Annotated in this window: 53 protein-coding genes and 2 tRNA genes; 25 read left to right on the top strand and 30 right to left on the bottom strand. The window is 64.9% G+C overall.

Translation table 11 applies throughout. The annotated features are described in order from the left end of the window. Positions 1-95: 95 nt before the first annotated feature. Positions 96-1562, bottom strand: a complete 1467-nt coding sequence (locus tag AC3WJI_RS13220) for a hypothetical protein (protein WP_492757738.1) — start codon at positions 1560-1562, stop codon at positions 96-98. A 283-nt stretch (positions 1563-1845) separates the two neighbouring features. Here AC3WJI_RS13220 and AC3WJI_RS13215 point away from each other — a divergent pair, with 283 nt between their 5' ends. Next, positions 1846-3843 (top strand): tetratricopeptide repeat protein, encoded by a 1998-nt coding sequence (locus AC3WJI_RS13215; RefSeq protein WP_492757737.1) that lies wholly within the window; start codon positions 1846-1848, stop codon positions 3841-3843. A 287-nt stretch (positions 3844-4130) separates the two neighbouring features. On the opposite strand, the gene AC3WJI_RS13210 is transcribed toward AC3WJI_RS13215, so the two are convergent. From AC3WJI_RS13210 to AC3WJI_RS13190, 5 genes are all read right to left on the bottom strand, one after another. Further along, complete coding sequence (locus tag AC3WJI_RS13210; protein ID WP_492757736.1) at positions 4131-5018, bottom strand: HEPN domain-containing protein; 888 nt, start codon at positions 5016-5018, stop codon at positions 4131-4133. A 9-nt stretch (positions 5019-5027) separates the two neighbouring features. After that, positions 5028-5963 (bottom strand): hypothetical protein, encoded by a 936-nt coding sequence (locus AC3WJI_RS13205; protein WP_492757735.1) that lies wholly within the window; start codon positions 5961-5963, stop codon positions 5028-5030. Positions 5964-6226: 263 nt separating this feature from the next. Further along, entirely contained in the window at positions 6227-8188 is a 1962-nt protein-coding gene (locus tag AC3WJI_RS13200; RefSeq protein WP_492757734.1) for a DUF3732 domain-containing protein, read from the bottom strand. Continuing rightward, entirely contained in the window at positions 8188-8697 is a 510-nt protein-coding gene (locus AC3WJI_RS13195; protein WP_492757733.1) for a three component ABC system middle component, read from the bottom strand. Before AC3WJI_RS13195 ends, AC3WJI_RS13200 begins: the two co-directional genes overlap by 1 nt. Next, the gene (locus AC3WJI_RS13190) at positions 8694-9863 is read right to left on the bottom strand and encodes an ABC-three component system protein (RefSeq protein WP_492757732.1); all 1170 of its coding nucleotides are present in this window, start codon (positions 9861-9863) and stop codon (positions 8694-8696) included. Before AC3WJI_RS13190 ends, AC3WJI_RS13195 begins: the two co-directional genes overlap by 4 nt. A 448-nt stretch (positions 9864-10311) precedes the next feature. Here AC3WJI_RS13190 and AC3WJI_RS13185 point away from each other — a divergent pair, with 448 nt between their 5' ends. The 3 genes from AC3WJI_RS13185 to AC3WJI_RS13175 all read left to right on the top strand — a co-directional run bounded on the left by AC3WJI_RS13185 (position 10312) and on the right by AC3WJI_RS13175 (position 11356). Further along, entirely contained in the window at positions 10312-10566 is a 255-nt protein-coding gene (locus tag AC3WJI_RS13185; RefSeq protein ID WP_492757731.1) for a hypothetical protein, read from the top strand. A 90-nt stretch (positions 10567-10656) separates the two neighbouring features. Then, positions 10657-11118: a DUF1810 domain-containing protein gene (locus tag AC3WJI_RS13180; protein ID WP_492757730.1), complete on the top strand. Its 462-nt coding sequence runs from the start codon at positions 10657-10659 to the stop codon at positions 11116-11118. 19 nt (positions 11119-11137) lie between these two features. Continuing rightward, positions 11138-11356, top strand: coding sequence for a hypothetical protein (locus tag AC3WJI_RS13175; RefSeq protein WP_492757729.1), 219 nt, complete (start codon positions 11138-11140; stop codon positions 11354-11356). A gap of 275 nt (positions 11357-11631) precedes the next feature. Here AC3WJI_RS13175 and AC3WJI_RS13170 read toward each other — a convergent pair whose 3' ends face one another. Beyond that, complete coding sequence (locus tag AC3WJI_RS13170) at positions 11632-14601, bottom strand: KAP family P-loop NTPase fold protein (RefSeq protein ID WP_492757728.1); 2970 nt, start codon at positions 14599-14601, stop codon at positions 11632-11634. A 387-nt stretch (positions 14602-14988) separates the two neighbouring features. Here AC3WJI_RS13170 and AC3WJI_RS13165 point away from each other — a divergent pair, with 387 nt between their 5' ends. Together AC3WJI_RS13165 and AC3WJI_RS13160 are read left to right on the top strand one after the other, a co-directional pair. Then, the gene (locus AC3WJI_RS13165) at positions 14989-15240 is read left to right on the top strand and encodes a type II toxin-antitoxin system RelE family toxin (RefSeq protein ID WP_492757727.1); all 252 of its coding nucleotides are present in this window, start codon (positions 14989-14991) and stop codon (positions 15238-15240) included. Between the two features lie 45 nt (positions 15241-15285). After that, positions 15286-15771 carry a helix-turn-helix domain-containing protein gene (locus tag AC3WJI_RS13160; protein ID WP_492757726.1) on the top strand — a complete coding sequence of 162 codons (486 nt, stop codon included), beginning with the start codon at positions 15286-15288 and terminating at the stop codon, positions 15769-15771. A gap of 241 nt (positions 15772-16012) precedes the next feature. Here the strand turns inward: AC3WJI_RS13160 and AC3WJI_RS13155 are convergent, their stop codons facing one another. Then, positions 16013-16318 carry a hypothetical protein gene (locus AC3WJI_RS13155; protein ID WP_492757725.1) on the bottom strand — a complete coding sequence of 102 codons (306 nt, stop codon included), beginning with the start codon at positions 16316-16318 and terminating at the stop codon, positions 16013-16015. Between the two features lie 47 nt (positions 16319-16365). On the opposite strand from AC3WJI_RS13155, the gene AC3WJI_RS13150 reads away from it, so the two are divergent. Further along, the gene (locus tag AC3WJI_RS13150) at positions 16366-16629 is read left to right on the top strand and encodes a hypothetical protein (protein WP_492757724.1); all 264 of its coding nucleotides are present in this window, start codon (positions 16366-16368) and stop codon (positions 16627-16629) included. Between the two features lie 15 nt (positions 16630-16644). Further along, entirely contained in the window at positions 16645-16881 is a 237-nt protein-coding gene (locus tag AC3WJI_RS13145; RefSeq protein WP_492757723.1) for a hypothetical protein, read from the top strand. Positions 16882-16899: 18 nt separating this feature from the next. On the opposite strand, the gene traA is transcribed toward AC3WJI_RS13145, so the two are convergent. Then, positions 16900-19716 carry a Ti-type conjugative transfer relaxase TraA gene (gene traA / locus AC3WJI_RS13140; protein WP_492757722.1) on the bottom strand — a complete coding sequence of 939 codons (2817 nt, stop codon included), beginning with the start codon at positions 19714-19716 and terminating at the stop codon, positions 16900-16902. Positions 19717-19886: 170 nt separating this feature from the next. On the opposite strand from traA, the gene AC3WJI_RS13135 reads away from it, so the two are divergent. Both AC3WJI_RS13135 and AC3WJI_RS13130 read left to right on the top strand, forming a co-directional pair. After that, a complete protein-coding gene (locus tag AC3WJI_RS13135; protein WP_492757721.1) occupies positions 19887-20207 on the top strand; it encodes a conjugal transfer protein TraD in 321 nt (106 codons plus the stop codon). A gap of 16 nt (positions 20208-20223) precedes the next feature. Further along, positions 20224-20439, top strand: a complete 216-nt coding sequence (locus AC3WJI_RS13130; RefSeq protein WP_492757720.1) for a conjugal transfer protein TraD — start codon at positions 20224-20226, stop codon at positions 20437-20439. 98 nt (positions 20440-20537) lie between these two features. Here AC3WJI_RS13130 and AC3WJI_RS13125 read toward each other — a convergent pair whose 3' ends face one another. From AC3WJI_RS13125 to AC3WJI_RS13110, 4 genes are all read right to left on the bottom strand, one after another. Further along, on the bottom strand, positions 20538-20978 hold the full coding sequence (locus AC3WJI_RS13125; protein ID WP_492757719.1) for a hypothetical protein: 441 nt from the start codon (positions 20976-20978) through the stop codon (positions 20538-20540). 60 nt (positions 20979-21038) lie between these two features. Beyond that, positions 21039-21962, bottom strand: a complete 924-nt coding sequence (locus AC3WJI_RS13120; protein WP_492757718.1) for a HEPN domain-containing protein — start codon at positions 21960-21962, stop codon at positions 21039-21041. A gap of 74 nt (positions 21963-22036) precedes the next feature. Beyond that, the gene (locus AC3WJI_RS13115; RefSeq protein WP_492757717.1) at positions 22037-22273 is read right to left on the bottom strand and encodes a sigma factor-like helix-turn-helix DNA-binding protein; all 237 of its coding nucleotides are present in this window, start codon (positions 22271-22273) and stop codon (positions 22037-22039) included. Between the two features lie 53 nt (positions 22274-22326). Continuing rightward, positions 22327-24060 (bottom strand): ParB/RepB/Spo0J family partition protein, encoded by a 1734-nt coding sequence (locus AC3WJI_RS13110; protein WP_492757716.1) that lies wholly within the window; start codon positions 24058-24060, stop codon positions 22327-22329. Positions 24061-24787: 727 nt separating this feature from the next. On the opposite strand from AC3WJI_RS13110, the gene AC3WJI_RS13105 reads away from it, so the two are divergent. The 3 genes from AC3WJI_RS13105 to AC3WJI_RS13095 all read left to right on the top strand — a co-directional run bounded on the left by AC3WJI_RS13105 (position 24788) and on the right by AC3WJI_RS13095 (position 26645). Continuing rightward, positions 24788-24994 carry a helix-turn-helix transcriptional regulator gene (locus AC3WJI_RS13105; protein WP_492757715.1) on the top strand — a complete coding sequence of 69 codons (207 nt, stop codon included), beginning with the start codon at positions 24788-24790 and terminating at the stop codon, positions 24992-24994. A gap of 99 nt (positions 24995-25093) precedes the next feature. Beyond that, a complete protein-coding gene (locus AC3WJI_RS13100; protein WP_492757714.1) occupies positions 25094-26296 on the top strand; it encodes a hypothetical protein in 1203 nt (400 codons plus the stop codon). A gap of 25 nt (positions 26297-26321) precedes the next feature. Beyond that, a complete protein-coding gene (locus AC3WJI_RS13095; RefSeq protein WP_492757713.1) occupies positions 26322-26645 on the top strand; it encodes a hypothetical protein in 324 nt (107 codons plus the stop codon). Here AC3WJI_RS13095 and AC3WJI_RS13090 read toward each other — a convergent pair. After that, positions 26642-28099, bottom strand: a complete 1458-nt coding sequence (locus tag AC3WJI_RS13090) for an ATP-binding protein (protein WP_492757712.1) — start codon at positions 28097-28099, stop codon at positions 26642-26644. The genes AC3WJI_RS13095 and AC3WJI_RS13090 overlap by 4 nt on opposite strands. A 122-nt stretch (positions 28100-28221) precedes the next feature. After that, positions 28222-29814 carry an RNA repair transcriptional activator RtcR gene (rtcR, locus tag AC3WJI_RS13085; RefSeq protein WP_492757711.1) on the bottom strand — a complete coding sequence of 531 codons (1593 nt, stop codon included), beginning with the start codon at positions 29812-29814 and terminating at the stop codon, positions 28222-28224. A 257-nt stretch (positions 29815-30071) separates the two neighbouring features. On the opposite strand from rtcR, the gene AC3WJI_RS13080 reads away from it, so the two are divergent. From AC3WJI_RS13080 to rtcA, 4 genes are all read left to right on the top strand, one after another. Continuing rightward, positions 30072-30149: transfer RNA gene (locus AC3WJI_RS13080), tRNA-Pro, on the top strand. A gap of 16 nt (positions 30150-30165) precedes the next feature. Beyond that, the gene (locus AC3WJI_RS13075; protein WP_492757710.1) at positions 30166-31713 is read left to right on the top strand and encodes a vWA domain-containing protein; all 1548 of its coding nucleotides are present in this window, start codon (positions 30166-30168) and stop codon (positions 31711-31713) included. A 666-nt stretch (positions 31714-32379) separates the two neighbouring features. After that, positions 32380-33606: an RtcB family protein gene (locus AC3WJI_RS13070; protein ID WP_492757709.1), complete on the top strand. Its 1227-nt coding sequence runs from the start codon at positions 32380-32382 to the stop codon at positions 33604-33606. A 47-nt stretch (positions 33607-33653) separates the two neighbouring features. After that, complete coding sequence (gene rtcA, locus AC3WJI_RS13065; RefSeq protein WP_492757708.1) at positions 33654-34667, top strand: RNA 3'-terminal phosphate cyclase; 1014 nt, start codon at positions 33654-33656, stop codon at positions 34665-34667. Here rtcA and AC3WJI_RS13060 read toward each other — a convergent pair. After that, on the bottom strand, positions 34662-35861 hold the full coding sequence (locus tag AC3WJI_RS13060) for a tyrosine-type recombinase/integrase (RefSeq protein ID WP_492757707.1): 1200 nt from the start codon (positions 35859-35861) through the stop codon (positions 34662-34664). The two genes, rtcA and AC3WJI_RS13060, sit on opposite strands and share 6 nt — an antisense overlap. A gap of 153 nt (positions 35862-36014) precedes the next feature. Continuing rightward, a tRNA-Ser gene (locus tag AC3WJI_RS13055) sits at positions 36015-36105 on the bottom strand. Positions 36106-36180: 75 nt separating this feature from the next. On the opposite strand from AC3WJI_RS13055, the gene AC3WJI_RS13050 reads away from it, so the two are divergent. Continuing rightward, positions 36181-37059: a peptidylprolyl isomerase gene (locus AC3WJI_RS13050; protein WP_492757706.1), complete on the top strand. Its 879-nt coding sequence runs from the start codon at positions 36181-36183 to the stop codon at positions 37057-37059. 111 nt (positions 37060-37170) lie between these two features. On the opposite strand, the gene AC3WJI_RS13045 is transcribed toward AC3WJI_RS13050, so the two are convergent. The 4 genes from AC3WJI_RS13045 to AC3WJI_RS13030 are packed head-to-tail and all read right to left on the bottom strand — an operon-like array spanning position 37171 to position 40670. After that, on the bottom strand, positions 37171-37764 hold the full coding sequence (locus tag AC3WJI_RS13045) for an ABC-type transport auxiliary lipoprotein family protein (protein ID WP_492757739.1): 594 nt from the start codon (positions 37762-37764) through the stop codon (positions 37171-37173). Between the two features lie 8 nt (positions 37765-37772). Next, complete coding sequence (locus tag AC3WJI_RS13040; protein WP_492757705.1) at positions 37773-38735, bottom strand: MlaD family protein; 963 nt, start codon at positions 38733-38735, stop codon at positions 37773-37775. A gap of 7 nt (positions 38736-38742) precedes the next feature. Further along, on the bottom strand, positions 38743-39561 hold the full coding sequence (locus tag AC3WJI_RS13035) for an ABC transporter ATP-binding protein (protein ID WP_492757704.1): 819 nt from the start codon (positions 39559-39561) through the stop codon (positions 38743-38745). Beyond that, positions 39561-40670, bottom strand: a complete 1110-nt coding sequence (locus tag AC3WJI_RS13030) for an ABC transporter permease (RefSeq protein WP_492757703.1) — start codon at positions 40668-40670, stop codon at positions 39561-39563. The genes AC3WJI_RS13035 and AC3WJI_RS13030 overlap by 1 nt, the downstream gene beginning before the upstream one ends. A 76-nt stretch (positions 40671-40746) precedes the next feature. Between AC3WJI_RS13030 and AC3WJI_RS13025 the strand changes: the two genes are divergently transcribed. Together AC3WJI_RS13025 and AC3WJI_RS13020 are read left to right on the top strand one after the other, a co-directional pair. Continuing rightward, positions 40747-41418 carry an HAD family hydrolase gene (locus tag AC3WJI_RS13025; RefSeq protein WP_492757702.1) on the top strand — a complete coding sequence of 224 codons (672 nt, stop codon included), beginning with the start codon at positions 40747-40749 and terminating at the stop codon, positions 41416-41418. Between the two features lie 44 nt (positions 41419-41462). Then, on the top strand, positions 41463-41933 hold the full coding sequence (locus AC3WJI_RS13020; protein ID WP_492757701.1) for a pyridoxamine 5'-phosphate oxidase family protein: 471 nt from the start codon (positions 41463-41465) through the stop codon (positions 41931-41933). A gap of 143 nt (positions 41934-42076) precedes the next feature. Here the strand turns inward: AC3WJI_RS13020 and AC3WJI_RS13015 are convergent, their stop codons facing one another. From AC3WJI_RS13015 to AC3WJI_RS13005, 3 genes are all read right to left on the bottom strand, one after another. Further along, entirely contained in the window at positions 42077-43282 is a 1206-nt protein-coding gene (locus AC3WJI_RS13015) for a DUF445 domain-containing protein (RefSeq protein ID WP_492757700.1), read from the bottom strand. 88 nt (positions 43283-43370) lie between these two features. Further along, entirely contained in the window at positions 43371-46523 is a 3153-nt protein-coding gene (locus tag AC3WJI_RS13010) for an efflux RND transporter permease subunit (protein ID WP_492757699.1), read from the bottom strand. Positions 46524-46535: 12 nt separating this feature from the next. Then, positions 46536-47741, bottom strand: a complete 1206-nt coding sequence (locus tag AC3WJI_RS13005; protein WP_492757698.1) for an efflux RND transporter periplasmic adaptor subunit — start codon at positions 47739-47741, stop codon at positions 46536-46538. A 228-nt stretch (positions 47742-47969) separates the two neighbouring features. Between AC3WJI_RS13005 and AC3WJI_RS13000 the strand changes: the two genes are divergently transcribed. Both AC3WJI_RS13000 and AC3WJI_RS12995 read left to right on the top strand, forming a co-directional pair. Then, the gene (locus AC3WJI_RS13000) at positions 47970-48230 is read left to right on the top strand and encodes a GlsB/YeaQ/YmgE family stress response membrane protein (protein ID WP_492757697.1); all 261 of its coding nucleotides are present in this window, start codon (positions 47970-47972) and stop codon (positions 48228-48230) included. An 81-nt stretch (positions 48231-48311) separates the two neighbouring features. After that, entirely contained in the window at positions 48312-49040 is a 729-nt protein-coding gene (locus tag AC3WJI_RS12995) for an SIMPL domain-containing protein (protein ID WP_492757696.1), read from the top strand. A 60-nt stretch (positions 49041-49100) separates the two neighbouring features. On the opposite strand, the gene AC3WJI_RS12990 is transcribed toward AC3WJI_RS12995, so the two are convergent. The 3 genes from AC3WJI_RS12990 to AC3WJI_RS12980 form a co-directional block, all read right to left on the bottom strand. Continuing rightward, complete coding sequence (locus AC3WJI_RS12990; protein ID WP_492757695.1) at positions 49101-49355, bottom strand: GlsB/YeaQ/YmgE family stress response membrane protein; 255 nt, start codon at positions 49353-49355, stop codon at positions 49101-49103. Between the two features lie 189 nt (positions 49356-49544). Then, the gene (sciP, locus tag AC3WJI_RS12985) at positions 49545-49844 is read right to left on the bottom strand and encodes a CtrA inhibitor SciP (protein WP_029937039.1); all 300 of its coding nucleotides are present in this window, start codon (positions 49842-49844) and stop codon (positions 49545-49547) included. Between the two features lie 99 nt (positions 49845-49943). Beyond that, the gene (locus AC3WJI_RS12980) at positions 49944-50171 is read right to left on the bottom strand and encodes a hypothetical protein (RefSeq protein ID WP_492757694.1); all 228 of its coding nucleotides are present in this window, start codon (positions 50169-50171) and stop codon (positions 49944-49946) included. 158 nt (positions 50172-50329) lie between these two features. Here AC3WJI_RS12980 and mnmA point away from each other — a divergent pair, with 158 nt between their 5' ends. After that, positions 50330-51439 carry a tRNA 2-thiouridine(34) synthase MnmA gene (mnmA, locus tag AC3WJI_RS12975; RefSeq protein ID WP_492757693.1) on the top strand — a complete coding sequence of 370 codons (1110 nt, stop codon included), beginning with the start codon at positions 50330-50332 and terminating at the stop codon, positions 51437-51439. Between the two features lie 16 nt (positions 51440-51455). Then, positions 51456-52343 carry a creatininase family protein gene (locus tag AC3WJI_RS12970; RefSeq protein ID WP_492757692.1) on the top strand — a complete coding sequence of 296 codons (888 nt, stop codon included), beginning with the start codon at positions 51456-51458 and terminating at the stop codon, positions 52341-52343. Here the strand turns inward: AC3WJI_RS12970 and AC3WJI_RS12965 are convergent. The 3 genes from AC3WJI_RS12965 to pdxH are packed head-to-tail and all read right to left on the bottom strand — an operon-like array spanning position 52340 to position 54620. Next, on the bottom strand, positions 52340-53131 hold the full coding sequence (locus tag AC3WJI_RS12965; RefSeq protein ID WP_492757691.1) for a PhzF family phenazine biosynthesis protein: 792 nt from the start codon (positions 53129-53131) through the stop codon (positions 52340-52342). The two genes, AC3WJI_RS12970 and AC3WJI_RS12965, sit on opposite strands and share 4 nt — an antisense overlap. Next, on the bottom strand, positions 53128-54042 hold the full coding sequence (locus AC3WJI_RS12960) for a cation diffusion facilitator family transporter (RefSeq protein ID WP_492757690.1): 915 nt from the start codon (positions 54040-54042) through the stop codon (positions 53128-53130). The genes AC3WJI_RS12965 and AC3WJI_RS12960 overlap by 4 nt, the downstream gene beginning before the upstream one ends. Beyond that, complete coding sequence (gene pdxH, locus AC3WJI_RS12955) at positions 54039-54620, bottom strand: pyridoxamine 5'-phosphate oxidase (RefSeq protein WP_492757689.1); 582 nt, start codon at positions 54618-54620, stop codon at positions 54039-54041. The genes AC3WJI_RS12960 and pdxH overlap by 4 nt, the downstream gene beginning before the upstream one ends. Positions 54621-54712: 92 nt before the next feature. Here pdxH and ku point away from each other — a divergent pair, with 92 nt between their 5' ends. After that, on the top strand, positions 54713-55630 hold the full coding sequence (ku, locus tag AC3WJI_RS12950) for a non-homologous end joining protein Ku (RefSeq protein ID WP_492757688.1): 918 nt from the start codon (positions 54713-54715) through the stop codon (positions 55628-55630). The last annotated feature ends 53 nt before the right edge of the window (positions 55631-55683 follow it).

Genomic DNA, 55683 nt, shown 5'->3' with positions numbered 1-55683 from the left:
CTCGGCCGCGAGGCTCTCGGACTGATCGACGCGAACTTCCAGGAGCTTGACCAGTACTTCGTCACTCCGCGAACTGGAGATGACGGCGGCGATGGTTAAACCGTCGCCTCCTTGAGCTCCTCGTCGCCGACCAGACGCATGATTATGGTCTGCGAGCTCAGCACCGGGGTTCCGACTGAGTACGAGATGAGCTGGCCATCCTCGAAGGTGTGCTGCGTCGCCCCCGCGAATGCCTCCAGCGGGAGCCGGAACTTTGCGCGAGGGTTGTGGAAGACCTGCAGTTCATCGGACCAGCGTTCACCGTAATCGGCAACAACCTCCTCGCTGAACGGAGTGCCCACGACCGCGTTCGGGTCCGGGTCGAGGCGGAAGCCGATGCGAAGGTAGCGGTGGTCATCCGGTGCGTAGCCGGCGTCGACGCCCATGCGGTCGAACTTGGCTAGCGTGCCCGCATTCGAGAAGACCACCGCTGAGATGTTCTCGGCACCTTCCAGGTCGAAGAAACCCGTCTCGATGGTCTTCGTCTTATAGACGTGGTCGCCGATCTTGACGGTACGGATGGACAGACTTCCGTCGACGAACTCCCACTCAATGCGGTGTCCGTAGAGGTAGAGCCACAGTGCATCCTGCGTCCAGGTCATCGACCCCACCTCTCCGTCTCCGCCCGGCTTGTGGAAGTCGGCAACGGCGATCACGAACGGCTTGCCAGCTCCGGGACCGCGCTCCCAATAGCTTTCGCCGTTGGCGTTCTTCTTGTTCAACTTGGCGGTGAGCGACGCGCCGAACTTCATCGGCATGTAGTCGGAGAGGAAGACCTTCATCTCCTCTGGTGTCTGGGGATCGGGATGATCGGCGAGCACGCCAGCTTCCGACGGCGCGCAAGTTGTTGCCTCGATCGTGAATTCTCCGCGGGGCGACGCGATGTGGAAGTCCGGCGCTTCGGGCTGCGTCACGTCGTAGCCGAGCTCGCGGAAGACCGCCCAGAGGTACAGCTCCCACAGCCTCTGGTCGAACTGCTTCGTCTGGAACTCCTTCACGAAGTGCGGATCGCTAGGCGCAAGCCAAGGGCCGAGTTCCTTGAAGACGGCGCGGGCTGGTGCGCGGCCAGGAGTGTCGAGCAGCAGCTTGAAGTTCGGATGAAGATCCATCTCCTTCGTTCCGGGCGGTACGGTGAGTAGATCTGTGGGGTGATTGGTCTCGTCGCCTTGGGTGCCGAGTGCCGCGAGGTCCTCGCCGGATACGGCCTTCGCAATGCGTTCGCGAAGCGCGACCGTAGCATACCCCGCAGAGCGAAGGCTACCGTCCGTGTCGGCTGAGCGGAAGCGGCCGTTGCGGTCGCGAGCCAGCAGCGACCAGTAGTAGTCGTCGTCGGTGACGTCCCGAGCAATGACGCCGATTACCAGTTCATCGAGATCGGCCCAGTAATCGACCTCCTCGTAAAGAAAGGCGGCCGGGGACATTCTCGTGCCGATTGCAAGCAGGTTGAAGCGCGATCGAGAGATTCGATTGCTCAGCTTCTCACGTTCTGCGCGCGCCTTCCGCTTCGCCTTGGCCTCTCCCATGTCGCTCTTCCCCAAAAATTGAAGGCCGAACGTTGGAAGAGATACTCGCGCGTGCAAGACTCCGACGTATTCTTACGCAACATGCAACCAATTTGTGCAGGACCGATCATACGCTCGGTCCGCCAGTTTTGAAGTCGTTCTTCCTCGCTGCTGCAGGACTAGCGCGCCCAGCGCGTTCAGCGAGCGGAGGCCGACCAGCTTCCGTCGCCACTCGCGCCGTTGATCGCTCTAGTGCATTGGCGATCTCGGCAATTCCCTACCGCCACACTAGTGTCGCGATTGCATGGACCACCTCGATCAATTTCCCAAGCGAGACGACAACCGCGGTATAGAGGAGCGCGCGGTTGCAGCGTTCAACGCGCTGCTCGCAACCAGCGAAGCGTTCGACCTCCAGGCGGGCGACCGCAGGGACTACGGAACCGACTGTCAGATCGAGGCCGTTGGGTCGGGGGCGGCATCCAATGCACGCGTACATGTCCAGATTAAGGGTACGCGGCGTGAGCTCAACTCGGACGGCTCCGTCAGCGTTCAGGTCGCGCGGACCAACCTGAACTACCTCCTGGTTCAGCCACACAGCATCTACGTCTGTCACCACGAACCGTCTCGCTCGTTGCGCGTGAGAACAGTGGAGTCCGTGCTTCGGCAGTACGAGCACAACGGACGCGGATGGACCGAACAGGATTCGCTGACCATCACGTTTGACACGGAGCTGACCGCCGAGTGGCTCGGTGAATACTCAGCGCTCGTACGTTCCAGCGCGATCGCTTTGCGTCGCCGCCGCTCGGGTCAGATCGGCGCTGCGGCCTCGGTGGTGCCATCGCTGCTTCGGCGTCGCGCCCCGGACGTCCATGTTCCTGCGGATCGCGACGCTGCGGCCGAGCTCCTAAACCCTCTCTACGAAGAGGGCACTGACGATGCCATCAGCGCAGCCTTCGACCAGTTCGCGGCGGTGCTGGGTCCCGGCTCGGACGCCATGGGCCCCGCGTACATGGCAGAGATCAACTTCGGGATGGATGGCAGGGAAATCGACCGCGACCGGGTCGAGGCGGCCATCAAGCACTTTAGGAACAAGCTCAGGCATGGACGCTTTCAGCCCGCAAGTCTGAACTATACGATAGGTAACGCCTATTCCGCGCTCGGGCGCGAAGTTGAGGCCCGCATCGCCTACGAGACGGCCCTCTCCGATCCGAAGATCGCGAGAATGGGCGAGCTGGAGGCGCAGATCGAGAAGAACCTCGGGACGAGCATCGAGCGGCTGGGAGACGAAGTGTCGGCGGCGTCGCACTACCACCGGGCCTTGGAGCTGGATCCCGCGCTCCCCGAGGCCCACTACGCCTTGGGCCAGTACCACATCCGCAATGGCAGGTATCAGGAAGCCCTCGACCATTTCGACCAAGTAGTTTTCGAGAAAAGGCAACCCAATGCGATGTCAGGCGTCGCCAGCTGGAGGATGAACGCACTGTTCAATCTGGGCGAAGGACGCGCTGCTTTTCGCGAGATCAACACCATGCTCGGTCGAGCTGAGGACGAGATGTGGATCTGGCCTTGGTGCGCGAGGCTGGTCGCGCTCTTCGGGAGGACCACTGTGGACAATGCGCGACAGGCCCTACCGTTCTGGCGCCGCTACGTGGCTCGGTATCCCGACCATCCGCGTGCCAGAATCGAGCTCCTGATGGCAACATTCTACTTGCGCGGTCAGGGTGTGGACGTTGGCAAGACCTACCGTGAATTTCGGGTCGAGTTTGACGAGCACATTGCGAAGGCTGATGATTCCGATGCAGCCCTGCCATGGGACAGGCTGGGGCATTGGGCGCAGGAGGAAGAGGACTGGGACGAAGCGGAGCGGTGCTATCGTCGGGCATATGACCTCGACGGAGGCGAATATGGATACTGCCTAGGTACGGCACTGCTGTTTCTTGGCCGGCACGAGGAGAGTCTTCCGCTACTCCTAGACCAAGCTGAACGGATACAGCCGGACGCGTTGAGCTGGGTGCAGGTCGCAAACGCGTACCTTCATCTGGACCGATCCGACGAGGCCGTCGCTGCTTTCCGCAAGGCAACGGAGATTGATCCGACCGACGGTACCGCGTTCTTCGAACTGGGTGGAGCGCTATGGAATAAGGGCGAGCGGGATGAGGCCGTCAGCATCTGGTGGGAAGCTCTGGGAAATTTTCCGCAGCATGAACTTCGCAAGCAAGCGCTCGATTGCGTGGCGATCCACCTGGCAGGCGGCGTCCTTTTTGGGGAAGCCCCGGCGGATCCGACTAACACTCATTCGTGATCAGTCTCGGGTTCCGCATCGGCTCCTTAATATGCCACCGCAGGACGACACGCTGCTCGTATCCTGACCATCGATCAGCGGGCTCGTCAGACTCCGTCCCCAATACGCCCCATACTCTCGGCCGTTCAGCCTCGTTCGGCGCGCGCCCCAACCTGTCGTCCGTTAATCTCACCGGACGACCCGCGACGCCGCTAGTTCCAACTCGGGATCGTCAGCGACGGGACCCCCTTTGCGGAGCAGCGAATCCTGGAGTGGCTAGACCCGCACCCGACCATGCCCTGCTCATTTCATGATGGAAAAAGCGGTGGACGAGGCGCGGGCCATCCCCCGCTTTCCATCTGCGCGGCGATATCGCGATCGCTGAACCGCCTGACGGTTGATGCCGCCAAGAACTGTACGCCGACAGCAAGCCGCACCACCGCCAGCCTATTCAGACCCGCCGGCGCGTACCGGCTCGCAACGTAGGGCGGCAAATGCCCAACCACATCGGTCGCGATCGCGTCGTCGCGGTGCGGCGTCTCTTGCGCGAGCCTGGCCATGAGCTTCGCGAGATCGTGACCGTCCCTGCCTTTGAACGAGTTCGGATCGGCCCCGTTCTTCACCAACGCGGCCTTCAGCGACAACTCGGCCGTCATGCAGATAGGCTGCAGGACCGAGTCCACGCTGAACGCCGTCGGCAGATTATTTGCCGCATCGGCCAGATTCGACGTCGCCATCTTCCACAGGGTCAGCTCCGGACCAGCGCCACCCTGCATGTCGTCCAGCCCGTAGGTGAGATCGTGGAGATCGGCGAATGCGAAGCTCGAGCGGGCTGCAAGCTCCCGATCCTCTCGGCACCAGCGCCACCACTCCTCGTCGCTGGCGAAGCCCAAGCCGTTCCAGACGGATATCTGCTGGGGTCTACCGAACACGACCGGTACCACCACACGCCGAACCTGATCGACGACGGCCGCGAGCCCGATCCCCATGCCCGGCCAGTTGGCCTCAACCTCGGGGATCATCTGGGCATACGCATCCATGATCCGCTTCACTTCCGGATTTCCTCCAGCCCCAATTGAGAAGCTCGATCCGAGGATCTCCATCGCAGCATGAAATGGGCGCTGATGCGGATGCAGTCCCCGCTCGGCAAATTTCACGTCCAGCGCGTGAAGCGTTTCCTTTGTCCAGTTGGTCATCAGCGCGCCTTAAAGGAATTTAGCCGCGATATCGCGTCGACCGGTAGGGTCCGTGTGCGTGATCTTGTCGTCCTTGGGATAGTAGAACCCCGTCACGTAAAGGTCGTGCTTCCCGATCTCCACCCGGATCGACAATTCCATGCCGTCGTCCCAGGTGTCGCGGACCGAGGCCTTGCAGGTTTCGCCACGCAGCTCGAACTCGAACGAGGGACTTTCTCGGTCCCACGCGTCGATCGCCGTACGGATGAGAGTCCGGGCGATCGCGTCGCGCTTCTTGGGCGAGAGCATGTCGAGCGACGATTCCAGTATCGGACCGAACATGCCGCTGGCATTCATCGCTTCCAGAATCTTGCGCATGTGTGCGCCGGCGTGCTGATTCACGAAGAGCGACGACCGGGACCCATGTGGGCCGCCGAGGATGTTGAGCCGAATGTTCCACCATGTCTCCGCGACCTGCGCGCGATCAGCCGCTGCCGCCATGTTCTGCGTGAACCAGGCGATGGCGTCCCGGCTTCGAATGGTGCCATCCGCCTCAAGCTCCACGTTCATGGCGACCACAACAACCGGGTATGCGCTGTCCGCGTACAGCGGCCCGTCGAGCCTGCGCGCATAGAGCCCGGGTATCTGCCCAACCGACGCGACGAGCCTGTCCGCCTTAGCGTCGGAATAGGGACAAGTAACGAATCCGCGCACGAATTCCTGAGTGTGGTCGACGCCTGCATAGGCCTTCAGTTGCCTGACATCCGAGATGTACTCCCCTCCGTTTCGAAGAGGCATCGTCAGGATGGGATGCCAGTCAGGATACCGCTCGACGGCATTGCCGAGTTCCTCGATCAACTGTGCGACGCGATCTCGACCCGCCTCCCGGTCGCTAAGATCGCTGGTGAGGAAATTCAGTGCCCTTGCATTCTGCTGAGCGGCAACGGCCGGAGAGCGAAATTCCATAACACGAGACCTCCACGTGAGATGATCCATTCACGTAAGTATAGCAGTTTACGTGAACATTCAATATCGTGGCGCAGCGAGTGTCTGCAATGGTTGGCCGCGGCGCAGCCGGTACGTGAAGCTGATCGGCAAGGGGCGCCGCGGCGGGCGTGGCTCTCCGCCCGGCGCGAGCTAGCGCCGCTGATTGGCGGAAGGACCGCCGATACGGTCGATAGCCCGTGGAGGCTGCCCCATTGAAATTGCGCTGGATCGATCGCGCTTCTTTAGGTGGACACCCACTCCTCGGGTACCAATGCTTGACCCCGCCACTCTTCAATCAACTCAACGCCCGGCAGCCCGCCCCAAACGTCCTCGTCCGCGTGGTCCAGCACAATGACCTGCAAGCGCCCACGCGCGGCGAGTGCTTGCTGTCCAAGCAGCTGGAACACCTTTCGTACCGCGACGACGTCCTCGTCGCGCCAAGAGACAGGCTCGATGGCCTCATCTCCCGCAACGCGACGGGGAAAATAGACTTGGCTGGGCTGGTCATAAACCAGCAACCCCGGGACGGGATGGTGCGGGATGTCGAGGAAGAAGTCCTGCAACGCGAGAGTTAGCGCGACATGGTATGCAAGCCAGTTCGCGCCGCTGCCAATTTCCCAGAGATAGTCATCTCTCCTCCCCCGAACGACCTTCACCGTAAGGTCATCGACCATCAGGCGAACGGGCGCGTTGGGCCACTCCGCGTCGAGACGAGGCACAAACCGGCCGGTGGTGCCTTCAATCGTGTCGAGAGCGTTACGCAGCTTTCGCGCGATTTCTGCCTCGGAGACGAGCGGTTGCAGCTCCCCAATCTGCCTCTTGAGCCCGTCGATCTCCTGGCGGAGGCCCGCGGATTGATCCGTGCGGTCATAAAGGAGCAATGCCTGTTCAAGGCGCCCGAGAAAGCGTTCCATCCGATCGAATCGGTCGATGGCCTGCTTGGCCTGTTGCGAGTTGCGCTCGAGGAGACCGATCTCGCGCTTGATCTCGTTCAGGCGGCCCAGAAGAAGTTCGGTCGAGCCGCGCAGACGCAGGATTTCCCTATCGAGCGTGTCCGAAATGCTAGGGTGGGTGCGGAGGCGGACCTCGACAGCTGCCAGCGCATCGCTGAGCTGCTCGATCTTGTCGATACCCCCGTCGCCAATAGCGGCAAGAGCCTCCTGTGGGCGCTCCTCGCCGGTCAGCTGGCGGATCCAGTCCGATAGCGACAGGCGATCACGCTGGATTCGGATCGCGCTGCCATAGGCGTCGCTGCTTTCGATCAGGCGTCGCAGCTCGGTAAGGCGTTGGCGCTGCTGAGTGAGTTCAAGGGAAACCTTGCTCTCGTCTTCTCGCAGCTGTCGAAGGCGATTCATCGATTGGTCAATGCCCTCGATCGTCGGGTGGGCGGCGTCCGAATTCCTCGCCACAACGCCGCGCAGGAGCTCAACGATATCGGTCCAAGCGACAGGAATCTGCTCACTGGGAAGCACCAGGCCGAACTCGATCGCCTGTCTGATCCACGCCTGCGCTTCCAACCGCCAAGCATTCCCGGCTGCGGTCAGCGCTCGCAGGTCGCTTTCCCGGCGCCTTAGCAGCCGCCCCAGCCGCTCGAGCTCATAGCGTGCCTGCAACACGTCCGCGGTCACCGCCTGCAGCACATAGGGGAAGATGGTCTTCAGCTTCTCGCGATGCTCGGTGGTATCCGCCTTGAAGAACATCACGTCCGGGTTGGCCACGATATTTTGCGGCTGGAAGGTGAACGCCATCAGGTCACGGAAGCTGGGTCGAGACTTGAAGGTTGCTTCGGCGTCCGGCTCGAAATCCAAGTTGGTCAGGCCGGCCAGACGGTTGAGCACCCGCTTCACGGCCTTTACCGTGGTGTCCTTCCCGGAAATGCGCTGCGGGACATCGACGGTGTCACCTTCGATCAACACCATGTCGTGCGTGCCCTGCTGATCGCCGGGCTCTCGGCGTGCGAACAGCTTCTGTCCCTCAACGGTGTCGACGACGATCCCGAACCAGCTGCAGTTCTCGCGGATGACGCCGACGGGAATCGCGCATTTGTCGGCAGCCAGACAATAGTCGATGATGGGAATGACGGCCGACTTCCCGGTCTTCGATGCACCGCTGATCACGTTGACGACACCTGGCGCGAAGCTGACGATCCGCGGATCGCGGTGGTCGCGGGGCCAGAGAATCAGTTTTTGAAGCTGGAAGAACATCAGAAATCGACCCTGAGTGTTGAAGCGATTTGAGGTAGGCCCAGCTTCGAGAACCAGTAGCCGATTTTTTCGGCCGCCGAGCCGAAGCCCTTGAGCCGTTCAGGCACGACCGGCTTTTTTGCGCCGAGCAAGTCCAAGGGGTAGGCTCTCAGGGCTGCTTCGGCGTAGTCGATCCGGATGAGACGCGCGGTTGTCGCCACGCCGATCGCTTGAAGGCTCAACTCTCGCAGCTGAAGGGCGCGATCATGCAGCGCCACCAGCGTCTCGCGTTCCTTGTCGAACTTCGCAGCGAACAGCGCCAACCCGGAAGATTTCCTGGTCGACATGACTTCCTCGAACGTGGGGCGATGGAGCAGCATCGGCAGCACCAGGAATGCGAGGGGCAGCGGCACATTTTCTGCGCCGTCCTCTTGGTACCCCAAGCCGAAGTGCCAGATCAGATATGCGCCGACTGCCGGATTCTGAACGGCTTCGATCTCGCCCAAGCTTGCACCGTAGATGAGGCTCATGCTTCGTCCTCATCGAGCAGGGCATCGGAATGGGGGTGCCAACCAAGACGTCGCCGATCGGCAAGATCGTGAAAGCTTCCCTGTACGAAATGATCGGGAACCGCGCGACCTTCCAGCGGAGCCTGATGACGCATCGCCTGGCGGAATGCCAACCGACCCTGAAGTGAAGACGGTTTGTCGCCGTGCAAGTCGGCGACATCTCCTCGGATGAGGCTATGTCGCGCCACCAGATCGTCGTCCCAGCTCTCGAGGCTTCGTGGGAAGATGAAGCCGCGGTCAGCCCAGTCGGCTTTGTCCGCGGAGGTTAGCAAGAAGTGGCTGATGGCGCGGAGCCGTTCATCCTCCTCGACTTCGACGAGTTCTAACTGGCGGATGAAGACCGGGCGGGTCGACGCGATCGCGCTCACGACTTCCGGGCCCGGAATCTCGCTCGTTGATACCAGCAGCCCCGGCAAATTGTTGAGCCGTACAAAGGCGTGGAAGTCACGACGGAAGGAATCCGCCTCGAGTATCGGCAACTCACCGCGCTGGATCAGGCGATCGATCGCCTGCTTTGCCTGCCCGATCCCTGATTTGATCAGGAGGTCGATATGCTCATTGGCGACCGATGGCTTAAGAAGATCGCGGATGGTATCGAGCGGGTCCTCGGAATCGGCGATCAGCGTGAAGGGTAGCCCAATCGCCTGCTGGGTCGTTTGCCCGGCCTCTAGGAACCGCTGGAGGTGCGCAGCGCAAGCCGGAGGGGTTTTTAGCTTCCCTAGCTTCTGCTTCACCGTCTCGATCGCACCGCTCAGTTGCTCGACGTTCCCGGCCTCAGACAATGACTTAACAAAATCGCCAGACTTGGGGGGCGTCACATAGATGCTAAATCGTGTTGCCCCCGGGGCGCAAGTCCCGGCCTCAATCATCACGAGCCAGTTGTCGAAAGCCTTCCAAAGGTCGGTTGCCCAATCCGAAACCGGATTCTGCTTCTGCGCGCTTTTGGTTTGCTCAAGATAGAGGCTGCCGTCGAGGTAATGAACGGCCACGTCGTCGAGGTATTCTAAAGAGACCCGCGCGCCCTTGGGGCATGTGAGCAAATGATAGAATAGCCGCACAGGCTGCAAGGCGTAGCCTAAATACTGGCCTGCAGCGCTGTGCTTCGTCGGCTTGACTTCGGCATTCATCGTTACGCCCCCTGCGGACGATGCTGTGCGAAAGGGCTAGCTCCGGTCAACCAGGAAAAGCGTCCGGGTCGGTCATCCTCAGAACCCCACTCACGCCGAGCGAAGCTGCCGCTATGGCTCGCCCCGGCGCCCGCTATGCGGTCGAAGGCTTATCGCAACTTGCCTGAAGAGCGGGATCAATGATTCCACGGATGCGAGAAGGTGTTGCCAGGCGAATACATAGCTGCCGCTTCATGCTCCGGATGCTCCAAACCTGCCATTCCGCAACCGGCCCAACAGCTGCCGGACTGGAATGCACCCTAAATCGGGCCGTTCGGACGCGGTTGCCCGATCCCGGTAGCTGCCATTCGCCGAGGCTCGTCCGCACTTCCCCTATCGCGAGGAGGGAGCCAACTCCGCTGCCAGCAACCGCGCTCGCTACGACGCAGTGCGCGGACGAGCGTATCTGGTGGAGCCGCCGACCATGAACTTCAGCATGTGGATCGCGCGCTACATGCAATTCTTCGACTTGCTCAGCGACACGAGCCGCGCGGGTCTCGACGACATTGCGTTGGCGGTGTTCCACAAGTCGGTGATCGAGCAGTGCGACCGGATCGATGGCGAAATTACAACATCCTCGGCAAGCAGCATCGCTGCCCCCTGCCATTGCTCCCGTCACGGCGCGGCGTGGCTGGAAGTGCTGCGTGCGCGTGAAACCAAGTGACTGGCAAGCAGGGGCGAAGCAACGCCACCCCTGGGGAACATGACGCGGACACGCTTGAGTCGCAAGTCGGATCGAGTGAAGATCGCTGCCATGCCTAAGTATGATGTGCCCGACACGGCGACAGACGATTCCGCGCTCGACCGGTTCGTCGAGGCGCAGGCGCTGGTCTATGCGACGGTGCTTGATGAGCTTCGCGGCGGCGCCAAGCGGACCCATTGGATGTGGTTCATCTTCCCGCAGCTTGCCGGCCTCGGGCGAAGCGACATGGCCAAGCTATACGCCATCCAATCGGCCGAGGAGGCGCAACGCTATCTCGACCATCCGATCCTCGGCAAGCGCTATCTCGACAGCATCGCAGCCTTGCAGGGCCTCGCGACCAACGATCCAGTCGCAGTGCTCGGCGCGGTCGATGCAGTGAAGCTGCGCTCGTCGCTGACCTTGTTCGAGGCAGTACGACCGCTGCCGCTGCTCGCCGCGGCACTCGATCGCTGGTTCGGCGGCGAGCGCGACCTTGCGACGCTTAAGCTGCTTGCGCAGGTGGGTTCAAGCTAGCGTCGTCCCGCGGTGGACAATGCTGTTGTTCGGCTTTTTCGGCGTGCTCGGCAGCGACCCCGGCTTCTCGAAAATCGCCGCGATCTCGCTGCTCTCGCGCCTCCTCTATCTGACCTTGTCCCTGATCCTCTCACCCGGCGCACGCCGAACTGCACGCGACGCAGCCCAGCTCGTCTTCCGTTCGCTCGAGGCGCGCAGCGCCAGCAGCACGCACGTGCCAGCCATCAGCTCGGGATGATTGCCTCCCTTGTCTTTGGTCGCACATCCCTGTGGTGGATCGAGCCGGCCGACCGAGTCGCCGAGCCGGGTCGCCGGCGCGAAGGTCAGCGCGCCGCGGCGGGCATCGCCGCCCAGCGCCAGCCGGTCCAGCCCCGACAGCTCGGCCGGGCGGATGCCCAGCCGTGCCAGGCGCCGATCGAGCAAATAGGCGCCCAAGCATCCGGGAACAGGTGAGCGCCCCGGTCGAGGGGATCTGGATCGTCCTTCATGTCTACCTGTGATGCCGCTGCCGGCCTACCAGAACCCGCGTACCGCAGCGTCGGATAGCCGCTTGCCTGGCGTGAGCCCGCTCTCGGTCTTGAAGAACTCGAACAGCCTTGCGTCGTCGGCCCAGCCGCTATCGTTGGACTCGGCGGGCAGGCCTAGCTGCTCGGCGAGCGCAATCCGCCATGCTTGTGGGGTCGCTGCCTTGTCGGCCTGCGCCTCGAGCGTACGCAGCCGCCGCACAGTCAGTGCGGTGCCGAGCGTCTCGGGCGGCCAATGCGCTTCGTCCGCGCCCCATTGCAGCCAGCGCAGCATATCGGGCCAGCGGAGGGTCAGCGCGATCCAGCGGGCGTATTGCTCCGCGCTTGGCGGCTGCCATGCGGTCTGATTTTTTGCGCGCGCCGCCTTGAGCGTAAGGTAGAACCGCGCGAGATTGACCATCCGCTTCATCTCGCGCGGGTTGCCGACTGAGAAGTCGGCGATCCGCCGGATAATCGCGCCGACATCGCGACTCTCGACGAACGCCTCGACATCGGGATTGCGCTCTGATGCTGCGTCGCTCTGGCTATCTGAGGACGCCGCCAGCGATGGCGTCGGCGCGGGGATCGGCCCGTCCTCACCGTCGGGGATGTCGGGCGGATCATCGGCTGGAATGGGTGGCACTATTACAGGTGCTGGCGGCGGGGCGACCGGCGCCTCAGGCTCGCCTGCCAGCCAGGCGACGTAGCGATTGAACGCGTCGGCATCGCTGGGCGGCAGGGTGAATGGCAATTGCACGAATTTGTCCATGAACCGCCAGCCAAGCGGCACTTGCCGCTCGTAGCGAGGCAGCTTCTTGCGTACATCCTCATGCGCCTTTTCGAGCGCGGCCGCGACCATCTGGGGATCCATGCCGATCACGAACATGCAGCGATACTCATCAGTCGCGAGTATCATGCTCACGCCCTCGACCACGCTCGCCACCTTGCCCGGGCTGCAGCGGTCGAGATCATCGATGAAGATGACAAGCGGAGCAGCGCTGCCATCGGCTGCCTTTTGCGGCACCACCTCGAGCACCTTGCGCAGATCAGCATGGGCATGGTGAAGCTCGCCGACGCCCTTGTCATAATCGGGCACCTTGAGGATGTCAGCGAGGCTGAACTTGGCCGGCTCAGTCTTGGTCTTCTCCTTGACGAAGAGATACTTGCCGATCAGGAGCAGCGACAGCGCCGCCTGCACGACCAGCGCCCCGACATAGCCATTGGCGCTGCCGAGCCCGATCAGCTGCTGAGCGAGGTCCGGCAGCGCCGGCCTGGCCGCGCCGAGCGCGAACAAGCTGGCGACCGCGGCGGCGCCGCCAAGGACCAGCGCCTTGCTCTTGCCCCAGAACAGGCTTGCGACCCGGTCGTGAACGCGCTTGCGAATGATGCCATCATCGATCCGCGCCAGCTGCAGCTTGAGCAAAAACTTCTCGCGCTCGACCGGCGACAGGCGCTGTGCGGTCTGCGACACGATCGCGTCGACCAACCCTGCCCAGAGCTGATCGGTGGTCTCATACTTCCAGGCGTTGAACCAGATCGTCCAGCGGCGGCTGGGATCAGCGGTTTCGCCGGAGTCGATCGCGATGCCCTCGCGCTTGTCGAGAAGGTCGCCTAGCGCGCCTAGCGTCAGCCGCTTGGCGTCGCTGAGCAGGTTGGCCTTCTTGTAGCGCTCTCGGAGCTTCTTCGGATCAAGCCTTTCACGCAGCTGGTGCATCAGCGTCGACTTGCCGCCCCCCCAGGGCGCCTGGATGCTGACGCTCAAGGGCGACTCGGTCTGGCGGTCGATCAAGAACTTGTGGATCGCCTCGGCATAGCGAGCATAGTCGAGCCGGTCGTCGCTCCCGGCGACGTCGTTCTGAAACCGCGTCGCCACGCGACCCACTCGGGCGTCGCGATATTCCTCGAGCAGCTTGGTCGCCTCGATCTGCATCGCCGCCAGGATTTTGCGCATCCGCCCCCTGCGCTGGTCGAGCAGCGCGGTCACGACATGGTCGATCGCGACCGGCTCGTCGCCAGGGCCGGCCAGCGTCTTGGCCGCAGCTAGCACCGCGGCCACATTGGGGGTTGGGGGTAAGAGTTCGGATGGCGGGTCGAGCAGCGGATCGGGCTTGCGGTCGTGCTTGAAATAATCGCGCCACGACACCGCATAGTGTGCGCGGCCAAGCTGCTGGACCGCGGCGGCGAAGGTCTCGGCCGCGCCGTCATTGGCGAGCGCCGGCGCAGCTGCCGCCGAGCTGCTCTCGGCCAGCGCGAAAAAGACCAGGCTGGTCGAGACCTGCGTGCGCTTTGGCTCAGGCAGCGGCGCGAGCAAACTGGCGAGCTCCAGTAGCGCCGTCACTGCCGCCGTACGCGGCAGCTGATAGGCGTCGGCGGGATTGCTGGGCGGTGGTGACGGAGGTAGTGCCGCTTTCGCACTGGCGTCATTGCCTGCGCCACGCGGTGGCGCGCTCAGCTGCGAAACGGCAATGGCGACCGCGGTGTTGATACGGTTGCGCACCTCGGCCGGCATGCCGTTAGGCATCGCAATCTTGGCCGTGGCGCGTCCGTCGCGAATCGGCGGGTGGCGTACAAGCTGATCGAGCAGGATACGCGCGCTGGCCTCGTGGCTAAGCTTGGCTGTGCCGGTGCCCATCAGCGGCAACCAATAGCTCCTTGCCCTAGCCAGCTCCGGATCGGCGAGCGCTGCTGCGAGGTTGCGCTCCAGCGCGACCTCAGCGCTGTCGCTTGACACTGTCACCACATAGCAGATCAGCCGCTCCGGGGTGCGCTGGATCGCATAGCCCTTGGCGAGCGCTCGCGCGTCCGGCAGTTCTGGCAGCCTCAGCTGCTTGCGGATCTGCCCGTTGAGCGTGCCCGGGGTGCCATGGCTATCGCTCGGCAGGAAGATCAGGTCGCCGCTCGCCTTGGTCGAGACACTCGCAGCGATCGCCGCTGGCCCGCCGCCATTGGCGGCAGACGGGGGCGGTGCGGGCGCATCCATCAGCTGCGTATCCTGCTAGGCGCAGGGCTAGCGTGAAAATGCGCAAGATATCGCTGCTGCACGATTGCTCCCCCGACAATCACGCGTTGGTCTAGCATCACCGAGTACGGCTCGAAACCGTTAATGCTGCTCAGATGGCGGGCGAGGAAGTGATTTTCTTGTTGGTATTTTCTGCCGGTGCCGCATCGTGACTTGGGTGCCTTCTACGGGCGACCATGCCTGGAAGTACATGACGCGGCGCTGCCGCCCAGCCGAATCTGCGCATCCCAGGCGCAAGCGGTCCTTTGCGGCGGTGAGCGGTTATCCCGGAGAACCGGCACGACTTGGAAAACAACAAAATATAACATTAGCGCTTGATTTGTTGTATTTTGTTGTTATTGTCGCCTTGTGAAGACGATCCGCTACAGCCTCGCAGCCGACCGCGCCCTCTCCCGGATGAACCCGGTGCAGGCCGCCAAGATCGAGGCGAAGATCGAGCAGCTGGCCGATGACCCGGACAGCCTCGCCGGCAACGTCACTCGTCTTCGCGGCACGAGCGCTCACCGCCTTCGCGTCGACAACTACCGGGTCATTTTCGACGAGGACGGAACCATCCTCGACATTCAGGCCATCGGCCACAGACGAGAAGTGTACGGCTAGGGGCGCGGAGCGCGTCCCATCAGTCGCGATAGAAGGAAAAAGACTATGTCCACCTACCAGGCCTTCACCGCGCCCGACGGCACGGAAATGGTCATCATCACCCGTGAACGACACGAAGAGCTGCTTGCCGCCGAAGAGGACGCCGAGGATCTCGCCGCCGCCATGAACGGCCGCGAGTCCATCAGCCGCGAGGGCAGCATCCCTCCGGAAGTTTCTGCAGATGTCCGCGCCGGCAAGAACCCGGTTTTCGCATGGCGTAGGTATCGCACGCTCACGCAATCTGCGCTGGCGCAGCGGGTCGGTGTAACCCAGGCCGCGATCGGTCGGATCGAAGCGGGGCCGGCGGGCTGCGGCCGCGACGACACCCTCCGCAAGATCGCGGACGTGCTGGAAGCCCCGATCGCGCACATCAACCCCCCGCCTGAGACGCCGCGCGACAAGATGCGGAAGGCGATGGCAAACTCGATGGAGCCTGCCACGGGCCGACTGATGAAGCCCTCGCGCGCCAATGCGCTCGCAGATGCTGATTAGGACGCTCACGCCAGCTCCTCGAACATGCCACCCGGCGCCGCCACGGCGGTCGGATAGACAGGATAGTCGTCCGGCCGCTCAAGCCGGCGCCGGCAGGGCGCTATCCAGCGGGCGCGCGTGTCGCCGTCACCGGCCTTCACCTAGACGAGCCAGGTGTACGCGGTAGTGGTCGAGGCCTCGGTGCCGGGCTTCTCGGCGAGCGGGTCGATCTCGCCCGATCGTACCAGCCGCCCGCGCAGCATCACACGCGCTCAACGAAATGCAGCTCGTAATCGGGCGGCCGCTTCGAGAAGAGGCGCGCATAGCGCCCTTCGCCCTCGATAAAGGCGCGGCGTACCAGCATCGCCACGCCCACGCGCGATCGATTGATCCCGTTCGAGATGAATTCCTCGGCCAAGTTGAACGGCGGATTCCCGACGATCAAATCCACCATCGGCTCGAACCGGCCGATCAAGGCGAAGTCGAGCATCTCGGGCTCGTCGTCGAGGCTGTCCGTCGCCTCGCTACGCTGCTGCATCACGGCTGACGAGCGGTTCTGGCTTTTCATGCCTGCACCGATTGATTGTCGGACGAGTAACGACCAAATATTCAGCCATGACAGCGAAAGTAACCTTCGAAGTTCAACCTGACAGCGATCGACTCGCAATCCCCGAATGGATGTGGGGCAAGCCGCTCTCTTTCACTATCGACCTGATCACGCTCGATAGGCTGTACGGCCCGGTAGGAAACCTGAGGCCGGACGAGATTGTGCGGCTGAACATCGGAGAGATTCAACTCCACGCCCGTCGGAAGGTCCGCCGCCTTGCTGAGCGCCCCACGGAGCCCGTTGCCCTGACCTACGATGACTTTCTCAACTGATTGGGAATTAACACCATGCCCAGCCTGACTGACGGCAAGCGCGATGATTTTCTGAGAGCCGAGGCCGTCTTTGGCCTGCGCGCGGTGGGCATCCTTCTGGAGGCCGGCATTCTCCGCAGCGCGAGCTATGGAGAACATGGCCTCAAGAAACTGAAAGAGCTTCTCGACGAATTCGAGAGCCAGATGCCAGACAAGCTGTTGCCGGCCGAACGCGCCGACTTGGACTTCATTCGCGAGCGTTTTCGTTACTGACGCGGCCATACCTCACCCTTAGCGTCCAAGCCCACGTCCCCGCCCGAAGTCGATCCCGTGGTTGAACGCCAACTCCGCTCCAAGCCGGCGACCGCTGTCGATCGTGATCCCGAGTTGCTTCTTTCGTGCGGCGAGTATCGACTCCATCTGCGGGTCACGTTCGAGGCTCTTCACCATCCCTGCCATCTCGCTCTGGATGGCTTTGCGGCCCGTTACGTCACCCGCGGCATAGGCGCGCTGAGATTGCTTCCGCAGCTTGTCCCAACGTGCGACGAATTGGTCGGCGCGGTTCGCCGGGTCGGCTCGCATCTCGGCCACCAGCGCCATAGTGCGGATCGCCTGTTGCGGTCGCCCTTTCGCAGCCTCGTCGAGCATCGTGCGGTCGACGTTGAACACGTTCTGCAGGTCGCGTTTGATGCCAGGGCGCAGAGCCTCCATTTCAGCGACGGCCTTGTCGAGTGCGACACGCTGATGCGGAAGCTCCGAATAGCCCTCGGTTCGCAGGCGCAGGATATCGGCAGCCGCGCGGGCAACGCTCACGACAGACCGCTCGAACGGGTTTAGCTCGGACACATCCGGCGTCACGCGGAGCTTCAGCCCGGCAAACCGGTTGCGCGCTGGCTGCTGCACTTCCGTCCGTTCTGGAGCCGGATAATCCGCAGCCATGTCTTTGCCGCGCTCGCGCGACAGCGCTTTGGTCAAGGCATGGCTGTCGGCAAAGTCGTCGCGACCATAATGCAAATCGACCCGGTCACGATGCCGCGACAGCGCGACGTAGGCGGCATGCCGGTCGAGGCCGGGCGTCGCCAGCACGTGGACACGGTCGACGGTCACGCCCTGCGCCTTGTGGACGGTCGCGGCGTAGCCATGATCGATGTTGGCATAGTCCTTCACGTCGAATGCGATCGAGCGGCCGTCGTCGAGCAGCACAGCCATGCGTGCCTGGGTAACCGACTGCACTTGGCCACGCGTGCCGTTCTTCACGCCGAGGCTGCGCTCGTTGCGCAGGAACATCACACGATCACCGGGCGCGAAGTCCCGCTTCCCACGCTCGGTGGTAATCGCCACGTCTTCGCCAAGCGCGCCCTCGGCGCGCAGCCTGTCGCGAGCGGTCGCATTCAGCGCGCGCACCTCGTCATTGGTGTGGGCGAGGATAATGCGCGAGGCGTCCGGCGCCTCCGAACGATCCCGATCCCAGCGATCGATCAACTCGGCGCGTGCGCCGTCTCGCGTCTCAGCAACATGGATGCGGTCGTGCCGCGCATACGCGCCGATCGCTTCCGCGGTGCGCTCGGTCGCTAGGTAGCGCGTGGCGTCACGCTGCCAATCCTCCCGCTGCCGGCGGATCTCGGTGATCTCGACACTGCCATGCCGCTCGGCAGTCGTCCGGAACGCGGCGCCGGCCTCGATCGCCTGTAGCTGCTCGGGGTCGCCAACCAGCACCACCTTGGCGCCGCGCTTTTCCGCTTCGGTAAGTACGCGCTCCATCTGGCGCGTGCCGATCATGCCGGCTTCGTCGATCACCAGCACGTCACTTTTGGTGAGCAGTTCGCGCCCCTCGGCCCATTGATGCTCCATGCTGGCGATCGTCCGCGATGCGATGCCCGAGCCGCTCTCCAGATTCTCGGCGGCGATGCCGGACAGCGCCACACCATGCACCGAATAGCCAGCGCTCTCCCACGCCTCGCGCGCGACCCCAAGCATCGCCGACTTGCCGGTCCCGGCATAGCCGATGACCACGCCAAGCCCCTGGCTCCTGGTGATATGGTCGAAAGCGCTGCGCTGCTCGCTCGACAGCGTCAGTCCGCGCATTTCAGCGCGGACGAGGGCGAGCTTGCGATGCTGCTCGTCCATGCCGTGTCGCCGCCCCGCCTCCAGCCGGACGGTGGCACGCTCGAGACGCTTCTCGGTCTCGACCATCTCGCGGCTGGTGAAGCGATCCTGGCCGCGCCCATCCTTGCCGAGCCGTACCAGTTCGGGCGATGCGCGCACCGCCGTCATCACGCGGTCGAACTGCTCCTTTCCCTCGCTATGCCGGTGCGCGAACATGGCGAGGTCACGCGTCGTGAACGTCGCCTGGTTGTGGGTGATCGCGTCGAGGGCGATGCGCGGAGCGGCGATGATCTTCGCGCCGTTCGATCGCGCGATCTCGCGATGCTCGTCGACGCGTTCGAGTTCGAGCCCCTTTGCAGCCATGCGCGACGCTGCCGGGCCGATTTTGTGTTGGGGCTCGAGGTCGACACCTTGCGCTTCAAGGCTGCGGTGATCGATGCGCGCATCGATATCGAGTTCGGCGAGCCGCTGATTGGCGTGATCGGCCCAGCGCTCGCGCCATTTCTCCAGCAGGTCGGTACGGTTCCAGTCGCGGTTCTTCTTGCCGAACCCGCTCTCGTCGACGTCGCGCAGGGTCAGCATGACGTGCGCGTGAGGCTTCGGCTCGCCATCGGCGCCCACATCCCAGTGCACATTGAGATCGGCGATCATCCCGCGTGCGACGAACTCCTGGTCTACGAACTCGCGGGCCAGCCGAACGCCTTCGGCCAAGTCCAGCTCGCGCGGAATGGCGAACTCGACTTCCCGGGAAAGCTGCGCGTCCTTGCGCAGCTCGGCCGCCTCGACGGCATTCCAGAGCTTTTCCCGGTCGGCGAACTGCTCGGGCGCACCGTCCGGCAGCATCACTTCGGAGTGGACGACACCCGCCTTGTTCGAGAAGTCGTGGTGGCGGTCGAGCCGCTGGTCGTGCAGCCGCGAAGCAGAGCGGTAGGCGGCGGACGCAAGCGCCGATGACCCGTTGGCGCGGGAGATGATCTTGGCCGAGAAGTGGTAGATCGCCATGGCGGCAATCCATTTACACTATTCAAGCGACGTTGGCACAACGTATAAGCGCGCCCTCAAAAGATTTCATCTTCTTCGGGACGCATTCGTCCCACGATGTTTCATGCTATTTATGCTGTTCGTTCGCATCGATAACTAAGTCACCCTCACCCCGCAACTGAGGAAGCGTCATGCGCAAACCACGCGACTACGAATCGGAGTTGAAGGCGCTAGAGCAGAGAGCCCGACAACTGAAGGATCGCAAGCTGCACCAGCTGGGCGAACTGTTACTTGCAACGGGTGCCGATGCGCTCCCGCCGGAGCATTTGGCCGGCGCGCTGCTGAGCGCCGTCGAGAGCACGGACGCCGCAATCAAGGAGGGCTGGCGCAAGCGCGGCGCCGCCTTCTTTCAGGCGGCACCGCGCGGTGCTCGACACGCTAACAAGAACGAGCATCGCAGCGCGCCGGACAAGAGCAGCGAGGTGCCGGCTTCACGCCAGGAGCGCGCGTGATGACAAGCGAATCTGGGTGGTGAAGCGACGCGAGCGCACCCGGCAGTTGATCGAACTCGGCGGTTTGGTCGCCAAGGCCGGGCTGATCGACCTGACCGACGATGATCGCGCGGTGATCTTCGGCATTCTGGTGACTGCCGCGGCGATGCTGCGGAGCGATGATCGAGAACAGGCCCTCACATCGTGGCGCCGTCGTGGGAAAAGAGAATTCAGCCAATCGGCGGACAATTGATCACCAGCGTTATTGCATGGTCAACAAATAGTCCCCAGCCGTCAGTCCGCTTTTTTGGCAGCCGGTACGCCGGCCGGGAACGGTCGCCTTTTCGGTGGTTAGCCGACGTTCCGTCCGAGTAGCACTGCTTCGGCTCGCTGCCGATCCATCAACGCCTTCAGCTCGACAGCGAAGTTCGCCGTGTTGGAATAGTTTGTTCGGAACACGGCCTGGCATTGCCGCCGCGTATCATGATGATCCGCTATGCGAACGATCACATCAAGATCACCGGTCTTGTTCGCGGGCAAAATCGAAATGCCGACAATGACTTCGTAATTGGAGCCGTCGCTGTTGCACTGCCCCCATTCCTCGACGAACGGGTTCGCGGGCGAAAACGGATAGGCATCCAGCTTCTGAGACATCTCTTTGACGTTTTGCCATTGCACCCAGAACCCACCACGACCGGTGAACGCATCCGTCTGGACTGATACCGCTAGCCAACCGAAGTCGTCGTGGGGATCAGAACTAAACTCGTAACGCAATGTCAGGTCGGCGGTCATGGTACCCTTCTACGCGACCCGAGCCGTGTCCGCTATTCGGCGTAAGCTGCCGATCCCCGGCTAGGCGGCGGCGCTTCGCTCGAGCGCCGCGATGCGCTCTTCGCAGATCACCTGAACGGCTTGGCCGAGAACTTCGACACGCTCCCCGAGCCATGCGAGTTCCTCTTCACTGATGCGATAGTGCTTCGAGTAGCGGGCCTTCACATAGGCTTCCTTGAGCTTCTCGAATCGGGAGCGGTCGGTGCGATTGTCGCGCGGCCAAGCGTCGACCAAACGCGGGTCGATTCGCTCGGCCTGCGTGCGAAGAAAGCCGAGATTGTGCACGTGCGGCGTGTAGAACGTGCAGACCAGTAGCACGCAGTGATACAGGCGCTCGGTAGCCTGATGAAGGTCGAAGGCGGCCTTCTTCAAACGACCCCTTGCACGGGCATCACGACATCCTTGCATGAAGTCTTCAGCGCTGGGGAGCCATTCCTGGAAATACTCCCTTGCCATGGCCAATGCCTGAGCCGGCGTTTTCGGTCTTGGCTCGTGAAATTCGGTGTCCTCGCTCTGGTAGAGCGCGATGCCATCCCGCGCGACATCCATGAAGAAATAGCGCCCGTGCGCCAGCCCATCGTTCACCTCGGCGAGCGTGTGCACGATGAAGTTGACCGGCGTGCGCAGCGTCTTGGTGATCGCCAGCTCGCGGTTCAGCCGCTCCTCGGCGGTGGACCAGAACTCCACCCGGTCGGTCAGCTTGTCGTGATTGACGATGATCAGCAGGTCGAAATCGGACTGATAGCCCTTGGCGGTATGCGGCTCGTCGACCCAGCCGCCGCGCGCATAACTGCCGTAGAGGATGACCTTGAGGATGCGCGCCTGCTTCTTCCAGTCCGAGGTCGCGATTGCCGTCGCGTCGCCGAACTCCTCGAACAGAATCTGGACGACGCGTTCCAGCTCGCGCTGCTTGGCCGGGGGCAGATGGTCGAGGTCCGTGCGCATGGCGAAACGATCCTATCGCAGGCCTGCAGAAAAGCACAGCCGCGCGAGGCGAGCCTCGCGCGGCGTGAATGCGGTTACCAGAAGCGCCACCATCGGAGCGGCGGACGATCCACGTCGAGGGTGATCGCGAACAGCGCCTGCGCCAGCAGCTGCTCGACTTGGCCCACGCTAAGGCCGGTACGCTCGGCGATCTGCTCGTAGCTGAGATCTTCGAAGCGCGCGGCGCAGAAAACCGCATGCTGGTCACGCGGCAGCCTGCGGATCGCACGACGCAGCCGCCGGAGCGTGCGGGGATCGGGATGCTGGATCATCGGAGGTCTCCCTGACAGGAGGAAGCTGGCGGCCTCGCGACCGCCAGCATCGATCACGCGGCGACGCGCAGCGGCAGCGGTTCAGGCGCGGCAGCGATGCCCGCGACCTTGTTCGCCCGGGTGACGGTCGGGACGCCGCCGCGCTCGGTGTAGGCGGCGGGCGGGAACGCCATCCACTTCGGCACCCAGCTTTCGACCTTGGTCCGCCCGTTCTCGCCGGTCAGGCAATCGCGGATGATCCGGCGCTTCACCTTGCCGGCCGCACCCTCGTTCGCGCTCCCAACCGTCTCGCCCGCGACATCGGCCAAGACGCAGCCGATCACCTCGCGGTCGCGGATCAGGTCGAGCAAGGCGTCGTCGCCCTGCCAGACCTTGGCCATGTGGGTGCCAAGCAGCGGTCCCAGCACTTCGATCAACGCCGTGCCCGCTTCCAGCGTCTCGCCCATTACCACCGCCGCCACATCGAACAGGGCCGGATCGGGCAGCTGGAGCAACCGCACGAACAACCCGGCGACACCATGATCGCCGTCATAGCCACCGCTGACGGTCGGGGTCTCGGGATCAAAGCCGAGCAGCGCCAGCACCGCCCGCCGCTTCTCGTCGAACCGAGCCTCGGACGCGCAACCCTCCACGCTCTCGGCGACAGCGTCGGTGCTCGCCCGCTGCGTCTCGATCCGGACATTCCACAGCGGGGAGCCGATGATGGCGTGCGCCACCATCAGCCGCAGCGCCACGAAAGGCTGGCCGATCAGGTCCGCGCGCACCGCCGCGTGTCGATGCAGATCGACATAGTTCTGGATGGGCGCGCTCGTCTCGGGCCGCACCGGCTTGACCAGCCCGTCACCGAGTTCTGCCATCCGCGCCTCCTTGCGGGTGACATAGCCCTCATGGACGGTCACCTCGCCGCGCGACCCGACAGCCAGGAACACCTTGCCGCCCTTGCGCTTGACGCAGCGCTCATGCTCCCAGCTCTGGAACGCCTCGCCAATCGGCAGCACGATCACCTCGCGCCATCCCGCCTCCCGATAGCCTTCGGCCTTGGCTTCGATGGCCACCGTCTGCGCCGCCCAGAAGCTTGCGGCGTCGGCGAACCAGCGATCGTCGCCGAACAGGTCAGAGACGATCTCGCCCGCATAGCCGGTCAGATCGAACAGCGCCGCGCTCACCGGGATGGACGCCCCGCCGAACAGCCACGCCTTCAACTGGTGCCCGGTTGGGCAATGCACCGCCGGATCGTCGAACAGCACCAGCCAGTCGCGCTGCCGGACCTTGGAGGCGAGGGTCAGATGCCGCACGGTCCCAGCATCGATATCGCCCTTGCGGTAAAGCCCACGGATGCGGGGCAGCAGGTTGCCGAGCGCCAGCGTTCGCTTCACCTGCAATTCGGTCAGCCCGAAGGTGAGCGCGATGTCCTCGGGGGTGCGCCCCTCCTTCACCAGCCGAGTGAACGTCTCCCACAGCGTCACTTCGTCGGGGTCGAGCCGCGCGACATTCTCGATCAGCGAGGCTTCCAGCGCCGCCGCATCGTCGCCCGCCGCGATCACCGCGCAGGGCAGCGAGTCCTCCCCGCCACTCTCCTCCGCGATAGCCAGCGCCGCATGGTAGCGCCGCTTACCCGCCACGATCTCGAACCGCTCCGCCTCCGACGATGGCCGCACGATCAACGGCACGAGCACACCCCGCGCCCGGATCGACGGCAGGATGTGCGACAGGTCCGGCTTGCCCTTGGCCCGCATGTTCGCAGGCGAGACGAACAGATTGGCGATGCCGATATGCTTGAGTTCCATTGTCCCTACTCCTGAAAACCACCGCAACCGGCGCCGGAATGGCGGGGGTGGGCGGCAGGAGTGACCGGCAGTCCCGTGCAAGCGGCGGGCAGCACCCGCAGGGCCGCAACGAAGAGGAGGACCCGGCGCAGCCGGGTTGCGGCACGCCGCGGCGGGACTAGAGGGAGCGACGCCCACCCCCGCCAGTTCGAGTGCCGGAGGCAAAACGCCGCGCCGCGCAGCGGCGCGTCCGCAGCCACTCAGCGCGCAGCGCTGCCCAGCGCCAGCGGCGCTGCACAAAGGAGGCTCTCTCGAATCCGGCCGGCCGTCGCGGCGGCGTGCGCGCGCGCCCGTGGGCCAGCCGTCGCCACGCCCTCCGGCCGGATCGAGCGCGCCACGCGGAAACCAAAAACGATGCGAACCCTGGCGTCTCCGCAGGAGCGCGTCAGTGTGCGCTCACCTGGTCCCCGCGTTCCGCTCCCGCCGGCTTTTCGCCGGCACTCGCGTCAGTCGATCGCGACCCGAACGGGCCGAGACGCCGCAGAGCGACTCGGCGCCGCCACGCGGCGAAGAGCGCGATCACGCCGCAGGCGTGAGACGCCCTGACACGTCAGCATTCGAGACCTTGGCCGCGATTGGCCGCCGCAGGCACCCGGTGGCACCAGAGAGGCTCTTTTCGCGTCCGGTGGGCAGGATCAAAATCACCCAGGAAGCACCTCCCCGGTGTATCAGATGCAAGGTGGTCCCAATGCAGACCGACGCCCCCGACCGCATTCTCCGGATCAAAGCCGTTCTCGAGCGCACCAGCCTCAGCCGCTCGACCATGTACCGGAAGATGCAGAACGGCACCTTCCCCAAGAACATCCAGATCAGCACCCGCTGCGCAGGCTGGCGGGAGTCCGCGATCATCGAGTGGCTCAAGAACCCGATGTTCTACCAACACCACGATGGCTAGCCTGCACACCGACTTCCGTCGCCCTGTGGGCCGCCAAATGCAGTGTTGGCGAGGAAGGCGAGCTGAGGCACCAAGGCCTCCGTCCTGACGGAGAGTCGCATGTCGATCATCGGAGGCACGGGTTCGACCTGGTGGCCGACGCAGCAGGCGGAAGTGCGGGTCAGCCGCGCGCAGCTGTACGATCTCGCCTGGTCCGCGCCCATCCGGCAACTCGCCGCCGAACTCGGCATCTCCGACCATCGGCTGACCACGGCACTCCGGAAACATGGCATCCCGCTTCCGCAGGCGGGCTATTGGAACAAGCTGCAGGCCGGCAAAGCGGTGACGCGAACACCGCTGCCGGCTCGCAAGCCAGGTCAGGACAGCCTCCTGCTGGTCCATGGCACGCTGGCGGATCGCTTCCGGGAGGATCAAGGTCCGGCCGTCAGCCCGGACGGCCCGTTCGCCAGTGACAACGTGCCTGAAGATCTCGATCAGCTGCGCGCCGACGCCTTGAAGCAGGTCGGCAAGGTATCGGTGCCGCGGAAGCTGGAACGACCCCATCGTGCCTTGCAGACGCTGCTGCGCCGCGACGAGCGCCGGCTCGACAAGATCGCGACATCGACATTTCCCAAGTGGGAACTCGCCACGGTGTTCGAGCAGCCGGAGCAACAGCGCAAGCTGCGGATCGCGGACTCGCTGATGCAGGTGCTTACCCGCTTGGGGCACCATTGCGAGCTATGGGGTGAAGAACCCGGCTTCCGCGCCACGATCGGCGATCATCAGGTCCAGGTCTATGTCCGGCACCCGGGCGAAAGCTCGGCGACGCATCGCCGCCACGGCGACCCGTTGCCCGCACCCCCCAAGGCGCCTTTGCGCGTCGAGTTGACCGCCGCGCTGCCCGAGGGCTTCCCGCGAATGTGGGAAGACGGCGACATCAAGCTGGAGGCGATCGTCGCCGATATCGCCGCAGCGATCATCGCCGCGGGCGAAGCACGCTACCGACTGAGCATCAGGGAGCGACTGAAGCAGCAGGCCGACATGGAGGCTTGGCGGGAGGAGCGCCGGCAGCAGGCTAGGGCAAAGCGCAATCAGGAGCGTCTGGCGGCTCTGCATCGCAGCGCCGAGCTGCTGCGCACCGCGCAGGACCTGCGGGCCCTTATTGCGTCGGTAAGCGCGGCGATCGAGGACGGACGTCGCGATCTGGACCCTACCGTGCTGGTCGAGTGGAAGCAGTGGGCGGCGGCGGAGGCAGACCGGATCGATCCGGTAATGTCAGGGCAGGTGGACGAGCACTTGGTCGTCAAGCCACTCAGCACCTAGCGGCGCAAATGCGCGAAAGCTGGCTGTGCATTTCGAGCCGACGTTCCGCCAGGCGCTCGACCCGGCGATTCGCTTCACGACGGTCGCCATTGCCGAACTGCGCTCGAACTGCGGCAGCGATCGCACGCTTAAGCTCTGTGTCGAATGCCTCTTCAGGATCGCCTTCCATGCCTATTCTCACCGCGCTCTCCCTCTCGATCAGACCTCTTTTTCAGGTTCGCCGAACTTTCGATCAAGAAACTCAGCTAAGCTGAAAATCAACAAAATGCAGCATTTTCAACATTTTAGTGAGTTTCACCATGCGAAGGGGCGGCCCAGGATCAAAACCCGATCAAGAAACGCGGTCTAGGCCCAACTTGGGAAGTAGCCCGCCCGCGGATGGTCCGGGTCCGCGGGCTTCAAATAGCCTTCCTTCATAGCCTCTTTGATCACCGCCGAAATCTGAGCGGCGTTGCGGCGATCAACGCCGAGCCGGTCGCAGAGGGAGGCGTTCCGCATCTTCTCGCCCTCAAGCCACTTGATCACCGAGTGCTGGTATGCCGCGAGGACACGTTCGCCGGGGGTCATGTCGGCGAAGGGCCGGGGACCATAAAGGATTACGTGCAGCGATGCTTCCGTGGTCTGAAACACAGGCGGTGGGAGGTGCAATTCCTCGATCGCCACGACCACCTTGTCCAAGCCGCTTCCTTGCTCCTCGCACAGACCGATACGGCGCATGAATGCGCCGATCGTCGGGTTGCGAGACCGAGGGGGCAAATCGATCATGCGGTCAGCTTCCACCAGCGGCTGACCTGGGTTCGTGATCTCAAGACGATCCTTGAATAGGGCGATCTGCGGGCCGGCGCCAGAGATCGTCATGTCCTGGTGGATCAACGCATTTGCGATCAGCTCGCGGATGGCGATCTGGGGGAAGAGCGGAACCGCCTCTCGAAAAGCCGGACCGATATGTTCGGTCTTGGGAAGCAGACCGTCGATATATTCGACCAAGCCCGAGAAACCCGTTGCATATCCCAGCCTGCCATCCTGCCGGTGCGTGACGGTAGCCGCCTTGTTCTTCCCATCGTAGGCAACGAAGCGAACCGCCTTTCGCGATACGGCCTCGTCGAACTTGCTGAGGTCGGTGGCAAACAGGATCGCGCCGAGGTTGGTGATGTTCCAACGCCCACCCACATCGCCCGTGATGAACCGTTCGGCTTCGAGGCGCTCCAAAATGGCGGCCCGACCATCTGGCAGCTTCTGCCCCGTGAGCCGAAAGTAGGCGGGGTAGTTGAGCAACTCCAACACGGCATCGGCATCAACGAACGTCTTTGCGTTGCCTGCCTCCCAAACATAGGGCCGTAAATTGGTTATGAGCTTCTGATAGCGTTCCGGATAATCGGAAAGCTTGGGAGTCGCGTTGCCGACGCGCAGATAGGCCGTGCCAGAGTATTCGACGGGGGCAATCGTGGCGGCGGGTATCTCCAGCAGCACGACCCGTCCCTCTGGATGATGGACGGTGCGAAACTCGAAAGCGGGGCTCGGCTTGAGCAGTTGCGCCAAGCGGAAAACGAATGCTTGCCCGCCGACTGTCTTCGCATCCGGATCGAAGGTCGAGCTTACGATGCGTCCGGTGCCATCCTCGATGCCCCAGAGGATGTAAGCGACCTCCTTACCGATCGAGCGCGCACCATTCGAGAGCGCCGACACAAGCTTGCCGATCATCTCGGGGTCGTCGTTGTTGTGCTTGAACTCCACGCACGCATCTTCGGTTCGCGAGCGACGCAGCTCATCTACCAGCGCCACGTCACGCTCGATTAGTGCCATCAAACCGCCAATCTGAACCTCGGAAACGAGGCCTACATATCATGAACCGACTGATTGTCAGCCGGCGACGAGAACTAGAGCGAGGTCATTTCAGGCGCCAATGGAGGCGCAGTTCCCTCAGGTCAGACCGACGCCACGCCAGACCAGTCCAGTCCGAACCGTGCAAGATACTTGCGCAGCCGGTCGGCATCGTTCGCCGATGTTCGGCGGGCTCGCGATGCCGCGAAGAGCGCGCGGCCGGCCTCGGACAAGGACCGACTGCGCCGACAGGTCCGGATCGTCTCGGCGAGCTGCACGCGGTCGAACGGATCGATCCCCGCGAGCGCCTCGGGCGCCAGCACTTCCGCCAGGATGTCCAGGCCGTCGGCGCGCTGGCCGGACCACAGGCGCTGCAGACGCTGCATCTCCGCCTCGACACATTCGACATCGATGCGGCCTTTGGCACTCAATGTCGCCATGCGCGTGATGCTGGCCGCCAGATCGCGAAAATTGCCCGGCCATAGCGCGTCCGGTCCGGTGGCGAACGCCAGATAACGCTGGCGCGCCTCCTTGTTGAAGGTCGCGCGATCGCCCTCCCGCTCGGCGAAACGGTCGAGTTCGTAGGCGAGATTGGGCTCGATGTCCTCGCGCCGTTCGGCCAGGCCGGGCAGCTGGAAGGTCCACAAATTGAGGCGCGCATAGAGGTCGTCGCGGAACGCGCCCAACGCCACCGCCTCGCCGAGATCGCGATTGGTGCCCGCGATCAACTGGAAATCTGAGGCCGCCTCCTTGTCCGAGCCGACGGGCAGGAAGCGCTTGTCCTCGATCGCGCGCAGGATCATCGCCTGCTCGTCGAGCCCCAGTTCGCCGATCTCGTCGAGGAACAGCATGCCCTTGTCGGCGGCGCGCAGCAGCCCCGGGCGATCCGCGACGGCGCCGGTGAACGCGCCCTTGCGATGCCCGAACAGCGCGGACATCGCGCCGTCGCCCTTGAGCGTCGCACAGTTCACCTCGACGAAGGTGCCGGCGATCTGGTGCTTGAGGCGCTTCAGCTCATAGATGCGGCGCGCGAGCTGGCTCTTGCCCGCGCCGGTCGGTCCGGTCAGCAGGATCGGCGCCTTGGAGCGATGCGCCACCCGCTCGATCTCGTCGATCATCCGGTTGAACGCGGCGTTACGCGTCTCGATGCCCGACTTGAGGAACGACGTGCTCTCTTCGGTCGCGACCGCGAAGCGTGTGGCGATGCTGTCGTAGCGCGACAGGTCGAGATCGATCGTGTTCCAGGTTCCGGCGGGATTGATGGAGCCGCGCTCGGGCTGGGTCTGGAGCAGCCGTCCGGGCAGGTAGCGCGCCTCGGTCAGCAGGAAGAGACAGATCTGCGCGACGTGCGTGCCGGTGGTGATGTGGACAAGATAGTCCTCGGCGTCCGGATCGAACGGCTCGGCACGCGCGAAGTCGAGCAGCTTGCCATAGACCTCCTCGAAGTCCCACGGATCGCGGAAGTCGAGCAGGCGCGTCTCGACGCTGGTCTCCGGCGACACCGACAAGATGTCCTCGGTTACATACTCCGCCAGGCGCCGATGCGCGGTGCCATGGATCAGGATCAGCCGGTCGACCCGCAAATCGTCGTGCATCGTCAGGCCGACGGTCGGTCGCCACTTGTTCCAGCGCGACGGTCCGAATTTGCTAGCATCCAGGGTTGAGCCCAGAAATCCAATCACGACGAGCGGCTTCATCCTTATACCGTAGGATAAGTTGATATAGCTGTCGATACGATCTGGGCGCACGGTGGCGCGCAGCAACTCGCCTGACACGCGGCTATTTCAGAATAAAGTTCTTATATCCCAGCGCGATAACTCGTCGTCCGCAGCTCCCTTGTCGAACTTGGCACGGCTCCTGCTCTTCTCGTTGGTGTCGAACGGAGCGGTCGAACCTCCGAATGACAAGCAGCGAAGGGGGGGCCGGAATAGGCCGGCCGCCCCAGAGGATTTCACAGGGCGTAGCTCAGGCTGCGCAGAGCGCCCGCCTTGGGAGCGGGAGGTCGCAGGTTCAAATCCTGTCGCCCTGACCAGTTGAGGAGTTGGACGATGGCCAACAAGGGACTTTTCGCTTCGGCAGTAGCCAAGCTGTTGCCGCGTGCGGACACGCTGAACCGGGAGCAGGCGCCGGCCTATGCCTATGGGCCGGAGCACAAGCTCGCACAGCTCGCTGCGACCGGCACGCTGGCCGACAATTTCTACGGCGCGGCGGAAACGCAGCTGGCCGAGGTGCTGGACGCGGCGCGCGCCTGCGACTCCTATTTCGTCGCCCAGTCTGCCATCTATGCCCGTCAGTCGGGCGCGATGAAGGACATGCCGGCGTTGCTGGCGGCGTACCTTACGGTCGCCGATCCGGATCTGGCGATCGCGGTGTTCAACCGCGTGATCGACAACGGCCGCATGCTGCGCAACTTCGTGCAGATCATGCGCTCGGGTCAGGTTGGGCGGACTTCGCTCGGTTCGCGGCCGAAGCGGCTGGTCCAGCGCTGGTTGGAGCAGGCATCGATGCCGCAGCTGATGGCTGCGGCGACGGGCAAGGATCCGAGCCTTGCGGACGTGGTCCGCATGGTGCACCCCAAGCCTGCCGATGCAGCGCGGCGCGCCTTCTACGGCTGGCTGATCGGGCGTCCTTACGACGTTGCCGCGCTGCCCGCGGAGATCGCCGCGTTCGAAGCGTGGAAGGCTGACCGGTCGCTTCCGCTCCCGCCCGTGCCGTTCGAATGGCTGACTGCCTTCGAACTGACTGCGGAGGACTGGGCCGTTCTGTCGACCCGGATCGGGTGGCAGGCGCTGCGGATGAACCTCAACACATTAGCGCGCAGTGGCGCGTTCGGTGTGGCGGGCGTCACCGATGCGGTGGCTGCTCGGCTGTCCGACGGTGAAGCGCTGAGCAAGGTTCGGCCCATGCCCTATCAGTTGATGGTGGCGCTGGGTCAGACCGGCGAAGGCGTGCCGCTGAAAGTCCAGGCCGCATTGGAGGATGCGCTCGAGCAGTCGCTGGTCCTGGTGCCGAGCGTGGCGGGCCGTGTGGTCGTCTGCCCCGATGTGTCGGGGTCGATGAGCTCTCCGGTGACGGGCTACCGCAAGGGCGCTTCGTCGAAGGTGCGATGCATCGATGTCGCGGCGCTGGTCGCGGCGGCGATGCTGCGGACCAACCGCGATACCCGGGTGCTCCCGTTCGAGCAGGGCGTGGTGAAGGTGCAGCTCGACGCCAATGCTCGCGTCGCCGTGAATGCGGCGAAGCTGGCGGCGGTGGGGGGAGGCGGGACCAATGTCTCGGCACCCCTGGCTCTGCTCAATGCGTTGCGCGAGGAGGTCGATCTGGTGGTCATCGTCTCCGACAATGAGTCCTGGGTCGATGCCGGGCGGAGCGGGGCGACGGCGACGATGCACGAGTGGAACGCGCTGAAACGCCGTAACCCGGATGCCAAGCTCGTGTGCATCGACATCCAGCCCTACGGCACCACGCAAGCGGCGTCGCGGGCGGACATTCTCAATGTCGGGGGTTTCTCCGACGCGGTGTTCAACATGATCGCGCGCTTCGTCTCCGGCGAGACGCGCGACTGGGTGAGCATCGTCAGCCAAGTGGAGGTGTAAATACTGAAAGGCCGTGGCGAATGCCGGGCGGGACTACATCCAATTGTCCGATCCGTTGGGGATGCCCGGAAGCAATTCCGGTGCGAGGGTTCGATACCCTTCGGTGGCCGAAAGGCCTGTCTCGCTCCCTCTCGTCGCCACGGCCCGACACGAACGTCACGGCGAATGCCGGGAAGGACTACATTGGTAATGCGGGTGTCGCGGGTTCAAATCCCGCCTGTTCCGAAAGGTGCAGTAGCTCAGCCTGGTTAGAGCACCGGGTCCTTCGGGGCCGTCCTTCTCACCCTTGTCGCCGTGACCCACCTCACGCTGGCGAATGCCGCGATGGACTACATCCTGTCACGATGTCCCTTTGGGGGCTGTCCATCGCATTTCTCGTCGCCGGAACTGAATTAGAAGCTGGCGAATGCCGGCGGGACTACAGGTCAGAGCGCCTGCCTTCGGGCAGGAGGTCGGCGGTCCAACTCCGCCTCCAGGAAACTGGATGGCTCAGGGAAATGTCTCGCCAATGCTTGTCGCCGGCAACGGCCGACGCGCGGCGAATGCCGACGGGACTACATTGGGAATGGAGGTTCGAATCCTCCCGGTCGCAAGGCCGAATGTCTCGTCAATCCGTCGTCGCCGCGCCGAGGCTGCACTGATACGAATTGCGAATAGGAGGTCGAAATGACCGAAGCGATGTTTGACTACCAGCACGTCGAAGGCGGCGTACCGATCAAGATGTGGACCCGCGGCGTGCCGGTCGAAGACGGCGCACGGGCGCAGCTGACGCGCGCGGCGCAGATGCCGTTCGTGTTCAAGCATGTCGCTGCGATGCCCGACGTCCATGTCGGCATCGGCGCGACCGTGGGCTCGGTGATCCCGACCAAGGGCGCGGTGATCCCGGCGGCTGTGGGCGTCGATATCGGCTGCGGCATGATGGCGGCGCGTACCTCGCTGATGGCGAGCGACTTGCCCGACAATCTGGAGGGCATCCGTTCGGCGATCGAGCAGGCGGTGCCGCATGGGCGTTCGGTGGGGCGCAGCAAGCGCGACACCGGTTCGTGGGGTTCTCCGCCGCCGGCGATCGTCGAGGCCTGGGCAACGCTCACGCAGCGCTTCGATCGGCTGACCGACAAGCATCCGCGGCTCAAGAACACGAACAACCTCGTGCATCTGGGCACGCTCGGCACCGGCAATCACTTCATCGAGCTGTGCCTCGATGAGGAGCAGCGGGTGTGGGTGATGCTGCATTCGGGCTCGCGCGGCGTGGGCAACGCGATTGGCACGTTCTTCATCGAGCTGGCCAAGCAGGACATGCGCAAGTGGCACATCAACCTGCCCGACGAGGACCTGGCCTATTTCCCGGAAGGGACCGACCATTTCGACGATTATGTCGAGGCGGTCGGCTGGGCCCAGGACTTCGCCGCGCTCAACCGGCGCATGATGATGACCAACGTCATCCGCGCGCTGCGTGGGCAGATCGCCAAGCCGTTCGATGCGGAGCTGGAGGCGGTGAACTGCCACCACAACTACGTCCAGCGCGAGAACCACTTCGGTGAGAATGTGCTGGTCACCCGCAAGGGCGCGGTACGCGCGGCCAAGGGCGTTCTGGGCATCATCCCGGGCTCGATGGGCGCGAAGTCGTTCATCGTGCGCGGGCTCGGCAACGCTGAATCGTTCGATAGCTGCAGTCATGGTGCGGGACGCGTGATGTCGCGTACCGCGGCCAAGAAGCTGGTGACGCTCGACGAGCACATCCGCGACACTGCGGGCGTCGAGTGCCGCAAGGACGAGGGCGTCATCGACGAGACGCCGAAGGCGTACAAGCCGATCGAGGCCGTGATGGCGGCGCAGGCCGACCTGGTCGAGATCGTCCATACGCTGAAGCAGGTGGTGTGCGTGAAGGGCTAAAGCTCTCGTCCGCTCTTGGCGCACACCGCCATTAGAAGAGAAAAACCATGATCATCATCGACGGATCGGAAGGGGAAGGCGGGGGACAGGTCGTGCGCAACGCGCTGGCGCTGTCGCTCGCCACCGGCCAGCCTTTCCGAATCACCAATGTTCGCGGGGGGCGCGAGAAGCCGGGCCTGATGCGCCAGCACCTGACGGCGGTCGAGGCGGCATGCGCGATCGGTGGCGCGGAGTGCGAAGGCGCTTCGGTCGGCTCCACCGAGATCGCCTTCACGCCCGGCCGAGTGACGCCGGGCGACTACCGCTTCGCAGTGGGCACCGCCGGCAGCACGGGATTGGTGCTGCAAACGGTGCTGATGCCGCTGCTGCTGGCCGACGCGCCTTCCCGCCTGGTGCTGGAGGGCGGCACGCACAATATGATGGCGCCGCCGTTCGAGTTCATCGAGCGCGTGTTCCTGCCGATCATCAATCGCATGGGATCGCAGGTCTCAGCGCGACTGCTGCGGCATGGCTTCTTTCCGCGCGGCGGTGGCCGGATCGAAGTGGAGATCGTGCCGGCTCCGCTAACGCCGATCGACTGCGTCGACCGGGGCGCGTTGCAGTCGGTTTCGGCAACGGCCCTGTTTGCGGCGCTGCCGTTCAACATCGCGGAGCGTGAGATGGCGACGGCGCGCAAGCTTCTTCCGGAGTGGCCAGAAGAGGCGTTCAGCGTTCGCCAGCTCCCCGAGGAACAGGGACCGGGCAATGCGCTGATGCTGGAGGCGTCCTTCGAGCACACGACGGAAATCGTGACCGGCTTTGGCAAGCTGGGCGTCTCGGCCGAGGCTCTCGCCAAGACCGCAGCACACCGGATGGCCGGTTACCTGTCGTCCGACGCCTTTGCGGGTCCTTACCTCGCCGATCAGTTACTCTTGCCGTTCGCGTTGGCAGGCGGCGGGTGCTTCACCACGGTGAAGCCAAGCCAGCATGCCCGGACTGCGACGGACGTGATCGAGCGTTTCACCGGCCAGCGTTGGGTCTTCGATCAGCAGCCCAGCGGCTGCCACCTAGTGCGCCTATAGTGCGTCGGGTGACATCTCAGCCCGCCCCGCCTCACCGGCGGTGGCGGGCACCTTCATGCAGAACGCCGTCCAATCACGCATGAGCAGACGCCGCTTGTCGACGAAATCGGTTCGACGATAGGCAGCTTCCACCTTGTTCGAAACGGTATGTGCAAGAGCGGCCTCAGCGATTTCGCCCGCATAGTCGGTCTGCTCGGCGACCCAGTCGCGGAACGCGGAGCGGAACCCATGAACCGTCACCGCGAGGTCCATGTCCCGCAGGATCTTGAGGAGGGTCATATCCGAGAGCGGCTTCTGGGGGTTCTGACCGGGGAACACGAGATCGCCGACGCCCGTCTTGAACTTCTGCGCCCGCTTGAACACGGCAGCGGCTTCGGGCGACAGCGGCACGACGTGGGGGCGGCCCATCTTCATACGCGCCGCCGGCACGGTCCAGAGGGCGGCCTCAAGGTCAAGCTCCGACCAAGTGGCGCCGCGGATCTCGCCTGATCGTGCCGCCGTTAGGATCAGCGCTTCGAGTGCGACCCGTCCGACGGACTCACGTTCGCCAAGCTTTTCGAGAAACTCTGGGATGCTCGAATAGGGCAAGGCCGCGAAATGATTGTCCTTCTTAGGCTGTCGAGGAAGACCTTTCGACAGCGAGCGCATCGGAGCCTCGGTCGCACGGAACCCACGTGCGTATGACCAGTCGAGCACCGTTCCGATGCGTTGCCGAACCCTCCGCGCTGTCTCCGGCTTTGCAAGCCAGATCGGAGCCAGCACGTCACGGATCAGCGGTCCCTCGATCTCGCTGACCAGACGATCGCCAAGGCTCGGAAAGGCGTAGGTCTTGAGGGTCGCGATCCACTGGTTCTGATGCTTGCCGTTCTTCCAAGCGTTCTCGTGTTCCTCGTGGACCAGTTCGGCCGCCTTGCGGAACGTCGGGATCTCGATTCGCTCCTGCTTCCGCTCCGCGACCGGGTCGATCCCCTGAGCGACCTTGCTCCGCATGACAAAAGCCGCTTCTCGCGCGTCCTTCAGCGAGACGGACTTCGCTGAGCCAAGCCCGAAGTCCCGCCGGATCCCACCTGTCTGGACGCGGAGGATCCAGCTCGCGGCACCCTTGCCGTTAATTTCGAGGAATAGCCCGTCGCCGTCAGAATAGCGGCCGGGCTCAGATAGGGAGCGGATCTTACCTGCAGTCAGCTTTCCCATGGCATCTCACCCCATTCTTCCCCACACTCTTCCCCACACTGAACGTGGGATCCGGTAGGATTCAGTGAAATGCAGCGGCACACGAAAACCGCTGATTTCTGCGGTTTTCTAGCAGGTTATGAGGCTTTTGGCGAGCCCCGAGAAGGGCGTAAGTGGCGGAGCGGGAGGGATTCGAACCCTCGATACGGTTTTGCCGTATACTCACTTTCCAGGCGAGCGCCTTCGACCACTCGGCCACCGCTCCGCATACCCGGAAGGCGCGGCCCTAGCCCGTGCGCGCGGGCTAGGCAAGCATCGCGGCGCGTGTCAGTCTCCTGCCATGCTCCAGCCCCTGCTCGCGCTCTCCGCGCTCGCCGCCGCCCTTCCCGTCCTCGCCCAGACCGCGCCGGCCGCGCCCGCCGCCGGTGACGCGATCCCCGCCGACTGGCGAACGATCCCCGACAACGAACTGCTGGTGATGACCTTGCGCGGCGGACACCAGGTCTTCATCCGGCTGGCGCCGCTTTACGCGCCCGCGCATGTCGCCAATATTCGCAAGCTCGCCGAGGCACGCTGGTGGGACGGCACCAGCGTCTACCGGGTGCAGGACAATTATGTCGCGCAATGGGGCGGTGGCGAGGACAAGCCGGCGGTCCTTCCTCCCAATGTGATCGAGAACCCGCCTGCCGAATATGAATGGAGCCGCTATGACGGGGTCACCACATTCGCGCGCACCGATCCCTATGCGGCGAAGACCGGGCACAGCGCCGATGGCTGGCCGCTCGCCACCGACGGCAAAGCAAGCTGGCTGACGCATTGCTATGGCATGGTCGGGGTGGCGCGCGATCTGGCGCCGAGCACCGGCAGCGGCGCCGAACTCTATGCAGTGATCGGGCATGCGCCGCGGCATCTCGACCGCAACATCGCGATCGTCGGACGCGTGGTAGAGGGCATCCAATGGCTGTCGACGCTGCCGCGCGGCGGCGGTGCGCTCGGCGTCTATGAGGATGCGGGCGAGCGCGTGCCGATCCTGTCGGTGCGGCTGGCCAGCCAACTGCCCGACGACGAACGCCCGCATTTCCAGTACCGCGCGACCGACAATGCGCGCTTCGCCGCCTGGCTGAACGAGCGCGAGAACCGCCAGCCGCCCTTTTTCACCGTCCCCGCGGGCGGCGCCGACATCTGCAACGCGCAGGCGCCGGTGCGGCGGGCGCCCTAGCGGCCGCCGCAATCCCGGTTCGGCTTGCGCCTGTCCAAGGCTGGCGCGCCGCATGCGATTAGCCGATGGAGAATCGCCCTTCGACACGCTCAGGGCGAACGGATTCAGGGCTTACTTGCCGACCCAGTCGGCGACTTCGCCTGCCACTTGATTTGCCGCCTGGTTGAGCGCGACGCCGACTGCGGCGGCCTCGATCTCGGTCACCGGCACCCGCGCTTCGAAGCGGCGCTTCTCGACCACGGTCTCGGGCCCGCGAATCAATGCGGCATCATAGGTGACCACCGCTTCCCTGGTCTCTTCCTCGATCCCGAAGCGGCGCAATTCGCCCATCAGATAGGCGCCGGGATCGGTCATCGACTGGCGCGAGCTCAGCACCAGCCGCCCGGTCTTCGCGGTGATCGTGTCGCCGAGCAGCCGCTGGAGCAATTGCGACGGGCGCTCGACCCATTGCGCATCCTTGACGAAGGCGATCGCAGTGCCGCCCGAATGCACCGGCACGCGCGATGAGGCGAGCTCCTGCGGCAGCGACGGCACCGCGACGGTGATCGTCGCCGCGACGTTCGAGCGCTGCGATTCGCCGACCGGCAGCGTCGCCGCGGGGGTCAGCGTCAGCAGCGACTTGGGCGGCTTGCCGCCGAACGAGATGCAGCCGCTCAGCGAGGCCGCGAGCAGCGGCAGGGCCAGAAGCAAAGCGCGCTTGGTCATCATGGTCCTCACTTCTTCTTATAGTCGGGCAGCTTGGGCGAACCGACGAGGCTCGACGCGCCGCCCTGGTCGAGCTTCTCGGCGACCGAGGCGAGGCTGGTCGACATCACGCGCAGATCCTGGACGAGTTGGCCGATCTCGGGGATCGTCTTCTTCGACAGCGCCTGCAGCCCCGGGCGCGCATCGCCGATCGTCGCGTCGAGCGTCTCCATCGACTTGCGCGCCGATCCGATCGTGCGGTTGAGGTTGGCGATCGTCGGCTTGACGTCCTCGGCGATCACGCCGTTGGTGGTGTTGGCGAGCTTGCCCAGTTCCTCGGTCGCGCCGCCGAATTTCTGGATCGCGATCCGCGTCTCGGCCAGCGTCGCGGCGATCTCGGGCCCGCGGTCGGCGAGCGCGTCGGTCAGCCGGTTGGTGTTGGCGAGGATGCCCGCGATCGAATTCTGGTTCTTGTCGCCGAGCAATTCGCCCAGGCGCTCGGTCAAGGTCGAGATCCGCTCGAGCAATTGCGGCGCCGAGTTGAGCAGCGCGCCGAGCCCGCCCTGCTTGGTCGGGATCACCGGCACGCCCAGCGGGCAGGCCGCGCGGGGATTCTGCTCGGGGCAGACGATCGCCGGCGCGCCCTTCACCGCGCCGTCCAGCTGCACCGTGCTCGGCCCGGTGAAGCTGCCCTGGATCGAGGCGGTGGTACCTTCGAGGATCGGCACGTCGTCATTGACGCTGACGCGCACGCGGACGAGGCTGGGATCGGGCTTCCAGAAGCTGATCTCCTTGACCTGCCCGGAAGGCACGCCCGAGAAGCTGACCGCCGAGCCCCGATTGAGCCCATCGACCGACTGCTTGAAGAAGATGTCGTACTCGCGCTCGCTGCCGCCGCCGATCCGCGCCAGCCAGACGATGAACAGCGCCAGCACTGCAAGCAGGATCAGCACCACGGCGCCGACGAGTACATGGTTCGATCGCGTTTCCATCAGAGCCTCATGTCCTCGCTTCGGCGCGCTCGGCGTCCACGCGTTCCGCGCTTGCAACCGCGGCGCGTCCGCGCGGTCCCTTGAAATATTCCTGAATCCACGGGTGATCCAGCGCGAGCAGTTCGTCGATCGTCCCGACTGCGATCACCTTCTTGTCGGCGAGCACCGCAACCCGGTCGCAGATCGCGTACAGCGTATCCAGATCATGGGTGATCAGGAACACGGTCAGCCCCAATGTCTTCTGGAGCGACGCGGTCAGCTCGTCGAATGCCGCCGCGCCGATCGGATCGAGCCCGGCGGTGGGCTCGTCGAGGAACAGCAATTCGGGATCGAGCGCGAGCGCGCGTGCCAGGCCGGCGCGCTTCTTCATGCCGCCCGAAAGTTCGGCGGGGAATTTGGGTCCCGCATCGGGCGGCAAGCCGGTCATCACCACCTTGTAGGCCGCGATCTCCTCGAGCAGCGACTGATCGAGCCCGGAATAGAATTCCTTGATCGGGACCTGGACGTTCTCCGACACCGTCAGCGTCGAGAAGAGCGCGCCGCCCTGGAACAGCACGCCCCAGCGCTTGCGGATGTTGGTGGCCTCGGTCTCCTCGCGGCCGATCGTGCTCTCGCCGAACACTTCGATACTGCCTTCGATCGGCGTCTGCAGTCCGACGATCGAGCGCATCAGCACCGATTTGCCGGTGCCCGACCCGCCGACCACGCCGAGGATCTCGCCGCGGCGCACTTCGAGATCGAGCCCTTCATGGACGATCTGCTCGCCGAACCCGTTCTTGAGGCCCTGGACGCGGATGATCACGTCGTCCTGTTCGCGGCGCGCCATCAGATCCAGCCCACTTCGCTGAAGAACACCGCGAAGAACGCGTCGAGCACGATGACGAGGAAGATCGCCTGGACCACCGCGACCGTCGTGCGTGCGCCGACCTGCTCTGCGTCGGCCTCGACCTGCATGCCCTGGAAGCAGCCCGAGATCGCGATGATCGCGCCGAATACCGGCGCCTTGACGAGCCCAACCCACAGATCGGTGAGCGGCACGACTTCGCGGATGCGCTGGATGAAAGTGACCGGCGGGATGTCGAGGCTGATCCAGCAGAGTAGCCCGCCGCCGAAGATCGACCACATCGCCGCATAGAATCCCAGCAGCGGCATCATCAGCACCACCGCGAGCGTGCGCGGCACCACCAATGCCTCCATCGGCGAGACGCCGATCGTGCGCATCGCGTCGATCTCTTCGGTCAGCTTCATCGTGCCGATCTGCGCGGCGAACGCCGAGCCCGAGCGGCCGGCGACCATGATCGCGGTCATCAGCACCCCGAGCTCGCGCAGCGTGATCCGGCCGACCAGGTTGATCGTATAGACCTCGGCGCCGAACTGGCGGAGCTGGACCGCGCCCTGCTGCGCGATGACGATCCCGATCAGGAAGCTCATCAGCCCGATGATGCCGAGCGCCGAGACGCCGACGACTTCGAACCGGTGGACCGTCGCATTGAATCGGAAGCGCTTGGGATGGGTGAAGACGTTCCAGAACGCGAGCACCGTGCCGCCCATGAAGCCGAGCAGGCCGTACAAAGTATGCCCCGCGACGAAGATCGCGTCGCCGACCTCGCCGAGCATCCGCGTGAACGGATCGGCGGGCTTGCGCGGCAATTCGATCGGATGCTCTGCGGCGGCGACCTGGTCGAGCAGATGCTGCTCGTCGGGCTCGAGCCCGTCTATGGTCGAATTGTGATCGCGCGCGAAGCGGTGGACCAGCCAGGCGCCGACGGTGTCGATCCGTTCGACTTCGCTGAGGTCGAGCCGGGCTACATCGCCTTCGACGGCATCGAGCCGCTCGGGCAGGTCGCGCAAGCACGCCAGCGACAGGTTGCCCGTGAAGCGCAGCGTGGTGCCGCCGCCCCCGTCGATTCGCTCGAAATCCGCGCTTCCCCTCATCGCGGCCACCTTTCGGCGATTCGCGCTGGAACAGCAAGGATTTGCTCTGACAAGCTGACGAAGCCTAGATGCGCCAATGCAGCACCTGGCAATCTACGACATGGACAAGACGATCACCGCGGCGCCGACCTGGACGCGCTTCCTGGTGTATGCCGCGCGCATGCGGGCGCCGTGGCGGCTGGCGCTGATACCGTTGGTCGGCGTCGCCGGGCTCGGCTATTTGCTCAAGCTGGTCGATCGCGGCGGGTTGAAGCAGCTCTCGCACCGGCTGCTGCTCGGCCGCGCACTCGGCGAGGCCGACCTCGCCGCGATTGCGGACCAATTTGCCGCGGACGAAATCGACAAGGGGGTGCTCCACGCCGCGCGCGAGCGGATCGCGGCCGACCGCGCGGCCGGCTGCCGGCTCGTGATGGCCACCGCCTCGCACGGCTATTACGCCGCGGCGATCGGACGATTGCTCGGATTCGACGACGTAATCGCCACGCAGGCAAAGCGCGATGGGCAAGGCCGTATTCTCTCCCTGATCGATGGAGATAACTGTTACGGCCCCGTAAAGCTCCGCATGATCGAGTGCTGGATGGCGGATGCCGGGCTGTCGCGCGAGGATGTCGAGGTCCGCGCCTATTCGGATCACGTGTCCGACGCGCCGCTGCTCGAATGGGCCGACATGGCCTTCGCCGTGAACGCGCACGGTCCGCTGCGTGCGCTCGCCAAGACACGCGGCTGGCAGCAGCTCGACTGGAGATAATCGCGGCGGCTTGCGTTCTGTCCCCCGCAACGAGGAGACGATGCGTGACCAAGACACTCGCCGAGCTGGCGGAGATCATCAAGGCAATCGATTTCGCGACTTTGTCGACGCATTCGGAGGGCGGCACGATCGCCGGCCGGCCGATGAGCAACAATCGCGACGTCGACTATGACGGCGACAGCTGGTATTTCGCTTATGAGGACACGCGCACCGTCCGCGAGCTGCGCGCCGACCCCAAATGCGCGCTGAGCTTTCACGGCAAAGGCGGGCTGCTCGGCATGAAGCCGGTATTCGTCCATATCGAGGGCGAGGCCGAGCTGATCCAGGACAAGGCGCAGTTCGAGGCGCATTGGACCAAGGACCTAGAAAGGTGGTTCGAGCAGGGCGTCGACACGCCGGGCCTGACGCTGATCAAGGTCCAGGGCGTCCGCGCGCATTATTGGGACGGCGAGGACCAGGGCGAATTCGTGCTGGCGGGCGCCACGGCGGATACGCGCGCGACCGCGACGGGCTAGGAACCGGCGATCCGTGTGTAGCTGTTCCCCGGCGAAGGCCGGGGCCCAGTTGCCACCGCTCTCCAGGACGGTCCCTCGCCATCGAAATCGCCGATACTGGGCCCCGGCCTTCGCCGGGGAATATGACCCGCCCTAGCCTGCGGTTAGAGCACCGCATCCGCCGCGTGGATCGCGACCCCGACCAGGCCGCCGACCAAGGTCCCGTTGATCCGGATATATTGCAGGTCGCGGCCCACCGCATTTTCCAGTCGCCCGGTGATCGTCTGCGCGTCCCAGCCGCGGATCGTGTCCGAGACCAGGCGTACGATCCCGTCGCCATAGTCCGACGCGGCACCCACGGCGGCGCGGCGGACGAAGCGGTTGATCGTCTCGGCCAGCCGCGCATCGCCCTGGAGCGTCTCGCCGAGCTGGCGCAGCGCGGCGCCGAGTTCGCCGCCCAGCACACGATCGGGATCGCGCGCGAGCCGAAGCAGCGCCGCGCGGCCCGATTCCCACACTCCCATCCACCAGTCGCCGAGCGCCGGATTGTCGAGCAGTTCGTTCTTGAACGCCTCGACCTGCGCGCGCTTGGCGGGATCGTGCTGGAGGTCGTGCGCGACTTGCGCCAGCCCTTCCTCCGCCTTGGCGCGCAGCGGATGCCCCGGATCCTCGGCCATGTCGTTGATCAGCTTGGCCAGCCCGGCGATGATCTTGTTGGCGAGCGTCTCGTCGAGCCCGGTCCAGCGCAGCACTGACCCCGCGCGCTCGTGCACCATCTGGCGGATCATGTGCTCGTTGGCGTCGAGCACCTTGGCTGCCCAATGGATGATGCCGTCGAGCAAGGGGCGATGGCGGTCTTCCTGCATCGCCGTCGCGAGCGCGCGTCCCAGGAGAGGCGCGATCTCGAGCCCGCGCAGCCGCTCGGCCAGCGCCCGCCGCGCCATCCCGCCCAGCCGCTCCTGGTCGAGCGCCTCGAGCATGTCGGCGGCGAGCCGCCCGATACCCGCGCGGAGCCGTCCGCGGCCCATGCCCGGATCGGCGAGCCAGCGCCCGGCGGCCCGCGCGACGTCGACCTGCTGCATCCGCCGCGCGACGACGCGGGGGATCAGGAAATTGTCGCGCAGGAACGCCGCGAGCGTGCCGGCGATGCGATCCTTGTTGCGCGGGATGATCGCGGTGTGTGGGATCGGCAGATGCAGCGGATGGCGGAACAGCGCCGTCACCGCGAACCAATCGGCCAGCCCGCCGACCATCGCCGCTTCCGAAAAGGCGCGGATATAGCCGACCGCGGGGTGGAGATGGCCGAACTGGCGCGCGGCAAGGAAGATTGCCGCCATCAGTACCAGCAGCCCGGTCGCCACCAGTCGCATCCGCCGCAGGCCCGCGGGGACTGTCTCAACGGAAAGGGGAGCGCGCGACCTGGTCACACGCTCCCCAATACCCGAACGGCGCCGAAGTTCACTCCGCGGGTTGCGGCGTGTCGTCTCCGGGCTTGTGGTCGATCGCCTTGCCATGGGCCTGGCCCAGCACGCGGGCACCATCGTCGCCCGGCTTGAAGGTGAGCAGCCGCCGCGACAGCCGCGGCCCGAGCCAGGTCTCGAGCCCGACCGCGAGGCTGAACAACGCCGGGACGATGACGAGGGTGAGCAGGGTCGAGAGGATGAGCCCGCCGATCACGACCACGCCCATCGGCGCGCGCCAAGACGAGTCGCCCTGCAACGACAGGGCCGTGGGCACCATGCCCGCGACCATCGCGATCGTCGTCATGACGATCGGCTGGGCGCGCTTGTGCCCGGCGTCGACGATCGCAGTGAACTTGTCGATGCCCTTCTCCATTTCCTCGAGCGCGAAATCGACCAGCAGGATCGAGTTCTTCGCGACGATGCCGAACAGCATCAGGATGCCGATGAACACCGGCAGCGACAGCGGCATGCCGAACAGCTTGAGCGCGATCAGCCCGCCAAGCGGCGCATTGAGCAGCGACCCCATGTTCACCAAAGGCGAGACGAAGCGCCGATAGAGCAGCACCAGCACCGCGAACACCAGGAAGACGCCCGATGCAAGCGCGACGAAGAAGTTGCTGAGCATCTCCGCCTGCCACTTGGCCTGGCCGACGGTCATCTGACCGACGCCTTGGGGCAGGTTCTTCATGATCGGCAGCTGATTGACCTTCTTCATCACTTCGTTGTTGACGAAGGGCTTGCCGGTCGACGGATCCATCGCGAGATCGGCACCGACGACGAGGCGGCGCTGGAGATTGAGCCGCTGAATGCGCGTCGGGCCGGCGCCGAAGCCGATATCGGCGACCACCGACAGCGGCACCGAGCCGCCATTCTGCGTCTGCACCGGCATGTTCTGGATCGTCGACAGCTTGGCGCGGGCATCCTCGTCCAGCGCCACCCGGATCGGGATCTGGCGGTCCGAGAGCGAGAATTTCGCGCTGTTCTGGTCGATGTCGCCCAAGGTCGCGATGCGGATCGCACTCGACAAGGCGGCGGTGGTCACGCCGAGATTGGCGGCGAGATCGAGCCTGGGCTTGATCACGATCTCGGGACGGTTGAGGTCGCCGGCGACGCGCGGCGCGACGACTTCCTTCATTCCCTCCATCTGCTTGACCAGAGTGTTGGCGGTCTGGTTGAGCAGCGCCGGATCCTCGCCGCCCAGCGTGATCGTCAGATCGCGCCCACTCGATCCCCAGCCGAATTGCGAGCGGAAGTTGACGCGTGCGTCGGCGATCGCGAGCAGCTTCGGCGCGACGCGCTTCTCGAACGCCGTGCTCGTCTCGTCATGCTTGTCCTTGAGCTGTGCGGTCACCCGGCCATTGCCGACAAAGCTGCGGCTGTAGATGTCGGTGACCAAAGGCTCCTGGCGGAGGATCGCCGCGACCTGCGAGACGACGCGCTCGGTATCCGCCAGCGGCGTGCCCGGCACCATCTCGATCGTCGCGGTGACGCTGTCCTGGTCCTGCGCCGGCTGGAAGGTCGACGGCGAAGTGGCGAACATCAGCAGGGTCAGCGCCAGCGAGATCACATAGCCTGCGATCGCCGCCCAGCGATGCCGCAGCGTCCAGCGCAACAGTCCGGTATAGGCGTCCATGATCCGCCCCTCACCGTGATTGGCGTGGCCCTTGGCCTTGAGGAAATAGGCCGCGATCATCGGCGTCAGCAGCCGCGCGACCGCGAGCGACATCAGCACCGACGCGACCACGGTCATGCCGAAGTTCTTGAAATACTGGCCAGAAATGCCCGGCATCAGGCTGACCGGCAGGAACACCGCGACGATCGACATCGTCGTCGCGAGCACCGCGACGCCGATCTCGTCGGCGGCGTCGATCGACGCCTGATACGCCGATTTGCCCATCCGCATGTGCCGCACGATGTTCTCGATCTCGACGATCGCGTCGTCGACTAGCACGCCGGCGACCAGCGACAGGCCGAGCAGAGTCATCTGGTTGAGCGTGAAGCCCATCATGTCCATGAACCAGAAGCTCGGGATCGCCGAGAGCGGGATCGCGAGCGCCGAGATCGCCGTCGCCCGCCAGTCGCGCAGGAAGATGAACACGACGATGACCGCGAGGATCGCGCCCTCGATCATCGCCTCCATCGCAGTATGATATTGCTGCTCGGCATATTTGGAATTGTTGTTGAGCAGCTCGAACTTGACCTTGGGGTTGTTCGCCTCGAGCTTCTTGAGCGCCTTTTCGGCATCGTGGAACACGACGACATCCGACGCGCCCTTGGCGCGCTTGATGTCGAACGAGATCACCTGATGGCCGTTATACTTGGCGACGCTGCGCTGCTCCGCATAGGCGTCCTTGACGTTGGCGATGTCGGCGAGCCGCACCGTCCGTCCGCCGCCCGTCGAGATCTGCGTCTGGCCGAGGCGATAGGCATTGTCGGCATTGCCGATCACGCGCACCGATTGCTCGAACCCCGAAATCTCGGCACGGCCGCCCGCGGCGTTGAGATTGACTTGGCGAAGCTGCTGGTTGACCTGGCTCGCGGTGAGCCCGACCGACTGGAGCCGGGCGGGATCGAGGATCACGCGGATCTCGCGATCGACGCCGCCGTTGCGCTCGACCGCGGACATGCCCGAGACCGCGAGCAGTTCCTTGGCGACGCTGTTGTCGATGTACCAGCTGAGGTCCGCCACGGTCATGTCGGTGGCGACCGCGGTGAAGCTCGCGATTTCATTGTCGCTCGACGTGTCGACGCGGCCGATCTGCGGCTCGAGGATGCCGTCGGGCAAGTCGCCGCGAATCTGCTGGATTGCGCTGCGCACGTCCTCGACCGCGCGGTCGATCGGCATGCCGAGCGCGAGCTGGACGACGGTCTGGCTGCTACCTTCCTGCACCGTCGAGGTGATCTCGTCGATGCCCTGCAGGCTGCGGACCGCCGACTCGACCTTCTGGGTGATTTGGTTCTCGAGCTCGCTCGGCGCCGCGCCGGGCTGGCTGATCGCGATCCACACGATCGGGAAATCGATGTCCGGATCGTTGTTGACGTCCATCCGCGAGAAGCTGACGAACCCCGCGATCGTCAGGAACAGGAAGAGCACGATCGGCGGAACCGGATTGCGGATCGCCCAGGCCGAGATGTTCCGGAAGCTCATGGCAGATTGCCCTTACTTCGATTTCTGAAGGTTCGGGATGACCTTCTGTCCGGGATTCAGGAAGGCGCCGGCGGTCAGCACGACGCGCTCGCTGCCGCTGAGCCCGGTGGTGATCGCCACTCCCGCCTCCGTCACGTCGCCCGTCGTCACGCCGCGGCGCACCGCCTGATTCTTGTCGTCGAGGATGTAGACGAAATTGCCGTCATTGTCGCTCTGCACCGCCGATTGCGGCAGCATCACCGCCGTCACGCCGCCCGAGATGATCCGCGCGCTGGCGAAGCCGCCCGGGCGCAGCGCCGGATCGTAGCGCAGCGCGACGCGAGCGATGCCCTGGCGCGTCTGCGGATCGATCACCGGCGAGACCTGCCAGACTTCGCCGGTGAACACCTGCGTCGTTCCGGTGGGTACGACCTCGGCGCGCGCGCCGGGATGCAGCTTCTGGAGATCGGATTCAGCGAGCTGGGTGCGCAACTCGACCTGGCCGCCCTGCGCCATCCGGAACAGCACGCCCGAGCCGGCGCTGACGATCTGACCCGGCTCGACCTGGCGCGTCAGCACCAGCCCCGCCTCGGGCGCGCGGATGTCGAGCCGCCGGTTGCGCGCCTGCGTCTCGGAGAATTGCGCCTGCGCAACGCGGACGCGTGCCTGTGCCTGATCGCGCGCCGCGGTCTTGCGGTCGATATCGGCCTTGGAGATGAACCCGTTGGCGACGAGGCGCTGGGCGCGGTCGAGCTCGGCTTGCGCGAGGCGCGCATCGGCCTGAGCGACGCGCACCGATGCGGCAAGCGATTCGGCGGTCTGCGCCTGGACGCTGCGATCGACGGTCGCGAGCACCTGCCCCTTGCCGACCCAGCTGCCCGGCTCGACCAGGACGCGCGTGACCACGCCGCCTTCGCCGGCGACGCCGACCGGCATCTCGCGGCGCGCGGCGAGGCTGCCGGTGCCGCTGATGATCGTCTGCACGGTCTGGCGGCCCGGCACTGCGACGGTGACCGTAGGAATCTGCGACTGGCCCGCACCCCCCGGCGCGGCCTTGTCCGCAGCGGCACCCTTTGGCGCCGCCTGCTTCGGACCGCTCATCAGGAAAAAGGCCAGCGCCCCGATGACCAGGATCGCCGCCGCCGAGATCCACAGCCAGCGACGGCTCTTGCGCGTGGTTTCCTCGCCGGTGAACTCCAGCCGCTCCTGCCGTCCGAACATCCCTGCCTCATAGTTCATGTGCGAGCTTTCGTATCCGGCCGAACCGACCGATGCCCCCTTGATCGCACTGTATTAGATGAATAGAGCACCGGCCACAAGAGCCGTTTCGCTTTTGTTGCTGCGCAATGCCCGTTTTGGACCTTTCCCGCAAGGTCGGCGTGGTTGCGCGCAAGAAACGGTTGCAATGCCGCGGAGGGGACGCGACGCTTGGGACGGCCGCGTATCTGGCCGAAACGGGAGGGATAGATGCCCCAAGGTATTCTGGGCTGGCTGTTGATCGGCCTGATCGCCGGCGCGCTCGGCAAATTGATCATGCCGGGCCGCGACCCCGGCGGAATCGTCGTCACTATATTGGTCGGCATCGTCGGTGCGCTGTTCGCTTTCTATGCCACGCATTTGCTCGGCCTCGATCTGGGCGACAGCCGCCTGAAGGCCTATGCCGCGGCAACTGCCGGCGCGGTCCTGCTTCTGGCAGCCTATCGGCTGATCATGGCACGCCGTATTTGAACGCCGGCCTTCGGCATCGTTCAGCTTGCGTGCGGCGCGCGTGCAGCAAGGCGGCCGACCAATCGTTTCGGGAGACTATCGATGATTCGCGCTGCCTTATTCGCCACTGCTGCCGGACTGACCCTGGCAAGCCTTTCGGCCTCTGCGCAGGAGGTCCGGCCGATGGCCCTGCCGGCCGACGGCACCCTGCTCGAAGTGTCGGCAGACGGCACCGCCACGCGCACCCCCGATCTCGCGATCATCCAGGCCGGCGTGGTCACGCAGAACGCAACCGCGGGCGAGGCGATGCGCCAGAACGGGACGCGGATGGCGGCGGTGCTCGCGGCACTGCACCGCGCCGGCGTCGCCGAGCGCGACATCCAGACCTCGAACATCGCGCTCAGTCCGCAATATCGCTACGAACAGAACCAGCCGCCGGTGATCACCGGCTATCAGGCGAGCAACCAGGTGAGCGTGCGCTTCCGCGACATCGCCAAGAGCGGTGCGATCCTCGATGCGCTGGTGCGTGAGGGCGCCAACAACATCTCGGGGCCCAATCTGACGATCGACAAGCCCGAGGCGGCGCTCGACGAGGCGCGCACCGCGGCCGTCACGACGGCGCGCGCCCGGGCCGATCTCTACGCCAAGGCCGCCGGGCTGCGTGTCGACCGCATCCTGTCGATCTCCGAGGGCGGCGCGATGCCCCCGCCGCCGATGCCGATGATGATGGCGCGCGCAGAGCGGTTCAGCGCCGATGCGCCGGCGACGCCGGTCGCCGCGGGCGAGCAGGAATTGCGCGTGTCGTTGTCGGTGCGCTTCCTGCTCAAATAGAGCGCACATGAAAAAGGGGCCGCCCTTTCGGGCAGCCCCTTTTGATCAATGACCGGTGGGTTAGCGGACTGCGCCGCGACGCACCAGATTGACGATCGCCAGCAGGATGATCGCACCCAGCAGCGAAACCAGGAAGGTCATCGGCGTGATCACGCCATTGTTGATCGAGCCGCCGAAGAGCAGGCCACCGATGAACGCGCCGACGATGCCGACGACGACGTTGAGGAAGATACCCTGCTGGGCATCGGTACGCATGACAATGCTCGCCAGCCAGCCGACAACGCCGCCGATGACAAGCCAAATAATCAGACCCATGACAAGTCCCTCCGTTGTTAGCCCGGCGGGCCGGGCGACGTAGGGAAAAATCCGCAAATGCTCATGTTGGTTCCGTATCGATTTTTCGATGCGATGGCGGAACTTTCCTAGTCTTCGGCCGTGCCGAAGCAAAGCGGCGCGCCCCCGTTGCCGGAGACGCGCCGCGCAGGCCCGATGGAAGGGGCTGTCTCAGTATTTCTGCTGGCGCTCGTACAGCGAGCGGTAATGCTGGATGCGCGTGACGCGCAGCCCCGGCATGCCCGAACGGTCGATCGCCCGCTGCCAGCCGGCGAATTCCTCGACGGTGAGACCGTAGCGTTCGCAGACCTCGTCCACGCTCAGCAGCCCGCCATTGACCGCGGCGACCACCTCGGCCTTGCGGCGCACGACCCAGCGGGTGGTGCTCGGCGGCGGCAACGTGTCGAGCGTCAGCGGCTCGCCGAGCGGCCCGATCACTTTTGCAGGACGGATCTTCTGGTTCTCAATCATCTACTTGCCTCATCGGGGCGGGGGCCCCCGTTACTCAACACAACCACCTTTATTCCCGGCGCTTGAACAACGACTAAAACGCCACGGTAAACGCCGGCTTCATTCCTTCTGGCGCCGCGTCAGCGTCGCTGCCGCGGCACGATGAAAGGCGCCGTGCGTCGGCGCGAGCAGCGCTTCGGCCGGTGCCGCGAGAGCGAGCCTGGTCTGGACGCACGCCGTCGGACTCGCCGCCTGGCGGGCCGCGACGCCGACCAGCAGCACCGCCAATTCGGTCGGCATGGCGGTGACCGCCACGTCGCGATCCAGTCTGGCGAAGCTCAAGTCCACTTATGCGAATCCAGTCTCTTCTCTCTTGGTCGGCCAGCTTTAGCCAATCGGAGTGAAGGGGCCGTAAAGCCGTTGGGAACGCTCGCTTAACCTGGGTTTCCGAGAGGTTTCCGCCGCCGGGCTGGATCGTGCAGAGACAAAGGCTTATGTGCGCCGACGTGATTCCCGCAGACTTTCAACTGGCCGAGCCGCTGGCAAAGCGACGCATCGTCGTCGCCATGTCGGGCGGCGTCGATTCCTCGGTGGTGGCCGCGCTCGCCGCGCAAAGCGGTGCCGAGACGATCGGGGTGACGCTCCAGCTCTACGATCACGGCGAAGCGGTCGGGCGCGCCGGCAGCTGCTGCGCCGGGCGCGACATCCGCGACGCGCGCGCAGTGTGCGACCGTCTCGGCATCGCGCATTACGTCTTCGATCACGCATCGAGCTTCCGTGAGACCGTGATCGACGATTTCGCCGACGAATATCTCGCCGGGCGCACCCCGATTCCCTGCGTGAAGTGCAATATGGGGCCGAAATTCACCGACCTGTTCGCGCTCGCGCGCGACCTCGGCGCCGATTGCCTCGCCACCGGCCATTATGTCCGCCGCGTCGCGGGGCCCGGCGGTGCCGAACTCCACCGCGCGGCCGATCCGGCGCGCGACCAGAGCTATTTCCTGTTTGCGACCACGCAGGCCCAGCTCGATTTCCTACGCTTTCCGCTGGGCGCGCTCCCCAAGCCGCGGGTGCGCGAACTCGCCGCCGAGCTCGGTCTCGGCGTCGCCGGCAAGCCCGACAGCCAGGACATCTGCTTCGTCCCCGATGGCGACTATGCCAGCCTGGTCAAGAAGCTGCGTCCGGACGCCGAGGCGCAGGGCGCCATCGTCGACGAGAGCGGCCGCAAGCTCGGCGAGCATCGCGGCTTGATCCACTTCACCGTTGGCCAGCGCCGCGGGCTTGAGATCGGCGGCGCGCCCGAACCCTATTATGTGCTGCGGCTCGATCCGGCGACGCGCGACGTGGTGGTCGGACCCAAAAGCGCGCTCGCGGTCGGCGCCGCGAAGATCGACGGGATCAATTGGCTCGGCGGCGCCTATGCCGGCCCGATGATGGTCAAGGTCCGTTCGATGGCCAAGCCAGTGCCGGCGCGCTTCGACGGCGAGCGCGTGGTCTTCGAGACCCCCGAATATGGCGTCGCTCCCGGCCAGGCTGCGGTGCTATATGCTGGAGACCGCGTGTTGGGCGGGGGCTGGATCCGGGAAACCGAGCGCGCGGAGCTGATCGACGCCTGAACGCGAAGGGGGGACGATGCGAACCTGGCTGCTGGCGCTGTTCCTCCTTCTGCCCGGCACCGCGCACGCGCAGAGCACCATGCTCGAAATGACCTTCCGCGAATTCGAGCGCGTGGCGGAGAACACCGACACATTGCTGCTCCCGGTCGGCTCGATCGAAGCCCATGGACCGCATCTTCCGCTCGATACCGATGCCCGATTAGCCAGGGCGCAGCTCGGCGACGTCCAGGCGGCGCTTCGCGACGCGGGTCGGCGCACGCTTATCGGGCCCGTGCTCAACATCGGCATCACCAACGAGACCGCTGACGATTCGGGCGACGGCACGTCGATCTATCCGGGCAGCCTGACGGTGCGCTTCGATACGTTCGTCGCGCTCTACGCCGATCTGCTCCAATCGCTCGCGCAGAACGGCATGCGCCGGGTGTTCGTCTATAGCGGCCATCTCGGCGGGCGGCATCTGGAGGCAGTCGCCGCGGCAGTGGCCGAAGCGAACCGGCGCACGCCGGCACTCCGCGCCTATGTGCTGATCGACAGTGAACGACTCGCCCCGATCAAGATCGCGCTTGGGCCGCACGTGCTGGCGATCGAGCAGGGCCTCAATTTCCCGATGCTCACCCGCCTGCTCAGCGACGGCGCGGCGCCGGACTTCACCACCCATGCCGATGGCTGGGAGACCAGCCTGGCGCTCCATTACATTCCGCGCAACGTACGGGCCGGCTATCGCAGGCTGCCGCACGTGCCGTCGCGCCAGTTCCTCGCCGCTCAGCAAGCGCGCGATCGCGCGATCAATCCGAACGCAATGGGCGGTTTCCCCACGCGCAAGGCGAGCGCCGCAATCGGTCGCCGGATCGCCGATTGGCGCACCCGCCAGATCGTCGCCGCGATTTCCCGCGCAGCGCCCTAACGCAGCAGCAGACTTCCCTGGATCACCGTCACGCACTTGCCGGCGAGGATCACGCGGTCGCCCGTCAATTCGCACCCGACATGCCCGCCGCGCTGGCTCGCCTGATACGCCGTGAAACGGTCCCGCCCCAGCCGCGCTGCCCAATACGGCACCAGCACGGCATGCGCGGAGCCTGTCACCGGATCCTCATCGATCCCCGCCGCCGGCGCGAACACGCGGCTGATCACGTCGGTGTCGGTTCCCGGCGCGGTCACGATGTTGAGCGTATCGCCGATCGCTGTCAGCGCACGGAAGTCGGGTGCCACTGCCAGCACGGCTTCTGCGTTCTCCAGTACGATCAGGTCGTAGCCACGCGGGTGACGCCAGGTCTCGCCGGCCACCCCCAGCGCCTCCAGTAGGCCCGGCACGTCGGCAGACTCCGGTGAATAGGCCGGCAATTCCATCAGATAGCCCTCGCCGTGCCGCGCGACCTCCAGCACGCCCGACTTGCGTGTCCGGAAGCGCACGAGGTCGCGGTGCTGTTCGGCCGCCAGCACATAATGCCCGCTCGCCAGTGTCGCGTGCCCGCACAGCGCCACTTCGACCGCGGGCGTGAACCAGCGCAGCTCGTAATCGGCCTCGCCGCTCGCATCGGGGACGAGGAAGGCGGTTTCGGACAGATTGTTCTCCTCGGCGATCGCCTGGAGCAGCGCATCGTCGAGCCACGCGTCGAGCGGGACCACCGCCGCGGGATTGCCGGTGAACGGGCGGTCGGCAAAGGCGTCGATCTGGGCGAAGGGCAGTTTCATCTCGTATCCTTGAGCAAGTCGGTCTCGGCGAGCGGATTGCCGGGTTCGTCGACCTGCCCTTCCGGATCGACATGAATCAGCACCTCGACCCCCGGAAACTCGTCGGCGAGTTCGTTCTCGAGCCGCTCGACCACGTCGTGCGACTCCAGGATCGTCATGTGCGGGTCCATCCAGATGTGGAACTGGACGAAGTCCTTCGCGCCGCTGGTCCGGGTGCGCAGGTCATGGAGCCCGATCAGCTCGGGATGCCGCGCCGCCACTTCGACGAAGCGCTGGCGCTTCTCCTCGGGCCATTCCTTGTCCATCAACTGATCGATCGCATCGACCGAGGCGCGCCATGCCCCGAACAGCAGCCACAGTCCGATCGCGATGCCGAACACCGCGTCGGCGCCGGCGAGCCCGGCATAGCTCTCCAGCAGCAGCGCCGCGATCACCGCGGCGTTGAGGAACAGATCGGACTGGTAGTGGATCCGGTCGGTGCCGATCGCGATCGATCCGGTCCGGCGGATCACCGATTGCTGGTAACGCGTCAGCAGCAAGGTCACGACGATCGCGACCAGCGACACGCCGATACCATATTCTGCATCGGTGCTCGGCTGCTGCGCCATCAGCCGCTCGCCGGCGCGCAGCAGGATCGCGAAGGCCGAGACCGCGATCACCGCGACCTGGAACAGGGCGGCCAACGCCTCGGCCTTGCCGTGCCCGAAGCGGTGGTCGTCATCGGCGGGCTGCGCCGCCCAGTGCACCCCGCCCAGGGTCACCAGCGACGCGACCAGATCGAGCAGGCTGTCGGCGAGGCTCGCCAGCACCGCCACCGATCCGGTCCGCCACGCCGCCCAGGCCTTGAGGCTGCCGAGCAGCAAGGCGCAGGCGACGCTCGCCAGTGCCGCCCGCCGCGCGAAGTTGGTCACGGGTACAAAAGCCCCTCGGACCATCCCTCGCCGTCGCGCAGGAACAGCCGGCGCTCGTGAAGGCGATGTTCGCGGTCCTGCCAGAATTCGATGCGCTCGGGCGCGACGCGATAGCCGCCCCAATGCGGCGGCCGCGGCACCTCGCCGCCCTCGAAGCGCGCGCGCACTTCCTCATAGCGCGCCTCGAAGGTTTCGCGCGCATCGAGCGGCCGCGACTGCTCGGAAGCCCAGGCGCCGAGCTGCGAATCGCGGCCGCGGCTGGCGAAATAGGCGTCGCTTTCGGCGTCGGTCACTTGCGCGACCGGCCCTTCGATGCGGATCTGCCGGCGCAGCGACTTCCAATGGAACAGCAATGCCGCGCGCGGGCTGGCGAGCAGATCCTCCGCCTTGCGGCTGCCGCGGTTGGTGTAGAAGACGAAGCCCTCAGGCCCATGCCCCTTGAGCAGCACCATCCGCACCGAAGGCTGCCCCCCGGCATCGACCGTCGCCAGCGCCATCGCGTTGGAGTCATTCGGCTCGCTGGTACGCGCCTCGGCGAACCAGTTGTCGAACAGCTGAAAGGGATTGGTGGTCGTCATGAGACCGGTCCTACGCGGGTGCCAAAACCATGTCGAGGAACGGACTCCCTTCTGGCGAATTGAATCGGCCTCGCAACGAGGGAAACAGGACGATGGCGGCGCGGGCCTATTGGCAGGGACAGATACGGCTGGCGCTCGTCTCGATCCCGGTCGAGATCTATTCGGCGACCAAATCGGGCGCGCAGATCAGCTTCCACCAGATCCACGAGCCCAGCGGCAAGAGGATCAAATACGAGAAGACCGCCCCCGGCATCGGCCCGGTCGACGTCGACGAGATCGTCAAGGGCTATGAGGTCGAGAAGGGCGAGTACATCCTGCTCGAGCAGGACGAGATCGACGCGGTGAAGCTCGAATCGAAGAAGACGCTCGAGCTCACCCAGTTCGTCGACGCCGACGAGATCGACGTACTTTATTACGAGAAGCCCTATTTCGTCGTTCCCGCGGACGATCTCGCCGAGGAGGCGTTCATCGTGCTGCGCGAGGCGCTGCGCCGGGCGCGCAAGGTCGGGCTCGGCCAGCTCGCGATGCGCGGGCGCGAATATGTCGTCAGCCTCAAGCCGTGCGGGCGTGGGATGGTGCTCGAGACGCTCCGCTACGCCGACGAAGTCAACAAGGCGCAGGGCTATTTTCGGGACATCGCCGACAGCGAGCCCGATGCCGAACTGCTCGAACTCGCCACCACCCTGATCGACAAGAAGGCGAGCAAGTTCGATCCCAAGGAATTCCACGACCGCTATGTCGACGCGCTCAAGGACCTGATCGAGCGCAAGAAAAAGGCCAAGGGCAAGAAGATCATCGAGGAGACCGACGACGGCGCTCCCAGCCGCGGCTCCAACGTCGTCGACCTGATGGCGGCGCTCAAGAAGTCGCTCGAGAAGCCCGGCGCGGCGAACGACGACGCAGTCAAGAAGACGCCCGCCAGGAAGGCGCCGGCCAAGAAGCCAGCGGCCAAGGCTCCGGCCAAGACCGAAGCCCCGGCAAAGAAGGCGCCCGCGAGGAAACGGGCATGAGGCTTGCCGCGATCGTTCCCCTCCCGCTTGCGGGAGGGGCTAGGGGCGGGCAG

The organism is Sphingomonas sp. FW306-1B-B10E (assembly GCF_058782005.1).
Note: the sequence above shows the minus strand (reverse complement) of the source record. Positions and strands in the feature narration are given on the sequence as shown.

What these genes read in the sequence shown, in the direction of transcription:
- AC3WJI_RS13220 (WP_492757738.1), bottom strand. Translation starts at nt 1,562, where the DNA reads ATGGGAGAGGCCAAGGCGAAGCGGAAGGCGCGCGCAGAACGTGAGAAG.
- AC3WJI_RS13215 (WP_492757737.1), top strand. Translation starts at nt 1,846, where the DNA reads ATGGACCACCTCGATCAATTTCCCAAGCGAGACGACAACCGCGGTATA.
- AC3WJI_RS13210 (WP_492757736.1), bottom strand. Translation starts at nt 5,018, where the DNA reads ATGACCAACTGGACAAAGGAAACGCTTCACGCGCTGGACGTGAAATTT.
- AC3WJI_RS13205 (WP_492757735.1), bottom strand. Translation starts at nt 5,963, where the DNA reads ATGGAATTTCGCTCTCCGGCCGTTGCCGCTCAGCAGAATGCAAGGGCA.
- AC3WJI_RS13200 (WP_492757734.1), bottom strand. Translation starts at nt 8,188, where the DNA reads ATGTTCTTCCAGCTTCAAAAACTGATTCTCTGGCCCCGCGACCACCGC.
- AC3WJI_RS13195 (WP_492757733.1), bottom strand. Translation starts at nt 8,697, where the DNA reads ATGAGCCTCATCTACGGTGCAAGCTTGGGCGAGATCGAAGCCGTTCAG.
- AC3WJI_RS13190 (WP_492757732.1), bottom strand. Translation starts at nt 9,863, where the DNA reads ATGAATGCCGAAGTCAAGCCGACGAAGCACAGCGCTGCAGGCCAGTAT.
- AC3WJI_RS13180 (WP_492757730.1), top strand. Translation starts at nt 10,657, where the DNA reads ATGCCTAAGTATGATGTGCCCGACACGGCGACAGACGATTCCGCGCTC.
- AC3WJI_RS13175 (WP_492757729.1), top strand. Translation starts at nt 11,138, where the DNA reads ATGCTGTTGTTCGGCTTTTTCGGCGTGCTCGGCAGCGACCCCGGCTTC.
- AC3WJI_RS13170 (WP_492757728.1), bottom strand. Translation starts at nt 14,601, where the DNA reads ATGGATGCGCCCGCACCGCCCCCGTCTGCCGCCAATGGCGGCGGGCCA.
- AC3WJI_RS13160 (WP_492757726.1), top strand. Translation starts at nt 15,286, where the DNA reads ATGTCCACCTACCAGGCCTTCACCGCGCCCGACGGCACGGAAATGGTC.
- AC3WJI_RS13155 (WP_492757725.1), bottom strand. Translation starts at nt 16,318, where the DNA reads ATGAAAAGCCAGAACCGCTCGTCAGCCGTGATGCAGCAGCGTAGCGAG.
- AC3WJI_RS13150 (WP_492757724.1), top strand. Translation starts at nt 16,366, where the DNA reads ATGACAGCGAAAGTAACCTTCGAAGTTCAACCTGACAGCGATCGACTC.
- AC3WJI_RS13145 (WP_492757723.1), top strand. Translation starts at nt 16,645, where the DNA reads ATGCCCAGCCTGACTGACGGCAAGCGCGATGATTTTCTGAGAGCCGAG.
- traA (WP_492757722.1), bottom strand. Translation starts at nt 19,716, where the DNA reads ATGGCGATCTACCACTTCTCGGCCAAGATCATCTCCCGCGCCAACGGG.
- AC3WJI_RS13135 (WP_492757721.1), top strand. Translation starts at nt 19,887, where the DNA reads ATGCGCAAACCACGCGACTACGAATCGGAGTTGAAGGCGCTAGAGCAG.
- AC3WJI_RS13125 (WP_492757719.1), bottom strand. Translation starts at nt 20,978, where the DNA reads ATGACCGCCGACCTGACATTGCGTTACGAGTTTAGTTCTGATCCCCAC.
- AC3WJI_RS13120 (WP_492757718.1), bottom strand. Translation starts at nt 21,962, where the DNA reads ATGCGCACGGACCTCGACCATCTGCCCCCGGCCAAGCAGCGCGAGCTG.
- AC3WJI_RS13115 (WP_492757717.1), bottom strand. Translation starts at nt 22,273, where the DNA reads ATGATCCAGCATCCCGATCCCCGCACGCTCCGGCGGCTGCGTCGTGCG.
- AC3WJI_RS13110 (WP_492757716.1), bottom strand. Translation starts at nt 24,060, where the DNA reads ATGGAACTCAAGCATATCGGCATCGCCAATCTGTTCGTCTCGCCTGCG.
- AC3WJI_RS13105 (WP_492757715.1), top strand. Translation starts at nt 24,788, where the DNA reads ATGCAGACCGACGCCCCCGACCGCATTCTCCGGATCAAAGCCGTTCTC.
- AC3WJI_RS13100 (WP_492757714.1), top strand. Translation starts at nt 25,094, where the DNA reads ATGTCGATCATCGGAGGCACGGGTTCGACCTGGTGGCCGACGCAGCAG.
- AC3WJI_RS13090 (WP_492757712.1), bottom strand. Translation starts at nt 28,099, where the DNA reads ATGGCACTAATCGAGCGTGACGTGGCGCTGGTAGATGAGCTGCGTCGC.
- rtcR (WP_492757711.1), bottom strand. Translation starts at nt 29,814, where the DNA reads ATGAAGCCGCTCGTCGTGATTGGATTTCTGGGCTCAACCCTGGATGCT.
- AC3WJI_RS13075 (WP_492757710.1), top strand. Translation starts at nt 30,166, where the DNA reads ATGGCCAACAAGGGACTTTTCGCTTCGGCAGTAGCCAAGCTGTTGCCG.
- AC3WJI_RS13070 (WP_492757709.1), top strand. Translation starts at nt 32,380, where the DNA reads ATGACCGAAGCGATGTTTGACTACCAGCACGTCGAAGGCGGCGTACCG.
- rtcA (WP_492757708.1), top strand. Translation starts at nt 33,654, where the DNA reads ATGATCATCATCGACGGATCGGAAGGGGAAGGCGGGGGACAGGTCGTG.
- AC3WJI_RS13060 (WP_492757707.1), bottom strand. Translation starts at nt 35,861, where the DNA reads ATGGGAAAGCTGACTGCAGGTAAGATCCGCTCCCTATCTGAGCCCGGC.
- AC3WJI_RS13050 (WP_492757706.1), top strand. Translation starts at nt 36,181, where the DNA reads ATGCTCCAGCCCCTGCTCGCGCTCTCCGCGCTCGCCGCCGCCCTTCCC.
- AC3WJI_RS13045 (WP_492757739.1), bottom strand. Translation starts at nt 37,764, where the DNA reads ATGACCAAGCGCGCTTTGCTTCTGGCCCTGCCGCTGCTCGCGGCCTCG.
- AC3WJI_RS13040 (WP_492757705.1), bottom strand. Translation starts at nt 38,735, where the DNA reads ATGGAAACGCGATCGAACCATGTACTCGTCGGCGCCGTGGTGCTGATC.
- AC3WJI_RS13035 (WP_492757704.1), bottom strand. Translation starts at nt 39,561, where the DNA reads ATGGCGCGCCGCGAACAGGACGACGTGATCATCCGCGTCCAGGGCCTC.
- AC3WJI_RS13030 (WP_492757703.1), bottom strand. Translation starts at nt 40,670, where the DNA reads ATGAGGGGAAGCGCGGATTTCGAGCGAATCGACGGGGGCGGCGGCACC.
- AC3WJI_RS13025 (WP_492757702.1), top strand. Translation starts at nt 40,747, where the DNA reads ATGCAGCACCTGGCAATCTACGACATGGACAAGACGATCACCGCGGCG.
- AC3WJI_RS13015 (WP_492757700.1), bottom strand. Translation starts at nt 43,282, where the DNA reads ATGCGACTGGTGGCGACCGGGCTGCTGGTACTGATGGCGGCAATCTTC.
- AC3WJI_RS13010 (WP_492757699.1), bottom strand. Translation starts at nt 46,523, where the DNA reads ATGAGCTTCCGGAACATCTCGGCCTGGGCGATCCGCAATCCGGTTCCG.
- AC3WJI_RS13005 (WP_492757698.1), bottom strand. Translation starts at nt 47,741, where the DNA reads ATGAACTATGAGGCAGGGATGTTCGGACGGCAGGAGCGGCTGGAGTTC.
- AC3WJI_RS13000 (WP_492757697.1), top strand. Translation starts at nt 47,970, where the DNA reads ATGCCCCAAGGTATTCTGGGCTGGCTGTTGATCGGCCTGATCGCCGGC.
- AC3WJI_RS12995 (WP_492757696.1), top strand. Translation starts at nt 48,312, where the DNA reads ATGATTCGCGCTGCCTTATTCGCCACTGCTGCCGGACTGACCCTGGCA.
- AC3WJI_RS12990 (WP_492757695.1), bottom strand. Translation starts at nt 49,355, where the DNA reads ATGGGTCTGATTATTTGGCTTGTCATCGGCGGCGTTGTCGGCTGGCTG.
- sciP (WP_029937039.1), bottom strand. Translation starts at nt 49,844, where the DNA reads ATGATTGAGAACCAGAAGATCCGTCCTGCAAAAGTGATCGGGCCGCTC.
- AC3WJI_RS12970 (WP_492757692.1), top strand. Translation starts at nt 51,456, where the DNA reads ATGCGAACCTGGCTGCTGGCGCTGTTCCTCCTTCTGCCCGGCACCGCG.
- AC3WJI_RS12965 (WP_492757691.1), bottom strand. Translation starts at nt 53,131, where the DNA reads ATGAAACTGCCCTTCGCCCAGATCGACGCCTTTGCCGACCGCCCGTTC.
- pdxH (WP_492757689.1), bottom strand. Translation starts at nt 54,620, where the DNA reads ATGACGACCACCAATCCCTTTCAGCTGTTCGACAACTGGTTCGCCGAG.
- ku (WP_492757688.1), top strand. Translation starts at nt 54,713, where the DNA reads ATGGCGGCGCGGGCCTATTGGCAGGGACAGATACGGCTGGCGCTCGTC.